The sequence below is a fragment of the uncultured Cetobacterium sp. genome (genome assembly GCF_947038635.1).
GTDB lineage: Bacteria > Fusobacteriota > Fusobacteriia > Fusobacteriales > Fusobacteriaceae > Cetobacterium_A.
On record NZ_CAMQXC010000005.1, the window covers coordinates 1 to 41,627 of the forward strand.

Consider the following 41,627-nt stretch of genomic DNA (forward strand, 5'->3'; position numbering starts at 1 on the left):
AGGAAGAACAGTAGCTTCTGGAGTTGTTGCAGAAATTACTAAGTAATCTTACTTATTGAAATATTGAGAGTTAAGTTTTAAACTTAACTCTCTTTTTTTTATTTTTTCATTTAAAAAAATATGATATAATATGAAAAAATAGAAAGGATATTGCATGATAATAGATTTCACAAAAGTTATCGAAATTTTTGAATCTATGAGTTTCATAGGATTAATATTAATTTGGATGTCTTTTTTAATAGGATTAAAATTTCCCGATTGGGATTTTAAATTGAAGATAAAGCATAGAAATATTTTAACTCATAGTCCAATAATGCTTTGGATAATGATATATTTTTACAATGCTCAAAAGGATGTTGAAGTTTTTAGATTTTCAATAATGGGCTTTGCATTAGCATTGGGATTACATATGATTTTTGACTTTTTTCCAAAGGGATGGTCAAGAGGAGCATTGATATATTTTCCATACTGTAGAATATGTTTAGGTGTAAAAGGAAGTAAAGGATTTATTTTTTTAACAGGAATATATTGTATTTTTTTATCTATAAAATATTCTCAAACTTATATTGAAGTTTTAATTTTGACTTTATTAGGAGTGTACACAATTGTAAAAAATATAAAAAAAGAAGAAAAATTTTTTAGACCATTTACCTTTTTTGCAGGAGTTTGTGTATTTTTAAGTGCAGTAAAATATGATGAAATAAGCAATTCTATCACTTTTATTGTACACTTAATATTTGAAAAAGTTAAAATCCTATTTTAGTACATGAAAATTTATAGAAATCCTGGACCTTAACTTGACAAAAGAAGTTAATTTTTAATATAATTTAACTAAATAAAAGGATTGAGAGGAGAAAAAATGAGAGACATTAACTTTTTAGTAGAACAAGCTACTAAAATTAGAAAAGACATTGTTCAAATGATTTGTAAATCAAAATCAGGTCATCCAGGAGGATCACTATCAGCTGCAGATATAGTAACAGCACTATATTTTTCAGAAATGAATATTGACCCTAAGAACCCAAAAATGGAGGGAAGAGACAGATTTGTTTTATCAAAAGGACATGCGGCTCCAGTACTTTACTCTGCTTTAGCTGAAAGAGGATATTTTGATAGAGAACTTTTAGGAACATTAAGAGCTTACGGATCACCTTTACAAGGTCATCCAGATATGAAAAAGCTTCCAGGTATAGAGATTTCAACAGGTTCTTTAGGACAAGGATTATCTGTAGCTAATGGAATGGCACTATCAGCTAGAATCTCAGGAGAAAATTATAGAACTTATGTTTTAATGGGAGATGGAGAGTTACAAGAGGGACAAGTATGGGAAGCAGCAATGTCAGCAGCACACTTTAAACTTGATTCAATATGTGCTTTCGTTGACTCAAACAATCTTCAAATAGATGGAAATGTAGATAAAATTATGGGTGTAGAACCTCTAGATAAAAAATGGGAAGCTTTTGGATGGAATGTAATTATAATTGATGGACATAACTTCCAAGAGATATTTGATGCTTTAGATAAAGCGAGAGAAACAAAAGGGCAACCGACAGTAATTATTGCTAAAACTGTAAAAGGAAAAGGAGTTTCATTTATGGAAAATGTTTGTGGATTCCATGGAGTAGCGCCAACTTGTGAAGAGACAGAAAGAGCGATAGCAGAGCTAGAGAAAGTATCAGAGATATAATAAATTCGGAGGATGAAATAATGAAAAAATCTACAAGACAGGCTTACGGAGAAGCATTAGTAGAGCTTGGAAGACAAAATAATAATATAGTTGTTTTAGATGCAGACTTAACAAAATCAACAAAAACAAATTTATTTCAAGAGGCATTCCCAGAAAGACATATAAATGTTGGAATAGCTGAAGCAGATTTAATTGGAACAGCAGCAGGACTTGCTACATGTGGAAAAATACCATTTGCTTCTACATTTGCGATGTTTGCAGCAGGAAGAGCATTTGAACAAATAAGAAATACGGTAGCTTATCCAAAGTTAAATGTAAAAATAGCTCCAACACATGCAGGAATTTCAGTAGGAGAAGACGGAGGATCTCACCAATCAGTTGAAGATATCTCTTTAATGAGAAGCATTCCAGGAATGGTAGTATTATCACCAGCAGATGCTACAGAAACTAAAAAAATGATATTTGCAGCGGCAGAGTACAATGGACCAGTATATATAAGAATGGGAAGATTAGATGTACCAGTATTATTTGATGATTCATATGACTTCCAAATAGGAGTGGCAAATACTATAAAAGAAGGAACTGATGTTACAATATTAGCAACAGGACTTATGACAGCAAGAGCCTTAGAAGCAGCAGAAAAGTTACAAACTGAAGGAGTTTCAGTAAGAGTAGTAAACGTAGGAACAATAAAGCCTTTAGATGGAGAGACAGTTTTAAAAGCTGCTCAAGAAACGAAATTTATTGTAACAGCTGAAGAGCACTCTGTAATAGGAGGACTTGGATCAGCAGTATCAGAGTTCTTATCAGAAACACATCCAACATTGGTTAAAAAAGTTGGAATCTACGACGTATTTGGACAAAGTGGAAAAGCTGAAGAGTTATTAGAAAAGTATGAATTAACGGCAACGAAATTAATATCAGTAATAAAAGAAAACTTATAGAAAATATATAGTATAGAGGCGAGTTAAACTGGCCTCTATATTTTAATTAGGGAGAAGAGATGGAAAGAAGAAAAGGGGCAAGAACATTTATAGCATTGACATTAAGTTTTATTATATTTAATATATTTATTTCATTATCTTCTAATAGCTACTTTATTGGGAAAATATTAAAGAGTGATTATTTTTTTACTATTGAGTTACAAAATGATAACTCAAAAGAGAAACTACAAGAGTTTGAAAAATTTCTTATAGAAAATGAAAATGTTAAAGGAACAAGATTTTTATCAAAAGAGGAAGCTTTTAGAAACTTACAAAAAGAATTGGAAATAGTTATACCTAAAAGCGAAAACCCACTACCAAATTCAATAATTGTATATTTTAAAGATGAAAAAAACCTTCATGCCATTCAAGAGTTACTAGATGTAAATCCAATGGTAAGAGAGATATATATAGATAGCCAATTTTTGCAAAACACTCAAAGAAAAATTAGTGCTGCAAATATGTCATTATTTATTTGTTTAGCGTTATCGCTAGGAATGTATTATCCAATAACAACTATTTTAAGAGGTGTTATAATTAGAGATTATATGATTTTTGCAATAAAAGCTCCTCAAAATAGGAAAAATTTTTCTGTAGCTAGAAATAAAAATTTAATACCATTTTTTGGAAGTGCTTTAGTTGGAGGTATGATATTTTTTAATATATATGTGATTCTTAGAGAGAAATATCAGCAAATTTTATCGACATTAATACTTCAAAGTTTTAAACAAATTATAGTAATTGAAATTTTATCAACATTAATACTTCTGTTTTTGGCTTGGAAATCAACAGGTAAGCTAAAAAAAGATGAGGTTTAATTATGAAAGGAATAATGATTTTTTTTATTTGTTCAACTTTTATATTTGGGGATAGTGTTGATAATCTAAAAAATAAAATGAAAAAAATAGAGAGTGAAATAAAGCAAAAAAATAGTAGAATTGAGCATATAGATTCTGAAAAAATAAGTATTGCAAAACAGATTGAAAATATAAACTCAGAAATTAAAGATATAGAAAAAGAAGCAGAAAAACTTCAAGAAGAGATAAAGATAGTTAATAGAAATATTGAATATGGTGGATTAAATTTAAATGTGAGTAGCAAGGCACTAGATAGAAAAAAATCAGAGTATAAAGCTAAGATGATAGAGGTAACTAGAAAATCTAGTTTAGAAAGTAATACAAAGGATAGAAGTATTGCAAAAAGAAGTTTCTCAAGACTTTTATATGGGGATTTAGAAAGTATGGAACATATAAAAAATGTTCAAACTTCAATAGAACAAGTAAAAAAGAATATTGAAAATGATAGGCAAAAATTAACAGTACTTAAAAGAAAATTAGATTCTAATAGAAGGTCGATTGAAGTAAAAAAACAGGAAAAAAATAGATTGATAACTAGATTGAATCAAGAAAAAACCACTCATGTAAAAACAATAAGTAAATTAGAGGTTCAAAAGAAAAATATAGAAAAAGAGATAGAAAGAATTATAAAGGCAAGAAGTGTCACAGCTAAAAATGTAAAGCTAGATACTGCAGTACTTAAACTTGGAAAATTCCAGAGACCGATTTCAGGAACTATAGTTGTGAAATTTAGAGAAAAGAAAAATGGTGAAGTTGTTAGTAATGGTATTGAAATAGCTGGAAAAATGGGAACTAGAGTTAAAGCTGCAACAAGCGGAAAAGTAATTTATGCAGATAAGTTTCAAGGGCTTAACAATGTGGTTATGGTAGATTATGGATATAATACAATTGGTGTATATGGAAATTTAATTGCTGTTGGAGTAAAATTAAACCAGCAAGTTCAAAGAGGCCAAGATATTGGAGTTTTAGGTTTAAATACTGATAGTAAAGCAAATCTTTACTATGAGGTAAGATTTAACTTGAAACCAATAAATCCAGAAAATCTATTTTAAGGGAGGAATAATGAAAGGAACTATAATTTACAATGAAGATAAAAAAGAAGCAGTAAAGCTATATCATCAATTAACAGAATTTTTTTTAAAAAGTGATATAGAAATAGTTCCTGAAACTCATGTATTAGAAGCAAAGTTTGCTGTTGTTATAGGAGGAGATGGAACTCTACTTAGAGCTTCTAAAACGCTAATAAGAAATAAAAATATAGATATCTTTGCAATTAATGCAGGATCTTTAGGCTTTTTGACAGAAATAAAAATAGAGGAGTTTGAACCTACTTTTATTAATTATTTAAAAGGAATAGTAAGAAAAGAGAGTAGACAGCTTTTAGAGATAGTTGTAAAGGGAGAAAAAATAGATGTATTAAATGAGATTGTTATTTCTAAAAAAATGGCTAGCTCAAAAATTTTAAATATATCCATGAACACAGAAAATACTAAAATATGTGATTATAAGGCAGATGGAATAATAGTTGCAACACCAACTGGATCTACGGCGTACTCTCTTTCAGCTGGAGGACCAATAGTTATGCCGCAAATAAAGGCAATAGTTGTAACTCCTTTAGCTCCTCACAACTTGGTAACAAGACCTATAATAATAAGTGGTGATGAAAGATTAATATTAACCTTAAAACCTGGGCAAAAAGGTTGTATAATAGTAGATGGTGAAATAGAGAGAGAGATAGAAGATGAAGAGGAGATATTGGTATATTATTCTCAAGAAAAAATAAATCTTATTTTACCAGAAAATAGAGATTACTATGGGATTTTGAGAGATAAGTTAAAGTGGGGAGATAATCTATGTTAAAAGAGTTGAAAATTGAAAATTTAGCTATAATAGAAAAAGTAGATTTAGAGTTTAAAAATGGATTGATTGTTTTAACTGGAGAAACTGGAGCAGGGAAATCAATAATTTTAAGTGGGATAAATCTTTTAATAGGAGAAAAGGCTAGTGCTGATATGGTAAGAGATGGAGAAGAATATCTTTTAGCACAAGGTGTATTTGCAGTTAATGAGGAGCAAGAAGCTGAATTAAAAGAGTTAGGCATAGAAGCTGAAGATAATGAAGTTATCGTAAGAAGACATATAGATAAGAATGGAAAAGGAAAAGCTTTTGTGAATAACATAAGAGTACCAATGTCTAGTTTAAAAGAAATAATGGGAACTTTAGTTGATATTGTAGGGCAACATTCTCATCAAATGCTTTTAAATAAAAGTAATCATCTAAGACTTTTAGATAGATTTTTAGGTGATGACGGAATTACTATAAAAAAACAGTTAGAAGTAATTTATAATGAATATTCAAGTTTAGAGAGAAGAATTCAAGATGTTGAAAAAAATAAGAGGGAAACTCTTGAAAAAAAGGAGTTTTATGAATTTCAACTTCAAGAAATTGATAAGGTAAATTTGAAAGATGGAGAAGATGAAAAACTTGAAGAAGAGTATAAAAAACTTTTTCATGCGGGAAAAATAAAGGAAAAGCTATCATTAACAGAGAATATATTAAAAGATGGAGAAAAAAATGCTTTAAATATAATTTATAATAGTAGAAAAAATTTAGAGACAATCTCAAAGTACGGAAAAGAATTTCAAGAGAATCTGGAAAGATTAGAAAGAGTTTATTATGATTTACAAGATTGTGTGGATTCCATTAGAGATTTAAATGATGATATAGAAGCAGATGATATGAGACTAGAGAAAGTTATATCAAGACTTGATGCAATAAATCGTTTGAAATCAAAATATGGAGATGATATTACAACAATATTACAATATAGAGAAAAAATTGATGAAAAACTTCAATTATTAGATGAGAATAGTTTTCAAGTAAAAAAATTAGAAAAAGATAGAGACGAAGCAAAAACAAAATACTATGCTCTAGCTAAAAAGTTAAGCGATATAAGAAAGTTAAAGGCTAAAATTATAGAGGAAAATCTTCAAGATGAATTAAAAGGACTTAATATGGGAGATGCTAATTTTAAAATTGAATTTGAAGAATCTTCATCGATGACTTTAAGTGGAATAGATCAAGTTGAATTTATGATATCAACAAATGTTGGCCAAGGACTAAAGCCTTTATGGAAAGTAGCTTCAGGTGGAGAGGTTAGTAGAATAATGTTAGCTATAAAAGTTATCTTTTCTAAAGTAGATAATATTCCTATATTAATTTTTGATGAGATTGATACAGGTGTAGGTGGTGAAACTGTCAGAAAGATAGCAAATAAACTCCAAGAGATAGGAGAAACAACACAAGTTATGAGTATAACTCACTCGCCTGCTATAGCTGCAAAGGCAACTCAACAATTTTATATAGAAAAAAAACTTTTAGATAATAAAACTATAACACACGTAAAAGAGTTGGATGAAGATGAAAGAGTCAAAGAGATTGCTAGAATGTTAGCAGGAAAAAATATATCTGAAGCAGTAATAGAACATGCTAAAGAACTATTAGGTGATGCATAATGAAGTTATTAGAAAATTTTATTAAATATAAAGGAGATTCAAAAAGTTTAAAAAAAGAAACTCTTGATTTATATCATGGTGATGTAAAAGATTTTGAAAACTTTATAGAAAAAGATCTTTTAGATATAAAAAAAGAAGATATTTTAAAGTATGTGGAGTTTTTAAAACATAATTATCAACCAAATTCTATAATAAGAAAGGTAAGCACAATTAAAACATTTTATAAATATCTTTTAGAAAAAAGATTTATAAATGATAACCCTTCAGAAGGGATAATAATTGAAAAAGCTCCAGAAAAAGAGTTAGAAACTTTAGAGTTATGGGAGATTAATAATATTTTAGATGTTTGTGGAAAAGATTACAAAGGTATAAGGGATAAATTACTTATAAAGCTTTTAGTAGAAACTAATTTATCCATTAACGATATTCTAAAAATAAAGGTATCAGATTTAGAATTAGTTTCATATAAAATTATATTTAATGATGAGAAAGGAGAGAGGGTAGGAATATCGGATGAACTTTCCAAAGAGCTTGAAAATTATATAAAAGATACTAGAACATACTTAGTTGGTGGTAGTAGTAATCTTGTGTTTTATGGATTTAGTAGACAATCATTTAGAGCTAGATTTATCTCATTGGGAAAAAAGGGTGGTGTTGAGAGAGAGATAACTCCAAATATGTTGAGAAATACTTTGAAAACTATGGTAAAATGTAATGATGAAACTAATGAAGAACAGTTTTTTTTAGATTTAAAAGAGAAGTATTTTAAAATAGGAATAGGAGATGATTAAAAGTGAAAGCTGGATTTATAGCAGTTGTAGGTAGACCAAACGTAGGAAAATCTACATTAATAAATAAACTTGTAAATGAAAAAGTTGCTATTGTTTCTGACAAGGCAGGAACAACAAGAGATACAATAAAAGGTATTTTAAATTTTAATGGAAATCAATATATATTTGTAGATACTCCAGGAATACATAAGCCAAAACATTTGTTAGGAGAACATATGACAAATAGTGCGCTAAGAGTATTGAGAGATGTAGATGTTATAGCTATGGTTATAGACGCTTCTCAAGAGATTAGTACTGGCGATTTATTTGTATGGGAAAAAGTAAAAGAAGCTAAAAAAACATCAAGAATATTAATAGTTAACAAAATAGATAAAATAACTGATGAAGAGTTAGTTAAGAAAAGAGAGGAAATAGCAGAAAAATTAGGTGATTTTGATGCTATTGTAGAGATTGCAGGACAATATGCAATAGGTGTTCCAAAATTACTAGACGCGCTAGATCCATTTTTAGAAGATGGAATAAAATATTATCCAGATGACATGTACACAGATATGCCTACATATAGAATAATAACAGAAGTTGTTAGAGAAAAAATATTAGAAAGAACAAGAGATGAAATTCCTCACTCTGTAGCTATTGAAATCATAAATGTAACTAGAAGAGATAATGGAAAAGATAAATTTGATATAAATATTTATGTAGAAAGAGATTCTCAAAAAGGTATTATAATTGGAAAACAAGGTAAAATGCTAAAAGAGATTGGAATTGAAGCTAGAAAAGAGATAGAAAGTCTATTAGGAATTCAAATATACTTAGAACTTTGGGTAAAAGTAAAAGATGACTGGAGAAAGAAAAAGCCATTCTTAAAAGAATTAGGATATGTAGATGAAAAATAGATAAATTAAAAGTAGCTGTCATGGCTACTTTTTTATTTTGAAGAGATTTATAGATTTGTTTTGATGTGTTAATTATGTTATAATAGAAAATAGATAAAAAATAGTTGGTGATGGAGGAAAAAATACAATGCATTTATTATTAACAGAAGGAATGGGTTGGATAGAAGTTGTAACTGGAAGTATGTTTTCAGGAAAAAGTGAAGAGTTAATTAGAAGAATGAGAAGATCAAAATATGCAAATCAGAAAATTTTAGTTTTTAAACATTCAAGTGATGATAGATATGATGATACGAAAGTAGCTTCTCATAGTCAGGCTTTTATCGAGGCTGTACCAGCTTCAACAGTAGAAGAGATGAGAGAGATAATAGAAAAAGAATATAAAGATGTAAAGGTTATAGGAATAGATGAGGTTCAATTTTTTGGTGAGGATGTAGCTGAATTTTGTGAAGAACTGGCAGATCAAGGAAAAAGAGTTGTTGTAGCTGGACTAGATCAAGATTTTAGGGGAGAACCATTTAAGCCAATGGATAGACTCATGGCAAAAGCAGAATATGTAGATAAATTTAATGCTATTTGTGCTTGCTGTGGTAATCCGGCATCTAGAACTCAAAGACTAGTTGATGGAGAGCCAGCATATGAAGATGATCCTATTGTATTAGTAGGAGCAAGTGAAAGTTATGAAGCAAGATGTAGAAGATGCCATATTGTTAGAAAAAGAGGAGAGTAATGAATTTTAGAGGTATTGAAAAAACTGATAAATGGGGATATATATTTACAGTTTTTTATAATGGAGAAAAATTTCATTCTTTTGATGAAATGGCGGGAAAAATAACTGTAAAAGGCGAATTTAGAAGAGTAATGAATGAATTGGGATTTACTTGGGCAAAAGGAATTCAACAGGGTGGAAGAACAGATGCTAAAGTTTCTGCTGAAAGAAATCTTTTATACGTAAGTAGTAATTTTACTGGTGATTTAAGTGAGATAATATTTAAATTTAACGAAAAAATGAAGGAGTCTATTTTTATAAGAAAAGTGCAAAAAACTTTTCCAAATTTATCTTTTCCAGAGTATGTAGAAAAGAGAGAGTATATTTATAGATATCCTAAAAAAAGAGTAAAAAGACCAATAGAAGATATAGAAAAAACTCTTTTAGAAATAAGTGGTACTTACGATGTAAGTAAATTTACAGATAAAAAAGGATTAGAACTGAAAGAACACGAAAGAACAGTTGAAGTTACTTTTCAAAAAGGAATATTAAAATTTATAGGAAATTCATTTATGCCTAAACAAGTTAGAAATATGGCAGGATATATTTTAACTGGAGAAGTTGAAACTTTTCCAGGGAAATTTTTAACTTTAGAAAATGTATATTTAAAAGATGAGTTAATGAAGAAAATGATATTATTGTGTGATAATCTTAAAATATCTGGAGTTGAAAAAATAGAGAAAACAGTTGATGGTGAAATTACAATATTATATGTAAAAAAGGAAAGAAAAGGAGAAGTAATAGGGAAAAATGCTTCAAATATAAAGTCCTTAAGAAAAGAACTTGGAAATATAGTAATAAGGGAGATTTAAATGCTTTCTAGACTAAAGCAAGTATATAGATATATATTTTTAAAATTTAATAAAAGAAGTGAAGAAGAGGTAAAAAAGGTACTTTCTACAGAAGAATATGAGATTTTTAATAAGATGAGAGAGTATGATAAAGTGCACTCATTCTTAGTTTATAAAAAATGTAGTGAGAATAAAATTTTAAAAAATAATAAAAATTATTTAAAATTAGCATTATTACATGACTGTGGAAAAGGTAATACAGGTCTTTTAAAAAGAATAAAAAAAGTTTTAATTGGAGATAAAAAGTTAGAAAAACATTCTGATAATGCTTTTGAAATATTAAAAGATATCAATATAGATGTAGCAAGATTATGTAGAGATCATCATAAAGTTGATGTGGAAAATGAAATGAAAATTTTCCAAAAAATTGATGATGAATAAAAGGAGAGATATGAGAGTAGATATAGGTAAATATTTAATGTCAGTAGAAAAACCAGCTCAATATTTAGGAAATGAAATAAATAGTTTTCATAAAGATTTAGATTCAATAAAGGCTAGAATGTGTTTATTCTTTCCAGATATTTATGAAGTGGGAATGTCTAATTTAGGAATAAAATTACTTTATGCAATTATGAATAAAGTTGATAATTTCTATCTAGAAAGAGGATTTGCTCCTATGGAAGATATGGAAATTTTAATGAGACAAAATAATATTCCAATGTTTTCTTTAGAAACAAAAACAGAGTTAAAAGATTTTGATGTTATAGGATTCTCGTTATCATATGAAATGTGTTATCCAAATGTTCTAAATGCTTTAAATTTATCAAATATACCATTACACGCTGATGAAAGAGGAGAGGAGCATCCTCTTATAATGGCAGGTGGAACATGTATGATGAACCCAACTCCTATGGAGAAATTTTTAGATTTCTTTGTAATTGGTGATGGAGAAGAAACTATGACAAAGTTAGCTCAAACATTAGTTGCTTTTGCAGGAAAGACAAAAGCTGAAAAACTTGAAGCTATAAAAGATTTTGAAGGAGTTTATATTCCTAAATTACATAAAGGTGTAAAGAGAATAAAAAGAGCGATAGTTCAAGATATAGATAATACACCATCATACTCTGAGCAACTAGTACCATATATTCAAATAGTTCATGATAGAGCTTCGGTGGAGATTCAAAGAGGATGTACTAGAGGTTGTAGATTTTGTCAAGCTGGATATGTTTATAGACCTGTAAGAGAAAGAAGCCTTGAAAAAAATATGGAATTAATAGAGGATATGCTTTTCAATACAGGTTATTCTGAAATATCATTATCATCTTTAAGTAGTAGTGATTATACAGGAATAAGCTCTTTAATAGATGGATTGCAAAAAAAATATGAAAATAAAAATTTAGCAATTTCATTACCATCTCTTAGAATGAATACTCATTCAGTTGATGTGGCTGTAAATATTAGTGGTGGAAAAAGAACTGGATTTACATTCGCTCCAGAAGCTGGAAGCCAGAAAATGAGAGATGTTATTAATAAAGGAGTAACAGAGGAACAAATTATAGAAACAGCAGAAGCAGCAGTAAAAGCTGGTTGGGATAATTTAAAGTTTTACTTTATGATTGGATTACCATTTGAAACTGATGAAGATGTTATGGCAATATATGAACTAGTAAAAAGAGTTACATATAGATGCAGAACAATCAGAAGAAGAGTTAATATAACAGCAAGCGTTTCAAATTTTGTACCAAAACCTCATACACCTTATCAATGGCATGAGCAGATGAGCGTTGAAGAAACAGAAAGAAAGCAAGGGATGCTAAGAGATGCTTTTAGAGGGATGAAAGGAGCAACTTTAAGAATGCATCCACCTAAAAAATCTTATTTAGAAGGTTTCCTTTCAAGAGGAAATGAAAGAACAGCTGATTTAATAGAAACAGCATTCAAAATTGGAGCAAAATTAGATGATTATAAAGATAATTTTTCTATTTGGAAAGAAGCAATGGAAGAGCTAGGTATATCTGAAAAAGATTATTTAGGTGCAAGAGATTTAGATGCCATTCTTCCGTGGGATATTGTAGATACAGGAGTTAGTAAAGAATTTTACATAAGAGAATTAGAAAAAAGTGAAAAACAAGCATTAACAATTGATTGTAGAGAACAATGCTCAGCTTGTGGAATGAAAAAATATATTAAAGAGTGTGGATCATTAACTTTAGATAAAAAGTAATTGGGAGATTTGTATGTTGAAAATAGGAAATGACTGGGATGAAATATTAAAAGATGAAGTTGAAAAAGAATATTTTGTAAAAATGAAAGATTTTTTAAAACATGAATACTCAGAAAAAACAGTATATCCACCAAACAAAGAGATTTTTACAGCTTTTCAGTTAACACCCTATAAAGATGTAAAAATAGTTATATTAGGACAAGATCCATATCACGGTGCAGGACAAGCTCATGGATTAGCATTTTCAGTAAAAAAAGGAATTCCATTACCTCCATCTTTGAGAAATATATATAAAGAGATAGTTAATGAAGGAGAGGGAGAGACCTTTAATAGTGGATGTTTAGAAAGTTGGGCTAAGCAAGGGATATTTCTTCTAAATGCTAGTTTAACTGTAAGAGAAGGTGAGGCGAATTCTCATAGTAAAATAGGTTGGACTACATTTACAGACGAAGTTATAAAAAAAATTAATGAAAAAAAAGAGCAAGTAATATTTGTTCTTTGGGGTAATAATGCAAAAGATAAAAAGAAATATATTACAAATCCAAATCATATAATTCTTGAAGGAGTTCATCCAAGTCCGTTGTCAGCTAGTAGAGGATTTTTTGGGTGTGGTCACTTTAAAACTATAAATAGTATATTAAAAGAAAAAGGTCACAAAGCTATAACATGGAATATTATTTGATAGTCAAAATTAATTGACAAAATATACTTAAATAGTTTAAAATAGATTAAAAACGGGTTGAGGAGGGAATATGAAAAAAATTTTAATGTTATTAACAATAATTGGTGCAGTGGCTTATGGAGCAGAATATAGAAACGGAACTTATAGAGGAGTATTTGTTTCAGGACAAGAAACTCAAGTAGAAATTCAATTTGATTTAAAAGATGATAAGATTGAAAATCCAAAATTTAGAACACTGTTCTATAAAGAGCAAAACTATTTAAAAAATAAAGATTTAACAAAAAATAAAGATCAATATGAGGCTTTATTAAAAGCTATAACAGGAAAAAATGTTAACGAAGGAATAGAAACATTATACGCTCCAGGAGATATTGAAAGTGCGGGAGCCACAGTAAGAGCTACAAAAGTAAGAGCAGCAATAAAAAATGCTTTAAATTCAGGAGTTTATACTCCAGCTAAATAGGAAATAAAAAAACAGAGGATTTTTTTCCTCTGTTTTTTACTTTAAGTATATATTGTTTTTTTTTGAAAAGTGTTATAATAAGTTGAATAATATATAGCGAGGGATGAATATGGAAAGATTATTTAAAGGTGTAGATTATAAAGTATTAAAATCTACAGAAAAAGATATATATAATGGAAACTTGGAATATGATTCGAGAAAGATAAAGCAAGGAGATATATTTATTGCGTTAAAAGGAGCTTTAGTAGATGGACATAAATTTATTGATAAAGCTATTGAAAATGGAGCGGTAGCAGTAATTATATCTGAAAAATTAATAGAACTAAAAGAGGGAATAGGATATTTTTTAGTTGAAAATTTAAGAGGAAAATTAGGAAGAATTGCATCTAATTTTTATAAAAATCCAGAAAAAGAATTAAAAATAATCGGTGTAACAGGAACAAATGGGAAAACAACAACAACCTATTTAATAGAGCAAATTTTAGGAGAAAATAAAGTTGCTAGAATAGGAACTGTAGAGTATAAAATTGGAGATGAGATAATAGAAGCTCCCAATACAACTCCAGAGTCTTTAGATATTATAAAAATGTGTAAAAAATCAGTGGATAAAGGATTAGAGTATTTAGTGATGGAAGTTAGTTCTCATGGACTGACAAGTGGAAGAGTAGATATGTTAAATTTTGATGTAGCTGTTTTTACTAATTTAACACCAGAACATTTAGATTATCATAAAGATATGGAAGATTATTTTAATGCTAAAAAAATACTTTTTGAAAAATTAAAAGATTCAAAAAATGGTGTAATTAATATAGATGACGAATATGGTAGAAGAATATATAAGGAGTTTGGAGGAATGACATACTCTTTAAAAGAAAAAGCTGATTTAGATCTTAGGTTGATAAAAGAGATAAATCCATCACTACTAGGAAAGTTTAATATGTATAATTTATTAGCAGCAATTGGAGTTGGGAAAATATTAAATATAAATCTAGATGTAATAAAAGAAAGAGCTCGAGAAATAAAAGGAGCGCCAGGTAGATTTGAACCAGTTTTAGCAGGGCAAGAATTTAAAATAGTTGTAGATTATGCTCACACAGGAGATGCATTAGAAAATATTTTACAAGGAGTTACTGATTTAAAAACTAGTGGTAAAATAATAACTGTATTTGGCTGTGGTGGAGATAGAGATAGAATAAAAAGACCTGTAATGGCAGAGATAAGTGAGAGATATAGTGATTTAGTAATAGTAACTTCAGATAATCCTAGAACAGAGGATCCTAATAAGATAATAGATGATATAATAAAAGGATTTAAAAATAAAAATTATATAGTGGAACTTGATAGGAAAGAGGCAATAAAAAAAGCAGTTTTAAAAGCTGAAAAAGATGATATAATACTGATAGCAGGTAAAGGGCATGAGACTTATCAAATTTTAGGAACGACAAAGATACACTTTGACGATAGAGAGATTGCCATAGAAGCAATAAAAGAATTAGAAGAGGTGAAATAATTGAAAATAGTTCAAGAAGTAAAAAAAGTTAAAATAGCGAATAAATTTGAAATTGGTGGAGACAATAGATTTACTTTAATAGCTGGTCCATGTGTAATAGAATCAGAAGAGTTAGTTATGGAAGTAGCTGAAAAAGTAAAGGATATTTGTGATAGATTAGGAATTAATTATGTATTTAAAGCATCTTTTGATAAGGCAAATAGATCTTCTATACATTCATATAGAGGACCAGGAATTGAAAAAGGATTAGAGATACTAAAAAAAGTAAAAGAAAGATTTAATATACCGGTAGTAACAGATGTACACGAAGCTTGGCAATGTAAAGAGGTTGCTAAAGTTGTAGACATAATTCAAATTCCAGCATTTTTATGTAGACAAACAGATTTACTTATAGCAGCAGCAGAAACAGGATTACCAGTAAATATTAAAAAAGGACAATTTTTAGCTCCTTGGGACATGAAAAATGTAGTTGTAAAAATGGAAGAGATGAATAATCCAAATATAATGCTTTGTGAGAGAGGATCAACTTTTGGATATAACAATATGGTTGTAGACATGAGAGGCTTTGGAGAGATGAGAAAGTTTGGATACCCAGTTGTATTTGACGTAACTCATGCAGTTCAAAAGCCAGGTGGATTAGGAACTGCAACATCAGGAGATAGAGAGTTTGTATTTCCTTTAATGAGAGCAGGATTAGCAATTGGTATAGATGCAATATTTGCAGAAGTTCATCCAGATCCAACAAATGCTAAATCAGATGGTCCAAATATGTTATTCTTATCAGATTTAGAGGAGATATTAAAAGTAGCTGTAAAAATAGATGATTTAGTAAAAGGAAGATAGTATGGACATAAAAAAAATAGCACAAGATTTATTTGATAAAGAGATTTGTGAACTAGAAAAAGTAAAAGATAAAATATCAGACTCATTAGAAATTGTTGTAAACTTAATACTAAATTCCAAAGGAAAAGTTGTAATAACAGGTATTGGAAAATCTGGAATTATAGGAAAAAAAATAGCAGCAACATTAGCATCTACAGGAACATTAGCTGTTTTTATGAACTCGGCAGAGGGGCTTCATGGGGACTTAGGAATGATAAATAAAAATGATATAGTAATAGCAATATCTAATAGTGGAAATAGTGATGAAGTTATTTCAATTATTCCATCAATAAAAAAAATTGGTGCAACATTGATAGCTATGACTGGTAACTCTAATTCAAGACTTGGAAAAGAAGCGGATGCTGTATTAGATATAGGTGTTGAAAAAGAGGGATGCCCATTGAATTTAGCTCCGATGTCTTCTACAACAAGTACTTTAGTTATGGGAGATGCATTAGCAACAGTATTAATAACTGCAAGAAACTTTAAGCCTGAAAATTTTGCCGTTTATCATCCAGGAGGAAGTTTAGGAAGAAGATTACTTATGAAAGTAAAGGATGTAATGCATAAGGATTTACCGATAGCTCAACTAACAAGTGATATGGATACAGTAATAATGACAATGACTAAAAAAAGACTAGGAGTAGTTTGTATTGTTGAAAATGATGAACTTTTAGGAATTATAACAGAAGGGGATATTAGAAGAGCCCTAAAGATGAAAGATAAATTTTTTACTTTAAAAGCTGAGGATATAATGACTAGAAATTATACTTATGCCACTGAAAATATAATGGCATTGGATGCTTTAGATCTTATGGAAAATAGAGAGAGTCAAATATCTGTATTACCTGTTTTGTCAGATAAGCAGATTGTTGGAGTTGTTAGAATTCATGACTTATTAAATGTAATAGGAAAATAGTTGACAAAAAAAGTAAAGTTTTATATAATAAAAAAGTAATATAAAGAAAAAGTAGGAGGAGTAAAAATGGTAACTAAAGATATGAATATTTTAGAAGCAGTTCAAAAGCATCCAGTAATTTCAATGGTATTTAAAAAGCATGGATTAGGGTGTGTAGGATGTATGGTAGCAGCTGGAGAAACTTTAGGAGAAGGAATTGCTGCTCATGGATTAGATGCAGATGCATTAATCGAAGAGATGAACATCTTAATAAAAGAATCAGAAGCTAAGTAAGAATTAAGTAAAAGGACTCTAATTAATAGAGTCCTTTTTTTAATTTCTTGCTAACCCTTAGAAAATTTGATATAATATATTTCAGAAAAAATTTATATATGAGGGAAAAGGGTATGGAATCTAATTTAAAAAAAATAAATGAGTCACTATTTTTTACTTTAACTTGTGACGAAGTAGGAACATATGTTTCTTTAGTAGACAGTAATGGGGATATAGTAGAAAATACAGTAGAATATGAGATTAGTGATGAAAATGATTTGAAAATTATTGATTTAATTCAAGAGATAAAAGAAGATAGCTTTTTCTCTGGGTGGGATAATGAAAAAAATGAACTATATATAGATGAAAATATAGAGATTTTAGATTATCTAAAAAGTAGTAAAAAAGTAGTTACAGGGGATATGAATCCAATTAAATGGGTTTTGAGTGGAAATAAAATAGTATTGAAAATTAATTTTGTAGAAGATGATTTTGATTTATGTGAAGGAAAGCTTCTTCTAAATGGTGAGAAAGACTTTAAAATAGTTTCAGATAACTATGTTTTAAGTGAAGACACACTTTATTGGATAGATCTTCCAAAAGATACTATACATATTTTAAAAGAGATGGAGTCGAAGTTTTCAAAACCAGAATTAGAAAAATATTTAACATTAGCATCATCTTTTGGTAGTGGAATAGAGATTGAATGTTTAGATTATGAAATTGTAGAAGATGGTAATTTAAAACCAGTTCAAGAATTAATAATAGAAAAAATATCTCAAGATAACAGTTTATATTTAAAAATAGGAGCATCAATTTCAACAATTGATTATGAATTTTTAAAAGCGCATAATCTAGATAAAGCTTTAGTTATAAAAGATGATTTAAAAAGAGTTGAAATAACAAGGGTTGAAGCAGCTTATTTAGATGAAACAGTGGAAGAGATTGTTAAAAATATTGTAAAACATCAAAAGAATTTAAAAATAAAATCGAGTTTTTATGTAGATGGAAACTTTATTATTTTACAAGAAAAATTAGCTAGAGAATTTGTTACACAAGAGCTTCTACAATTAGCGGGTAAGTATAAAGTTGTAGGAACAGATAATCTGAAAAAATATAGTGTAAAAGCTGTAAAACCAAAAGTAGTAGGAAACTTTAAACATGGAATAGACTTTTTAGAAGGTGATGTTCATTTAGAGATTGAAGGAGAAAAGTTCTCAATAGTTGATGTTTTAAATAGCTTTAAAAAAGATTCGTATATTGTTTTAAGTGATGGAACAAATGCACTTATTAATAGAAAATATATGGAAAAATTAGAGAGAGTATTTAAAGATAATGGAAAATCAAATGTAAAAATTTCTTTCTTTGATTTACCGATTATAGATGATTTAATTGAAGATAAAGTATTAGCAAATGAGATTAAAAAGACTAAGAGTTTTTATAGAGGTATTAATCAAATAGAAAATTATAATGCACCAACACCAATAATAAATGCTACACTTAGAGAATACCAAGAGTATGGTTATAAATGGTTAAGATATTTAATGGATAATAGTTTAGGTGGATGTTTAGCAGACGATATGGGTCTTGGAAAAACATTACAAGCAATAACATTAATAACAAGTTTACATTTAACACCTAAAAGAAAAACATTAATAATTATGCCGAAAAGTTTGATATATAACTGGGAAAGCGAAATAAGAAAATTTAGTCCAGATTTAAAATGTGGTATATATTACGGAAACTTTAGAGATAAAACAATTTTTAATAATGTAGAAGTAATTATAACAACTTATGGTACTGTAAGAAATGATATTGAATATTTAAAAGAGATGAAATTTGATTTAATAGTTTTAGATGAATCTCAAAATATAAAAAATGTAAATGCTCAAACAACAAAAGCAGTTATGTTATTAGATTCAAAATACAGACTAGCTTTAAGTGGTACTCCTATTGAAAATAATTTGGGAGAGTTATACTCTTTATTTAGATTTTTAAATCCATCGATGTTTGGAACTTTAGATGAATTTAATTATCACTATGCTAATCCAATTCAAAAAGAGAATGATAAGGAAGCAATAGAGGAATTAAAAAAGAAAATATATCCATTTATATTAAGAAGAGTCAAAAAAGAAGTTTTAAAAGATCTTCCTGATAAAATTGAAAAAACACTATTTATAGGAATGAATCCAGAGCAAAAAAGATTATACGAAGAAAGAAGAGCATATTATTATGGCATGATAAATAGCCAAATAAAAACTCAAGGATTAGGGAAAACACAGTTTTACATACTTCAAGCTTTAAATGAACTTAGACAATTAACAAGTTGTCCAGAGATGAAAAATCCTAACGTACTTTCTAGTAAAAGAGAGGTACTTATAAATAACGTTCAAGATGCAGTAGAAAATGGGCATAAGGTTCTTATATTTACAAATTATATAAAAAGTATTGAAAGTATAACATCTGATTTAAGAAAAAGAGGAATAAAATACTTAGAGATGACAGGAGCAACTAAAGATAGACAAGGTCTAGTAAATTTATTTCAAAAAGATAAAAAATATAAAGTTTTTGTAATGACATTAAAAACTGGTGGAGTAGGACTTAATTTAACAGCAGCGGATACTATATTTATTTATGATCCTTGGTGGAACAAAACTGTAGAGAATCAAGCTGTAGATAGAGCTTATAGACTAGGGCAAGATAGAACAGTATTCTCTTACAAACTAATATTAAAAGATACAATCGAAGAAAAAATATTAAAATTACAAGAAAGTAAAAGTCAGCTATTAGATAATTTAATTTCTGATGAGGGAGCGACTTTAAAAACTTTAACTGAGAAAGATATAGAGTTTATTCTTGGAGAATAGGAGATGGTATGGGAATAAGTAGAGATAGATTTAGAAAGGCTTTAAATGAAAGTTATTCAAAAGAGATTCTTTTTAAAATCTTTAAAAGATATTTCTTAGATTGGATAGCTGAAGGGTACATTGGAAGTAATTTAGGATTATTTGAAATTTCTTTAATATCAGAATCTACAAATAAGCAAACTTTTTTAGAACTGATGGAGCAAATGTACTCAAAAGAAGAGGTGTTTAAAGGTATTTTTTCTTCATTACCAAAAGAGGTTCAAGAGATATTTGAAAGTATAGCTTGGAAAGGTAAATTCAAAATAAAAGATAGAGATATTTATTTAAAAGATGAAGAAGGATACAATATAAAATCAGAATTAAAAGATGAATTCTTATTTTTTACTAAAAATGGAGATACCAAAAGAGGAGAATACTTAACACTAAACAATGATATAGTAAGAGTTATGAGACAATTTATGAATAAGCCAAAAGAGTACTATATTTATAAAGTTGGAAATTGTGATTGTGAGTTTAGAGAAAACAATGAAGAAAAAATACAAGAAAATTTAAGAAAATATTATTCTTTTTTTAAAGATGGAAAAATGCAACTTTCAAGTAGTGGAAAACTATTAAAGGAATCAAAGAATAATATGAAGAAGTACTGTAATATTCATGAGTACTATGAAGGGATAAAAGATTTAGAGTTTTTAAAAACAGAAACAATGGGACTATTTTTATTTCTTTTTAAAGATGAATATTTAAATGATGAATTTATAAGATCAAGTAACTTAAAAGCTATAGTAAAAGGGTTTTTAGATGGAAGTATTATAAAAAGTGAAGATAATACGTATATAAGTCTTTATTTAAATTATTTAAAGGGTATAAAAAATGTAGGCAAATCAAATGATGAAATAAAAAGAGGATTAGCAACAATAAGTAAAGTTTTATCAGAATTTCCAGATGATGGATTTGTATCTATTGATAATATAATAAAGAGTATACTTTATAGAGATGAGTTTATAGAAATAATTGATTTAGAATCAGCATTTGCAACATTATATATTAATGAAGCAAATTATGAGAGAACAAAAATAGTAGGATATGATAAATACTTAGCTTATGTGGTTGAGCCATTTGTAAAATCAGTATTTTTTATTTTAGCATCATTAGGAGTTTTAGAGATTTGTTATGAAAAACCTTCGTCAGCGAATTCACTATACTTAAAAAATGGGTATTTAAGCAAATATGATGGAATAAAGTATGTTAAATTTACAGAACTAGGTAGATATATATTTGATAGAGTATTAACATATGATTTTAAAGTTTTAGAGGATGAAGGAAAAATCGTTTTAGATGAAGATAGATTAATTGTTACTGTTATAGGAGAAAGTCCACTTAGAATGATGACTTTAGAAAAATTAGGTAATAAAATAGCACCAAATAAATTTAAAATATCTGAAGAAACTTTAACGAAAGGCTTGGAAAATTTAAATGAAGTACATGGTAAGATACAAGAGTTTAAAGAAAAAATAACCAATGATTTACCGATGAATTGGAATAGGTTCTTTGGAGACGTTATTGAAAAAACAGAGCTAATTACACATGTTCCTGATTATAAAGTTTTAAAATTAAAAAATGATAAAGAATTATTATCAGCAATAACAAAAGACAAAAGATTTAAGCCATTAATCTTAAAGGGTGAAGATCTTCACATAATGGTAAAAAAGGAAAATTTAGACGAAGTATCAGGTTTATTTAAAGAATACGGATACTTTGTGAACTTATAAAAATAGGATAAAGCTAAAAATAGCTTTATCCTATTTTATTTAAAAACAGATGTAAAGAGTTGTAAAAATGTGGTAAAATTAAAGTACGAATAATTTTAGGAGGTATATTTTATGAAGAATGCCTATTTTTATGAAGTACAAAAAATATATGAAAATATAAAAAGTAGAATAGAAGAAAGATTAGAAGAGTATAGAAAAATATGGAGAGATGGAGATAACAAAGATATCTTTTGTGAATTAGCTTTTTGTATTTTAACTCCTCAATCTAAAGCTAGAAATGCATGGAAAGCAATAAGTGAATTAAGAGATAATAATCTTTTATTTACAGGAAGTGAAGAGGAGATACTTCCATTTTTAAATATCGTTCGTTTTAATAGAACTAAAGCTAAGAATTTGTATATACTTAGAAAGCAAATGACAGATGAGAATGGGAAATTTATAACAAAAGATTTCTTTTCAACATTTAATTCAGCATTTGAGATGAGAGAGTGGATTGTAAAAAATATAAGAGGAATGTCATATAAAGAAGCTAGTCATTTTTTAAGAAATGTTGGTTTTGGTCAAGAGTTAGCAATTTTAGATAGACATATTTTAAAAAATTTAGCAGCTTTAGATGTGATAAAAGAGGTTCCTAAAACAGTGACTCCTAAATTATATAAAGAGATAGAGGAGAAATTAAAAAAATATTGTAAAGAGATAGATATTCCTATGGAGAATATAGATTTATTGTTATGGTATTTAGAAGCTAAAGATATATTTAAATAATGTTTAGTTAAAGAATTATTGATAAAAGTTGTACTACTATGGTATAATTTTTAACATGTTTAGGCAGTAATTTGTTAAAAATTTGGAGGAAAAAAATTGAAAAATGCAGTAATAATAACATACGGTTGTCAAATGAATGTCAACGAAAGTGCAAAAATAAAGAGTATCTTACAAAATATGGGATATAATGTAATCGAAGATGTATCAGAAGCAGATGCAGTATTTTTAAATACTTGTACAGTAAGAGAAGGAGCAGCTACTCAAATCTATGGAAAGCTTGGAGAGTTAATGGCTGTTAAAGAGGAGAGAGGAACAATCATAGGAATAACAGGTTGTTTTGCTCAAGAGCAAGGAGAGGAGTTAGCTAAAAAATTCCCAGTGATAGATATCGTAATGGGAAATCAAAATATTGGAAAAATTCCAACGGCAATTGAGAAAATAGAATCAGGAGATTTTAAACATGTTATTTATACAGGTGATGAGGACGACTTACCACCAAGATTAGATGCAGAGTTTGATTCTAAAAAAACAGCTTCAATTCCAATAACATATGGATGTAATAATTTCTGTACTTATTGTATAGTTCCTTATGTGAGAGGAAGAGAAAGATCTGTTCCAATGCCTCAAATATTAGATGAAGTTAAGGTTTTTGTAGAAAAAGGATATAAAGAGATTATGTTACTAGGTCAAAATGTAAATTCATATGGAAATGACTTAGAAACTGGTGAGAACTTTGCAGTATTATTAGAGGAAATCTGTAAGATAGAAGGAGAGTTTTTAGTTAGATTCGTTTCGCCACATCCAAAAGATTTTGGGGATGATGTAATTGATGTTATAGCTAGAAATGAAAAAGTTGCAAGATGTTTACATTTACCGTTACAGTCAGGATCATCAAGAATACTTAAGCTAATGAATAGAAAATACACTAAAGAGCAATATATAGAGTTAGCTGAAAAAATAAAGTCAAGAATTCCAGGTGTAGCATTAACAGCAGATATAATAGTAGGATTTCCACACGAAACAGAGGAAGACTTCTTAGATACTTTAGATGTTGTAGACAAAATTGGATTTGAAACTTCATTTATGTTTATGTATTCACCTAGAAAAGGTACAGCTGCAGCAAAAATGGATGGGCAATTAGATCAAGAAGTGAAGAAAGAGAGACTTCAAAGACTAATAGATTTACAAAATAGAAAATCAAAAGAAGCTAGCGATAGCTACAAGGGAAAAGTAGAAAGAGTTTTAGTTGAAGGGCCAAGCAGAAAAAATGAAGAAGTTCTGACAGGAAGAACATCAACTAATAAAGTTGTTTTGTTTGCAGGAGATAAAGAGTTAGAAGGAACATTTGTTAATGTAAAAATAAATGAGTGTAAAACATGGTCGCTATACGGAGAGATAGTAGACTAGTAACCTTGGAGGTACAATGGAGAAGTTAGAAAATTTTTTGCTAAAAGAGTTACAAGAGATTGCTAGACAAATGGATATTGATTATTCAAGTAGAACTAAAAAAGCAGAAATTGTAGAATTGATAAATGAAGCAATTGATGTTAAAGAGGGAATGCATTTGGCTTGGGGAAATCTTGAGGTAATGGCTGATGGATATGGTTTTTTAAGAAATACAAATGTTGAAAAAGATGTCTATGTATCAGCTTCACAAATAAGAAAATTTAAATTAAGAACAGAAGATTTTGTATTAGGTGAAGTAAGAGAGGCTGTTCAAGGTGAAAATAACTATGGACTTAGAAAAGTTCTTTTAATAAATAATGGAAGTATTCAAGAGGCTGAATCAAGAATACCATTTGATGAATTAATACCGGCTTATCCAACAGAACAGTTAAAATTAGAAACAGATGCAAAAAATATCTCTGGTAGAATAATAGATTTAATTGCACCGATAGGATTAGGACAAAGAGGACTAATAGTAGCACCACCAAAAGCTGGTAAAACAGTACTGATTAGTAATATTGCAAACTCTATAATAGAAAATAATAAAGATATAGAAGTTTGGATTCTTTTAATAGATGAAAGACCAGAGGAAGTTACAGATATAAAGGAAACTGTAAAAGGAGCACAAGTTTATGCTTCTACTTTTGATGATGATCCAAGAAATCATATAAAAGTTACTGAATCTCTTTTAGAAAGAGCGAAAAGAAAAATTGAAAATGGTGAGAACATAGTTATATTGATGGACTCTTTAACAAGATTGGCTAGAGCGTATAACATAGTAATACCATCAAGTGGAAAGTTAATTTCAGGTGGAATTGATCCAACAGCTCTATACTATCCGAAGAAATTCTTTGGATCAGCAAGAAATATAAGAAACGGTGGAAGTTTAACTATTTTAGCAACTGCTTTAGTTGATACAGGAAGTAAAATGGATGATGTTATATATGAGGAATTTAAAGGAACAGGTAACTTAGATATACATTTAGATAGAAATTTAGCAGAACTTAGAATATATCCATCTATAGATATTCAAAAATCTGGAACTAGAAAAGAAGAGCTTTTAATAGGGAAAAAGAAATTAGATTCTATTTGGAATATAAGAAGATATCTATCATCTCTAGATAAAGCTACTGCAACAAAAAAGTTAATTGATACTATTTCATCAACTGAAAGCAATGATAAACTTATAGAAATGTATGAGAAGTCTTTTGCAAGGGGGAAATAGTGAAAGAGATATTTAAAATATTTGCTATAATAATAGCAGCATTTATAGCTATGTTAATATTAGTTTTTAAACCTTATAAATCAGAAGTAGTAGATTTAAAAAAGTTTACGGAATATTATTCAGAGACAACTACTGTTGAAGATGGTGGTGGATTTGAACTTGTTGATGGCAATTTTTATACAATAGAGAAAGAGTATAAAATAGGTGAAGATGAATCGATAGAAGGAGTTCCTCTTGAAGATTTAGACTTAAAGCAAGCATATGAAATCCCAAAGCTAGAAAGTTATGTAGTCGCTAGTGGAGATACTTTAGGTGGAATAGCAGATAAAAATGGAATATCTTTAGAGGTTTTAAAGGCTAATAATCCAGGAATTTCCAATAATTTAAGAGCAGGACAAAAAATAAAAATCGTAAAATCTAATGGTGTTTTTTATAAAGTTAGAAGAGGAGATTCCCTTTTTAAAATAGCACTGGCTTATAAAATAGATGTGGATGATTTAAGAAAATATAATAATTTAAGAAATGATAATATAAGAGTTGGAGAAGAACTGTTTATATATAATCCAAGTGAAGAGAGTTTAAAAAGACTTACTCGTAGCGGAAGTGTAAACAGAACAACCGTACAGAAAAATTTTACAATGCCAGTAAAATGGGCAGGAGTGACAAGTCCTTTTGGTAAAAGATTTCATCCTGTTTTAAAAAGATATATTCAACACGCAGGAGTTGATATGAGAGCAAGGTATGTTCCTTTAATGGCGTCAAAGGATGGAACAGTGGTTTTTGCAGGATATATGACAGGTTATGGAAAAATAATTAAAATAAATCATGGCAATGGTTTTGAAACAAGATCAGCTCACCTAGATAAAATGTATGTAAAAACAGGTGATAGAGTTAAAGCTGGTCAAGTTATAGGGAAAACTGGAATGTCAGGAAGAGTAACAGGACCACACTTACATTTTGAAATTAGAAAGAACGGAAAAGCTAATAATCCAATGAATTATTTAGTTAGATAGCCCTAGGATTATACTAGGGCTTTTTTAAATTTTGCGAGAGGTGAAAAATGAGAGATTCTAAAGTTGTAAAAGTTGGAAATATATTGATTGGTGGTGGAAATGATGTTATTATTCAATCGATGACAAATACTCCAACAACAGATGTAGAAAAAACAGTTAATCAAATAAAAAAGCTTCAAGAAGAAGGATGTCAATTAGTTAGAGTTACAGTAAATACAGAAGAAGCTGCGAAAAAAATAAAGGAAATAAAAGAGAAAATAGATATACCATTAGTAGCTGATATACATTTTGATTATAGACTAGCTTTATTAGCTATAGAAAATGGAATTGATAAGTTAAGAATTAATCCAGGAAATATAGGTAGTGATGAAAAGGTCGAAATCGTGGTTAAAAAAGCTATGGAAAAAAGTATACCGATTAGAATAGGTGTAAATTCAGGATCATTAGAAAAAACAATATTAGAAAAATATGGAAAACCAACATCAGATGCCATGGTAGAGAGTGCTTTATATCATATGAGACTTTTAGAGAAATTTAATTTTACAAATATAATAATTTCTTTGAAATCGAGTAATGTAAAGATGATGGTTGAAGCCTATAGAAAACTAGCTAAGTTGTGTAATTATCCTCTACATTTAGGTGTTACAGAAGCAGGCACAGCATTTCAAGGGACTGTAAAATCAGCTATTGGAATAGGTTCTTTGCTAGTTGATGGAATTGGCGACACAATTAGAGTTTCTTTAACAGAAGACCCTGTAGAGGAGATTAAAGTTGCAAAAGAGATATTAAAGGTTTTAGGATTAAAAGAGGTTGGTGTAGAGATTGTATCTTGTCCAACTTGTGGAAGAACTGAGATAGATTTGATAGGACTTGCACATCAAGTGGAAAAAGAGTTTGAAAAAGTGGATAAAAAAATAAAAATAGCCGTTATGGGGTGTGTTGTAAATGGACCTGGAGAAGCTAAAGAAGCTGACTATGGAGTAGCGGGTGGAAAAGGAGTTGGAGTTTTATTTAAAAAAGGTGAGATAATTAAAAAGGTTGATGAAGGGGATATTCTAAAAGAGTTAAAAAAATTAATCGAAGATGATTTTAATTAAAACTTTTTTAAGAATTTTGTAGTCTAAAATTATAAAGCTAAAATAATGAGGTATTTAAATGGATTTTGATCAGATATATAATGAGTATTTTGATAGAATATACTATAAAATACTATCAACAGTAAAAAATGCCGAAGATGCCGAAGACATAGCTCAAGAAGTATTCATTAGTGTTTATAAAAATCTTAAAGGCTTTAGAGAAGAGAGTAATATTTATACTTGGATTTATAGAATTGCTATAAATAAAACGTATGATTTTTTTAGAAAGAAAAAGCTAAATCTAGAGTTAAATGATGAGATTTTAAGTGTTGAAAGTAATGAAGACTTTAATATTCCAATCCTTTTAGAGGAGAAGTTAAAAGAACTACCTTTCCAGGAGAGAGAGATAGTTGTTTTAAAAGATATATATGGCTATAAACTGAGGGAGATTGCAGATATGAAAGAAATGAATATATCAACAGTAAAAACGATATACTACAAGGCAATTAAAGACATGGGAGGTGTGATATAAATGGTATCTCCAAAAGAGAGAGTAAGAGCGAATATTTATAAATCATTACTAGAAGAGGAGAAAAAAAGAAATAAAAAAATCTCATTTTTTTCTTTGTCTCTTTTTGTAGTTGGAGTCTTTACAGGGACATCTTATGATTTAGTTAAAAGAAATATTTCTCCTACAGAGAAGTTGGTAGCTTTAGAAAGTGGAGAGCTACAAAGAAAAGTTTCAGATAAAAAAGAGATTGGTTTTACAATCGATGATTTATTTCAAGCTGATGAAATAAAAATAAACAAAAGAGATTTTAATACTGAAAATCTTTTTGTAACAGATCTACAAATTTAGTGGAGGATTTTATGAAAAAAATAGTGATGGGACTGTTGGAGTCTTTACAGGGACATCTTATGATTTAGTTAAAAGAAATATTTCTCCTACAGAGAAGTTGGTAGCTTTAGAAAGTGGAGAGCTACAAAGAAAAGTTTCAGATAAAAAAGAGATTGGTTTTACAATCGATGATTTATTTCAAGCTGATGAAATAAAAATAAACAAAAGAGATTTTAATACTGAAAATCTTTTTGTAACAGATCTACAAATTTAGTGGAGGATTTTATGAAAAAAATAGTGATGGGACTGTTGATACTTGTATTTAGTGTATCAGCCTATGCAACATCGGGAATAGGGATAGTTAAAGATGACGATTTCAAAGCTGTAGGGGTAAGTCAAGATAATATCGATAGAGTTAAGGTTATAATTGAGCAAGCTAGTATTCAATATAAATTAAAAACATTGGATAAAAAAGCATTAGAGATTGAAATTAATAAATACATTTTGGATGGCACAGAAAAAAATCTTGAAAAATTAAATGAATTAGTAGAGAAGGTTGGACTTTTAGATGCAGAAATTATAAAGGACAGATTGAAGTATCAAATAGAAGTTCAAAAATATATAACAACAGATCAGTACTTGAAAGCTAGAGAGTTATCGTTAAAAAGAATATCACAATCAAGAGAAAAACAATAGTTAAAAATCTTCTTCCTTAATAATAATGGAAGAAGATTTTTTATTTTATTTTTAAAGTAAGTATGGTATAATTTATAAGTTAAAGTATAGATATAAAAAGGAGTGAAGATAGTGTTTACTAAATTAGAAGAAGTTGTAGTAAGGTTTAATGAGTTAACAGAAGCTTTAGGTTCTCCAGAAGTTTTAAGTAATCCCAAAAAAATGATGGAGTGTAATAAAGCATTAAATGATATAACACCTATCGTTGAAAAGTACAAAGAGTATAAAAGATATCAAGAAGATTTAGAGTTTATAAAAGAAAATATCAGAGGAGAAAAAGACTCTGATATGAGAGAAATGATGCAAGAGGAATTAAAAGAGATTGAGGAAATAATTCCTAATCTAGAGCAAGATATGAAAGTATTATTACTTCCAAAAGACCCTAACGATGATAGAAACGTTATAATAGAGATTAGAGGTGGAGCAGGAGGAGACGAAGCTGCTTTATTTGCTGGAAACTTATTTAGAATGTATATGAGATATGCTGAGAGACACAAATGGAAAGTTGAAATAATAGAGAAACAAGAAATTGGTGTTGGAGGAATAAAAGAAGCTGTATTCTCAATAAATGGTCAAGGAGCATACTCAAGACTTAAGTTTGAATCAGGAGTTCATAGAGTGCAAAGAGTACCTGAAACTGAATCATCAGGAAGAATACACACATCTACAGCAACAGTTGCAGTTTTACCAGAGGTTGATGAAGTTCAAGACGTAAAAATAAACTCATCAGATTTAAAGATTGATACATTTAGAGCCTCAGGAGCGGGAGGACAGCACGTTAACATGACTGACTCTGCAGTTAGAATAACACATCTACCAACAGGAGTAATTGTTCAGTGTCAAGATGAGAGATCACAGTTAAAAAATAGAGAAAAGGCTATGAAACACTTAGCTTCAAAACTTTATGAGATGGAGTTAGAAAAGCAAAGATCAGCTGTTGAAAGTGAAAGAAGACTTCAAGTTGGATCAGGAGATAGATCAGAAAAAATAAGAACATACAACTATCCACAAGGAAGAATAACAGATCATAGAATCAAGTATACAGCACATCAATTAGAAGCTTTCTTAGATGGAGATATAGATGATATGATAGATGCTCTAACTACATTTGCTCAAGCAGAAATGCTTTCAAGTTCAGCGGAGTAATTATGAAATTATTAGATATATTAAAATTTTCTGAGGAGTATTTGAAAAAATACTCCTTTTCAAAACCCAGATTAGAAAGTGAAAAGATAATATCTCATGTATTAAATTTAGAAAGAATAACTCTTTACGCTTATTTTGACATGGAACTTAATTTAGAGCAAAAAGATAAAATAAAAAATTATTTGAAAGCTATGGCTAGAAATAGATTAACTTTTGATGAACTTCCAAAAGAAGAGATAAGTCTAGTTGAAGAGAAAGATTGTAGTTCTGAGAATAGAGAACTATTACAAAAGAGTATAGAATATCTGAATAAAAATGATGTAAAAGATAGCAAGTTAGATGCAGAGTATATATTTGCTCATGTTTTAAAAGTCAAGAGAACAATGCTATTTATGAATTTGAGAAAAGAGATTGCTTTAAAAGAAAAAGAAGAGATAAAAGATTTGCTTTATAAAAGAGCAAAGGAAAAAAAGCCTCTACAATACCTTTTAGGAGAGTGGGAGTTCTATGGATTACCTTTTAAAGTTGACGAGAGAGTTTTAATACCAAGGGCAGATACAGAAATTTTAGTAGAGCAGTGTAAATTTATTTTAAGTGAGATAGAGAATCCAAAAGTATTAGATATAGGAACTGGAAGTGGAGCAATATCTGTAACTATAGCTAAAGAGGTTCCAAGTGCTATAGTTTTAGGAGCAGATATAAGTACAGATGCTTTAGAAGTTGCTGTGGAAAATAGAAAGATTAATAATGTAGAGAGTAATTTAAAATTTATTAAGTCAGATGTTTTCTCAAATATAAAAGAGAATGATTACGATATGATTATCTCAAATCCCCCATATATACGTAAAGAAGAATATGAGGAGTTAATGCCAGAAGTTAGACAGCACGAACCACAAGGTGCTTTAACAGACAATGGAGATGGTTATTATTTCTATAAAAAAATATCAGAAGAATCTCCAAAATATCTTAAAGATAAAGGTTACTTAGCTTTTGAAGTGGGATATAACCAAGCACACGAAGTAAGTCAATTTATGAAAAAAGCTGGATTTGAAATAATAGCAATTGTAAATGATTATAGTGGAATAGAGAGAGTAGTAATAGGAAGAAAGAGTGGTGAAGAGGATGTCAACAAAGTTAGTTGATTATGATTATCATTTACCAGATGAGCTTATAGGTCAAAAACCTAGAGAGCCTAGAGATCACTCTAAATTAATGGTAGTAGATAAAGAAAATCAAACATTAGAACATAAAACTTTTTTTAATATAATAGACTATTTAAAACCAGGAGATGTTTTAGTAAGAAATTCAACAAAAGTTATACCAGCTAGACTTTTTGGAAAAAAAGAAACTGGTGGAGTTTTAGAAATACTTTTAATAAAGAGAGTAAGCTTAGATACTTGGGAGTGTTTACTAAAGCCTGCTAAAAAATTGAAAGTAGGACAAAAACTTGAAATAGGTGAAAATAAAGAGTTAGTGGCTGAGTTATTAGAGATAAAAGAAGATGGAAATAGAGTTTTAAAATTTGAATATGAGGGTGCATTTGAAGAAGTATTAGATAAGCTTGGAAAAATGCCATTACCTCCATATATTGTAGAAGCTTTAGAAACGAAAGAGAGATATCAAACAGTTTACGCAATAAAGGGAGAATCAGTTGCGGCACCTACAGCGGGGTTACATTTTACAAAAGAACTTTTAGAAAAAATAAAAGAAAAAGGTGTTGAAATATTAGATGTATTCTTAGAAGTTGGTTTAGGAACGTTTAGGCCAGTTCAAACTGAAGATGTTTTAGACCACAAAATGCATGAGGAAATTTTTGAAATTCCTTCGTATACTGTTGAGAGAATAAAAAAGGCAAAAGAAGAGAATAGAAGAATAATAGCTGTAGGAACAACAACTGTTAGAGCATTAGAGTCATCTGTGGATACAGATGGAAATTTAATTTCAAAAACAGGAAGCACAGAGATATTTATATATCCAGGATATAAATTTAACGTTATAGATGCATTAATAACTAACTTTCATTTGCCAAAATCAACACTTCTTATGTTAGTATCAGCTCTTTCAAATAGAGAGTTTATGTTAGATGTATATAAAGAAGCTGTAAAAGAGGAGTATCATTTCTTTAGTTTTGGAGATGCAATGTTTATTTATTAATAAAAAAGAGGTGAAAAGATGAGAATAATAGCAGGAGAAGCAAAGGGAAAGAGATTGGAGTGTAGAAAAGGAACAGATACAAGACCTACTCAAGATAGTATAAAAGAATCTCTATTTTCAATAATTGCTCCATATATAACTGATGCTAGATTCTTAGATCTTTTTAGTGGTACAGGAAATATAGCTTTAGAAGCTTTGAGTAGAGGAGCAAAAAGAGCTGTAATGATAGAAAAAGATCAAGAAGCATTAAAATATATAATAAAAAATATTAATAATTTAGGATATGAGAATAAATCAAGAGCTTATAAAAATGAAACTTTAAGAGCTGTTGAGATTTTAGGAAGAAAAGGTGAAAAATTTGATATAATTTTTATGGATCCTCCTTATAAAGATGAGGTTTGTGAAAGAGTTATGAGAGCTATATCAAAAGCTGGATTATTAGCAGAAAATGGATTAATAATTTGTGAGCATCATATGTATGAAGATATGTCTGAAGAGGTTGGAGAATTTAAAAAAACTGATGAAAGAAAATATGGAAAAAAAGTTGTGACATTCTATACAAGATAAAAAGAGGGAGGATCCATGAAAAAAGATAGTTTTGAGTATAATATTAATGAAATTGATATAATAATTGAAAAATTAGATAAAGGTGAGTTATCTTTAGACGAGTCAATTAAAGAGTATGAAAAAGCTATGAAGTTGTTAAAAAAATCCTCAGATATTTTGAATAAAGCAGAGGGTAAAATAATAAAAGTAACTTCAGAAGATAATAACATTCAACTAGAGGTTGATGAAAATGCTTAAAAATTACTTAAAAACTAAAAGAGAACTAGTGGATTCAAATATAGAATATCATTTAAATAAATTAGAATACCCAAATGTAATAGCAGAAGGTATGAGATATTCTGTTTTAAATGGTGGGAAAAGATTAAGACCAATTTTATTGTTGATGGTTTTAGAACTTTTCAATAAAAAAATAGATTTAGGATTACCAATAGCTGTTGCAATAGAGATGATTCACTCTTATTCTTTAGTTCACGATGATTTACCAGCTCTTGATAACGATGAGTATAGGAGAGGAAAATTAACAACTCATAAAAAATTTGGAGAAGCTGAAGCTATACTGATAGGAGATGCACTATTAACACACTCGTTTTCTGTTGTAGCAGATGAAACAAAGGGAATAACTCCAGATAAACTTATAAAAATAATAGGTATGATATCAAGATATGCTGGAATAAATGGTATGATTGGTGGACAAACAGTAGATATAGAAAGTGAAAAAAAGAGAGTATCTTTAGAAACTTTAAAATATATTCATGAAAATAAAACGGGAAAATTAATAAAATTACCAATAGAAATAGGTGCGATAATTTCAGATGCTACTGAAGAGGAGTATAAAGCTTTAGAGAAATATGCTAATGGAATAGGGTTAGCTTTTCAAATTAAGGATGATATATTAGATATAGAAGGAGATTTTGAAAAGATTGGAAAACCTATTGGTAGTGATTTGGAATTAGAAAAAACAACTTACCCAAGTATATTTGGAATAAAAAAGAGTAAAGAGATATTAAATGAAGTTATTTTAGAGGCTAAGAAAAGTTTAAATATTTTTTCAGAAGAAAAAGTTCGAATCTTTTTAGAATTAGCAGATTATATAGGAATTAGAGAGAATTAAAAAGGGAACCATTATTGGTTCCCTTTGCTTTTATTTTGTAACTCAGCTTTTCTAGTATTTTCACCATTTAAAATATAGATTAAATCACTTGCTAAATGTATTATATGATCTGATAATCTTTCAAATTTTTTATCTAGAAGCATAAGTTCAGATCCTCCAACAACATTATCTGGAGTTTCCTTCATTTTAGTAAGAAAATAATCAGTATTAGCATTAATTAAATCATCAATCTCTTCATCTAAATAAAGAACATTATATAGTAAACGTACATCTTCATTTAAAAAAGCATCTACGTACATTTGGAAAAGACCTCTAATTTTTTTTGCTATTGGTAAAACTTTTTCACTCAAAGCATAAGCTAAATTTGGAGATTTTTTTTCAATATCTTTTATTAAAGATAGATTTGCTTTTAAAAGATCTCCCATTCTTTCAAGTACCCTTACACTATTGATAATCATTACTAATTTTCTAAGATTTTTGGCAGCAGGTTGAAATCTAGCCATTGTAATAATAGAATCTTCTTTTAGTTTTACTTCGAAAGAGTTAATAAAATCTTCTATCATTTTAGCCTCTCCATAAAGAGTAGGATCAAAGCTATTATTTTGTAACATTTCTAAGTTTACATCGAAATTTCTACCAACATATTTTAATGTTTCTAAATAGTGTTCATCTAAAGCTTTTAAAGATTCGTTTAAAGTTCTCATAAAATCTCCTTTTTATCCAAATTTTCCTGTTATATAATCTTCGGTTTTCTTAACGCTAGGTGTTGTAAAGATTTTTGAAGTTTCATCAAATTCTTCTAAAACACCTTGGTAAAAAAATCCAGTATAGTCAGATATTCTTGATGCTTGTTGCATATTATGAGTAACAATAACTATACTATAATTTTTTGCAAGTTCAACAATTAACTCTTCAATTTTAGCAGTTGAAATCGGATCAAGAGCTGAAGTAGGCTCATCCATAAGTAGTATTTCAGGGTTAATAGAGATAGCTCTAGCTATACAAAGTCTTTGTTGCTGTCCTCCTGATAGACCAAGAGCAGATTGATGAAGTTTATCTTTTACCTCATCCCAAAGAGCAACTGCTTTAAGAGATGATTCTACAATTTCATCTAATTTTTTCTTATTAGTTTCTCCATGTAATTTTGGAGCATAAACTAAATTTTCATAAATAGATTTAGGGAATGGATTTGGTTTTTGGAAAACCATTCCCACTTTTTTTCTAAGTTCAACAATATCAAACTGTTTATCAAAAATATTTTGATCATCAAGTAAGATTTCACCTTCATACTTAACACTTGATATAAGATCATTCATTCTATTTAAAGATCTTAAAAATGTTGATTTACCACATCCAGATGGACCAATAAGTGCTGTAACTTTATTCTTCATTATATCCATATTTATATCTTTTAAAGCTTTGAAATCACCATAATAAAAGTTAAAGTTTTTAACAGATATTCTAACGTCTTGTTTCATACTATATATTCCTCCAAAATTATACGAGATTATTATTTTTCAAACTTGTTTCTAATATACGCCCCAATCAGGTTAAATCCTACAGTTATAAATACAAGAACAAATAGAGTTCCATGCATGTTGCTTTGAGGCATGTTTGGTACTTGTGTTGATATAACGTAAAGATGATAAGGTAATGCCATAACTTGATCAAATATTGATTGTGGCAAGAATGGCAAATAGAATGCTGCAGCTGTAAATAAAATAGGTGCAGTCTCTCCAGCAGCTCTTGAAATACTTAAAATAACTCCAGTTGAGATTCCAGGTAACGCAGCAGGAATAACAACTTTAGAAATTGTTTCCCATTTTGTAGCCCCAAGAGCAAGGGATGCTTCTCTTAAACTATTTGGAACAGCTAAAAGTGCTTCTCTTGTAGCTGTTATTATAACAGGTAAGCACATAATACCTAAAGTCAAAGATCCAGATAATATTGAAACACCTAATTTGAAATAGATAACGAATAATGCCATCCCAAAAAGACCATAGATGATACTAGGTATTCCAGCTAAATTAATAATAGTTAAGTTAATCAATCTTGTTAATATGTTATCTTTAGAATACTCAACAAGATATACTCCAGTAAAAATTCCAAATGGAACTGAAACAGCTATAGTTCCAAGAGTAAGGTAAATTGTACCTACAATAGCAGGAAAGATTCCCCCTGCTCTCATTCCTCTTTTAGGAATTTCAGTTAAAAATTCCCAAGAAATTGAAGGAACACCTTTGTATATAATATATCCTAAGATTAAAAAGATAGGTACTACTGCTAATAAAGCAACTGCTTTAATAAAGAGTTCAATAGCTACTCCACTTTTTCCTTTTAAAATTTTCATCTTAATATTCCTCCTATTTACCCATCAGTTTTCTTGATTTTCTAATATACTTATCTGCAATACTATTTGTTAAGAAGCTTATTGCAAATAATACTAAACCAATAGCGAATAAAGCATGATAGTGTTGACTGCCTTGAACAACTTCTCCCATTTCAGCTGCAATGGTAGCTGTTAAAGTTCTAACAGGAGATAGTGGAGATGTTGCCATAATTGGAGCATTTCCAGTTATCATAAGTACAGCCATAGTTTCACCAATAATTCTTCCAAATCCTAACATAATACCTGCAAAAATTCCAGGAAATGCAGCAGGTAAAAGAACTTTGAAAACTGTCTCAAGTTTATTAGCTCCAAGAGCTAGAGAAGCTTCACGGTAAGATTTATCAAGAGCATTTAATGCATCGTCAGATAAACTTACTATAGTAGGAATAGCCATGAAAGAAAGCATAATTCCTCCAGTTAAAGCATTTAGTCCACTAGGTAAATGGAAAGAATCTTTTATAAAACCAGATAAAACATATAGTCCTAAATAACCTAGTACAACTGAAGGTAAAGCTGACATTGTTTCTATAATAATTTTAATAATTTTTTTAGTTTTCTTATTAGCAAACTCAGACAAATATATTGTAGTTATAATACCAATAGGAACAGAGATACAAAGTGCAACTAATGTAACCCAAAATGATCCAACTAACAGCGGTAAAAGCCCATATTTACCCGAAAGAGATATCCATTCTGTTCCAAAGAAAAATTTTGAAAGAGGATAATCTTTAAAAAAAGATAAACTATTAACTAAAATGAAAATAAATATAAGTATAACAATTAGAATGTTAAAAATTCCAACAACAGAGTGAACTCCATTCATAAAAGAATCTTTAACTTTTCTTATATTATGCATGATAACCTCCTAAATCTATGTTAAAAAATTAAAAAAAATTTAAACTAATTTTAAACTTAAATTAAACTATATACAGATATAATATATGCTACTTGTTAAAATAAGATTAATTGTATGTAAAAAAACTGTAAAATTTTTTTTACAGTTTTTTTACATTAAATTTAAATTAGATTAACATTAATGTTCTATACTATTTTCAAGAATAAAAAATTAAGAATGAAAATAAAGATAAAATTATAGGAGGAGTTTAAGAATGAAAATGAAAAGGTTTTTTCTAATGGGGTTAATGGCTATGATGGGAGTATGTTCAACAACAGCAATGGCATCAAAAGTTGTTCAAGTAAAAGGATCAGATACAATAGTAAATGTTTCTCAATATATTGCTGAAGAGTATATGGGTAAAAATAAAGATGCTAGAATTGCTGTTACAGGTGGAGGATCTGGAGTGGGAATTTCATCTTTAATAAATGGAACTGCAGATATAGGAATGGCATCTAGAAATATTAAAGATAAAGAGATGAAAGCAGCAGAAGAGAAAGGGTTAAAATTAAAAGAAGTTGTTTTAGGATATGATGGTATAACAGTAATAGTAAATGATTCAAATAAAGTAAATGATTTAACACACCAAGATTTAGCTAAAATCTTTAGAGGAGAGATTACTAATTGGAAAGAGCTTGGTGGAGATGATGCTACAATAGTTGTTTTATCAAGAGATTCATCATCTGGAACACATGAATTTTTTAAAGAACACATTATAAGAGAAGAAAATACAAAAAAAGATGCAGAATATGGAAAGAATACTCTATATATGCCTTCAAATGAAGCTATAAAACAAGAAGCAAAGAATAATAAATATGCAATTGGATATATAGGAATGGGATACATGGACAAATCTGTAAAGAGCTTAAAAGTGGATTCAATAGAGCCTAGTGTACAAAATGTAGCGGATAAAAAATACCCAATAGCAAGAGAAATCTATTGGTATGTTATAGATACAGATAATAAAGATGTAAATGGATTAGTTGACTTTGCATTATCAGCAGATGGACAAAGAGTAGTTGCTGATGAGGGATTCGTTCCAGCAAAATAGTAGATATAGGTGTCCTAATGAAAAAAGGACACCTTTTTTATATTTATGATATAATAAAAAGAAAAAATAAGGAGAGATGATATGAAGGTACTAGTAGTTGAAGATGATTTAGAGATACAGGCGTTAATAAACTATTATTTCACAAAAGAGGGCTATAAAGTAACTGTGGCTTCTGATGGATTAGAAGGTTTGAAGTATTTAAAAAAAGACAAACATGAATTAATCATCTTAGATTTAATGTTACCTAATTTAGATGGAATAAATTTTACGAAGATTGTAAAAGAGATGGAAGATGAGTATGGGACTCCGTATATAGTTATGTTAACTGCTAAGACAGAGGTTGAAGATGTATTAAAAGGTTTAGAGATTGGAGCAGATGACTATATGAAAAAACCATTTGATCCAAGAGAGCTTTTACTGAGAGGAAAAAAACTTCTTAATCAACAGGAAAAAAATAAAAAAATAAGAAATAGATTTTTAGATTTAGAGATAGATGAAGATAAACATTTGGTTACAAATAATGGTGAAGAAGTAGAGTTATCTAAGAAAGAGTATGATTTACTTTTACTTTTAGTTAAAAATAAAGGGATTGTAGTAAGTAGAGAGAAAATTTTAGATAAAGTTTGGGGAAGTAATTATTATTCAGGAGATAGAACTGTAGATGTGTACATATCTAAATTGAGAGAAAAGATACCATTTTTAACAGAGTGTATAAAAACAGTGAAAGGAGTAGGATACAGATTAGAAGAAAAGAGATAATTGCTTTATTCTTTATAGTTATGATTGAGATAATTTTTGTAATAACTAATATATCATTTTTATCTCACTTATATAAAGATGGAGTGAAAAATAGCTTAAAAGAAAATGTTTTTATCATATCTAATTTAATAAAGGAGTATGACAAAAAAGATTATCAACAAATATTTGAAAATTCTGATATGAGATTTAATATAATCGGCTTAAATGGAAGAGTTATATATGATTCAAGAAAATATAATGAAGAAGGAAAGTTAGAGAATCATAGCAATAGAAGAGAAGTTTTAGAAGTTAAAAATACTGGAATAGGATTTGATATAAGAAAAAGTAGTATTTCAGATGAGACTATGGCATATTATGCAGTTGAAAGAACTAATAAAGAGGGAGAAAAAGTAGTTGTAAGAGTTTCTAAAAATTATGGAGATACTTTAAAAATGCTAAAGATAATTCTGGTTGCAGAACTTTTATTTTTTACATTTTTGAATTTTATAATACATGCTTTTTATAAAAAATATTTAAAAAGAGATTTGTATAGAAAGATAGAAGTTATTGAAGATTTTTTAAAAGAAAAAGGAGATGGAGAAAATTTATATTTTGAAAAAGATCCGTGGATTCTAAATTTATGGGATATTGTTCAAAAGTGGCAAAAACAAAATTTAGAAAATATAGTTAGCCTTAATAGAGAGAAAAGAATTTTGCATCAAATAATAACTTCGATAGATTCTTCTATATGTCTTTTTGATGAAAATTTACAATTGATAATTAAAAACAGTAGATTTAATTATCTTTATGAAAAGGACAAAATGAGCTATTTGAATTTGATAAAAGATATCGAAATTATAGATATAGTAAAAAGAAGTGTAAGAGAGAAGCAAAATCAAAAATCAGAAGTTTATATACTGAGATTAAAAAGATATTTTAGTGTGAGTGTTAAATTTTTAGATCAAGACCAAAGATATTTGTTATCTATAAAAGATATAACTCAAACTAAAGGAATGATAGAAGTTCAGAAAACATTTATAAGTAATGTAAGTCATGAGTTGAAAACACCTTTAACAAATATAAAAGGTTATGTAATTGCATTAGAAGATGCACCTGAACCATTGAAAGTTCAGTTTATAAAAACTATAAAAAATAATATAGACAAATTAGAAAATATAATTGCAGATTTTTTGAATATAAGCAAAATAGAAAGCTCAAATATTGTTAATATCGAAAAAGTTCCAGTAGCAAGATTAAAAACTGAGTTACATGCAATATTAAATGAAAGAATAAAAACAAGTGATGCTAATATAACTTATAGTCTAAACCTTTTAAATAAAGAAGGAGAGTTAAAAATTGATTTTGAGAAAGTCTTAACTATTTTAAAAAACTTAGTTGAAAATGCTATTATATATAGAGGAGATTTAAGACCTGAAATAGAGATTTCAATAATAGAAACGAAAAGTATGTATAAAATAGGTGTAAAAGATAATGGAGTAGGAATTTCTCCAGAAGATGTGGAGAAAATATTTGAAAGATTTTATAGAGTAGATAAAGCTAGAACAAGTAATAAGGCTGGAACCGGACTGGGGCTTTCTATTGTAAAAGAACTTGTAGAAAGATGTGGAGGAAAAATAGATGTTATTTCTAAAGAAGGAAAGGGAACTATTTTTATATTTACAATCTTGAAATAAGAATTTACAAATTAAAATAGGTATGCTATAGTAAATTAGAACAAAACAACCAAAAAGGGGGATAAGATGGCTAAGATAAAAAATATAGTAGTTGCACATGCAGCTCAAATGAGTCAACAAGTAGGAGGAGCTGTAGATATATTTGGCTCTTTTGATAATATAATTCAACCAATATTTCCTCATCCTATGATGAGATTATCAATTGTTTTAACTTTTGAGGAGATTACAAAACCAACAGTTTTTGAAGTTAGATTGAATGGACCTGATGATGATTTAATATCAAGAGGAGAGTTAACACCAATGGTAGATCCTTTAGGTGTTGGAAAAAAGATTGTAGATATTGATAGATTTTTAGTTAAAACAAGAGGAAGATACACAATAGATATATTTGAAAAAGAGGGAGAAGAGCTAAAGTTTTTAAAAACAGAAACTTTATTTATAGCAGAGTATCCACCACAAAGAAAATTTAGTCCAGAACAAGTAGAAGAGATTTCTAAAAATGATGAGTTAATTAGAAGTGTAAAAACAGAATTTAAACCGTTTGGATTTGAGAATGCTATAAAAATTCAACATAATTTATTAAAAGATGCTCCTATAGAAGATGGATTCTTAGCTATTCCTGAAAATGACAGATTAGAGTTTGATGGTCAAGTAGTAGAATTAACTGGAGTTAGAAGACAAATTGAGTGGATGTTTGGAAATCCTATTCCAAAAGAGGAAGAAAATAAAGAGGAAGTAACTGAAACAACAGGTACTGAAGAAAAATAGTTAATTAAAGCTGCTTTTAAAGCAGCTTTTTTTTTGAAAATAAAAAAAGTATTTGACAATTAATAAAAAAAATGATACTATCTTTGTGTACGGAAGGTTATCCTAATTGGTAAGGAACCGGTCTTGAAAACCGGCGTCGCAAGACTTCAGAGTTCGAGTCTC

General features: G+C 28.7%; 44 protein-coding genes. 40 read left to right on the plus strand and 4 right to left on the minus strand.

What is annotated here, in order from left to right; translation table 11 throughout:
- Positions 1-154: 154 nt before the first annotated feature.
- The 36 genes from Q0V08_RS01110 to Q0V08_RS01285 all read left to right on the plus strand — a co-directional run bounded on the left by Q0V08_RS01110 (position 155) and on the right by Q0V08_RS01285 (position 33,930).
- Positions 155-763, plus strand: coding sequence for a hypothetical protein (locus tag Q0V08_RS01110; RefSeq protein WP_297431338.1), 609 nt, complete (start codon positions 155-157; stop codon positions 761-763).
- Between the two features lie 96 nt (positions 764-859).
- Positions 860-1,687, plus strand: a complete 828-nt coding sequence (locus tag Q0V08_RS01115; protein ID WP_185891011.1) for a transketolase — start codon at positions 860-862, stop codon at positions 1,685-1,687.
- Between the two features lie 17 nt (positions 1,688-1,704).
- On the plus strand, positions 1,705-2,631 hold the full coding sequence (locus Q0V08_RS01120) for a transketolase family protein (protein ID WP_297431409.1): 927 nt from the start codon (positions 1,705-1,707) through the stop codon (positions 2,629-2,631).
- Between the two features lie 59 nt (positions 2,632-2,690).
- Positions 2,691-3,488, plus strand: coding sequence for a permease-like cell division protein FtsX (locus tag Q0V08_RS01125; RefSeq protein WP_297431341.1), 798 nt, complete (start codon positions 2,691-2,693; stop codon positions 3,486-3,488).
- Between the two features lie 2 nt (positions 3,489-3,490).
- The gene (locus Q0V08_RS01130) at positions 3,491-4,579 is read left to right on the plus strand and encodes a peptidoglycan DD-metalloendopeptidase family protein (RefSeq protein ID WP_297431344.1); all 1,089 of its coding nucleotides are present in this window, start codon (positions 3,491-3,493) and stop codon (positions 4,577-4,579) included.
- Positions 4,580-4,589: 10 nt separating this feature from the next.
- Positions 4,590-5,387, plus strand: coding sequence for an NAD(+)/NADH kinase (locus Q0V08_RS01135; RefSeq protein WP_297431346.1), 798 nt, complete (start codon positions 4,590-4,592; stop codon positions 5,385-5,387).
- Complete coding sequence (recN, locus tag Q0V08_RS01140; protein WP_297431348.1) at positions 5,381-7,042, plus strand: DNA repair protein RecN; 1,662 nt, start codon at positions 5,381-5,383, stop codon at positions 7,040-7,042. The genes Q0V08_RS01135 and recN overlap by 7 nt, the downstream gene beginning before the upstream one ends.
- The gene (locus tag Q0V08_RS01145) at positions 7,042-7,833 is read left to right on the plus strand and encodes a tyrosine-type recombinase/integrase (protein ID WP_297431350.1); all 792 of its coding nucleotides are present in this window, start codon (positions 7,042-7,044) and stop codon (positions 7,831-7,833) included. Before recN ends, Q0V08_RS01145 begins: the two co-directional genes overlap by 1 nt.
- Before the next feature lie 2 nt (positions 7,834-7,835).
- Positions 7,836-8,729, plus strand: a complete 894-nt coding sequence (gene era, locus Q0V08_RS01150) for a GTPase Era (protein WP_297431352.1) — start codon at positions 7,836-7,838, stop codon at positions 8,727-8,729.
- Between the two features lie 127 nt (positions 8,730-8,856).
- Positions 8,857-9,456, plus strand: coding sequence for a thymidine kinase (locus Q0V08_RS01155; protein WP_023051219.1), 600 nt, complete (start codon positions 8,857-8,859; stop codon positions 9,454-9,456).
- Entirely contained in the window at positions 9,456-10,307 is an 852-nt protein-coding gene (locus tag Q0V08_RS01160; protein WP_297431354.1) for a KH domain-containing protein, read from the plus strand. The genes Q0V08_RS01155 and Q0V08_RS01160 overlap by 1 nt, the downstream gene beginning before the upstream one ends.
- Positions 10,308-10,727: an HD domain-containing protein gene (locus Q0V08_RS01165; RefSeq protein WP_297431356.1), complete on the plus strand. Its 420-nt coding sequence runs from the start codon at positions 10,308-10,310 to the stop codon at positions 10,725-10,727.
- A gap of 10 nt (positions 10,728-10,737) precedes the next feature.
- A complete protein-coding gene (locus tag Q0V08_RS01170; protein WP_297431358.1) occupies positions 10,738-12,510 on the plus strand; it encodes a TIGR03960 family B12-binding radical SAM protein in 1,773 nt (590 codons plus the stop codon).
- Between the two features lie 13 nt (positions 12,511-12,523).
- A complete protein-coding gene (locus Q0V08_RS01175) occupies positions 12,524-13,192 on the plus strand; it encodes a uracil-DNA glycosylase (RefSeq protein ID WP_297431359.1) in 669 nt (222 codons plus the stop codon).
- Positions 13,193-13,262: 70 nt separating this feature from the next.
- Positions 13,263-13,655 carry a hypothetical protein gene (locus tag Q0V08_RS01180; RefSeq protein WP_297431361.1) on the plus strand — a complete coding sequence of 131 codons (393 nt, stop codon included), beginning with the start codon at positions 13,263-13,265 and terminating at the stop codon, positions 13,653-13,655.
- A gap of 109 nt (positions 13,656-13,764) precedes the next feature.
- Positions 13,765-15,165, plus strand: a complete 1,401-nt coding sequence (locus tag Q0V08_RS01185; RefSeq protein ID WP_297431363.1) for a UDP-N-acetylmuramoyl-L-alanyl-D-glutamate--2,6-diaminopimelate ligase — start codon at positions 13,765-13,767, stop codon at positions 15,163-15,165.
- The gene (kdsA, locus tag Q0V08_RS01190) at positions 15,166-16,008 is read left to right on the plus strand and encodes a 3-deoxy-8-phosphooctulonate synthase (RefSeq protein ID WP_023051212.1); all 843 of its coding nucleotides are present in this window, start codon (positions 15,166-15,168) and stop codon (positions 16,006-16,008) included.
- A 1-nt stretch (position 16,009) separates the two neighbouring features.
- Complete coding sequence (locus Q0V08_RS01195; RefSeq protein ID WP_297431365.1) at positions 16,010-16,966, plus strand: KpsF/GutQ family sugar-phosphate isomerase; 957 nt, start codon at positions 16,010-16,012, stop codon at positions 16,964-16,966.
- Between the two features lie 66 nt (positions 16,967-17,032).
- Positions 17,033-17,239, plus strand: coding sequence for a DUF1858 domain-containing protein (locus Q0V08_RS01200; protein ID WP_023051210.1), 207 nt, complete (start codon positions 17,033-17,035; stop codon positions 17,237-17,239).
- Positions 17,240-17,352: 113 nt separating this feature from the next.
- The gene (locus tag Q0V08_RS01205; RefSeq protein ID WP_297431367.1) at positions 17,353-20,085 is read left to right on the plus strand and encodes an SNF2-related protein; all 2,733 of its coding nucleotides are present in this window, start codon (positions 17,353-17,355) and stop codon (positions 20,083-20,085) included.
- A gap of 8 nt (positions 20,086-20,093) precedes the next feature.
- Positions 20,094-21,854: a hypothetical protein gene (locus tag Q0V08_RS01210; RefSeq protein WP_297431369.1), complete on the plus strand. Its 1,761-nt coding sequence runs from the start codon at positions 20,094-20,096 to the stop codon at positions 21,852-21,854.
- A 111-nt stretch (positions 21,855-21,965) separates the two neighbouring features.
- Complete coding sequence (locus Q0V08_RS01215) at positions 21,966-22,619, plus strand: N-glycosylase/DNA lyase (protein WP_297431370.1); 654 nt, start codon at positions 21,966-21,968, stop codon at positions 22,617-22,619.
- 96 nt (positions 22,620-22,715) lie between these two features.
- On the plus strand, positions 22,716-24,026 hold the full coding sequence (gene miaB / locus Q0V08_RS01220) for a tRNA (N6-isopentenyl adenosine(37)-C2)-methylthiotransferase MiaB (protein WP_297431372.1): 1,311 nt from the start codon (positions 22,716-22,718) through the stop codon (positions 24,024-24,026).
- 16 nt (positions 24,027-24,042) lie between these two features.
- Positions 24,043-25,290, plus strand: a complete 1,248-nt coding sequence (gene rho / locus Q0V08_RS01225; RefSeq protein ID WP_297431374.1) for a transcription termination factor Rho — start codon at positions 24,043-24,045, stop codon at positions 25,288-25,290.
- Positions 25,290-26,303, plus strand: a complete 1,014-nt coding sequence (locus tag Q0V08_RS01230; RefSeq protein ID WP_297431376.1) for a peptidoglycan DD-metalloendopeptidase family protein — start codon at positions 25,290-25,292, stop codon at positions 26,301-26,303. Before rho ends, Q0V08_RS01230 begins: the two co-directional genes overlap by 1 nt.
- A gap of 47 nt (positions 26,304-26,350) precedes the next feature.
- The gene (gene ispG, locus Q0V08_RS01235) at positions 26,351-27,400 is read left to right on the plus strand and encodes a flavodoxin-dependent (E)-4-hydroxy-3-methylbut-2-enyl-diphosphate synthase (protein WP_297431378.1); all 1,050 of its coding nucleotides are present in this window, start codon (positions 26,351-26,353) and stop codon (positions 27,398-27,400) included.
- Between the two features lie 58 nt (positions 27,401-27,458).
- Positions 27,459-27,911, plus strand: coding sequence for an RNA polymerase sigma factor (locus Q0V08_RS01240; protein WP_023051202.1), 453 nt, complete (start codon positions 27,459-27,461; stop codon positions 27,909-27,911).
- On the plus strand, positions 27,912-28,238 hold the full coding sequence (locus tag Q0V08_RS01245) for a hypothetical protein (RefSeq protein ID WP_023051201.1): 327 nt from the start codon (positions 27,912-27,914) through the stop codon (positions 28,236-28,238).
- Between the two features lie 97 nt (positions 28,239-28,335).
- Positions 28,336-28,491, plus strand: coding sequence for a hypothetical protein (locus tag Q0V08_RS01250; protein WP_297431380.1), 156 nt, complete (start codon positions 28,336-28,338; stop codon positions 28,489-28,491).
- 11 nt (positions 28,492-28,502) lie between these two features.
- Positions 28,503-28,913, plus strand: coding sequence for a hypothetical protein (locus Q0V08_RS01255; RefSeq protein WP_040407573.1), 411 nt, complete (start codon positions 28,503-28,505; stop codon positions 28,911-28,913).
- Positions 28,914-29,024: 111 nt separating this feature from the next.
- The gene (gene prfA, locus Q0V08_RS01260; protein WP_297431384.1) at positions 29,025-30,098 is read left to right on the plus strand and encodes a peptide chain release factor 1; all 1,074 of its coding nucleotides are present in this window, start codon (positions 29,025-29,027) and stop codon (positions 30,096-30,098) included.
- A 2-nt stretch (positions 30,099-30,100) separates the two neighbouring features.
- Positions 30,101-31,240: a peptide chain release factor N(5)-glutamine methyltransferase gene (prmC, locus tag Q0V08_RS01265; protein ID WP_297431385.1), complete on the plus strand. Its 1,140-nt coding sequence runs from the start codon at positions 30,101-30,103 to the stop codon at positions 31,238-31,240.
- Entirely contained in the window at positions 31,221-32,252 is a 1,032-nt protein-coding gene (gene queA / locus Q0V08_RS01270) for a tRNA preQ1(34) S-adenosylmethionine ribosyltransferase-isomerase QueA (protein WP_297431387.1), read from the plus strand. Before prmC ends, queA begins: the two co-directional genes overlap by 20 nt.
- A gap of 18 nt (positions 32,253-32,270) precedes the next feature.
- Positions 32,271-32,819 carry a 16S rRNA (guanine(966)-N(2))-methyltransferase RsmD gene (gene rsmD, locus Q0V08_RS01275; RefSeq protein WP_023051196.1) on the plus strand — a complete coding sequence of 183 codons (549 nt, stop codon included), beginning with the start codon at positions 32,271-32,273 and terminating at the stop codon, positions 32,817-32,819.
- 15 nt (positions 32,820-32,834) lie between these two features.
- A complete protein-coding gene (xseB, locus tag Q0V08_RS01280) occupies positions 32,835-33,056 on the plus strand; it encodes an exodeoxyribonuclease VII small subunit (protein ID WP_297431390.1) in 222 nt (73 codons plus the stop codon).
- A complete protein-coding gene (locus Q0V08_RS01285) occupies positions 33,043-33,930 on the plus strand; it encodes a polyprenyl synthetase family protein (protein WP_297431392.1) in 888 nt (295 codons plus the stop codon). Before xseB ends, Q0V08_RS01285 begins: the two co-directional genes overlap by 14 nt.
- An 11-nt stretch (positions 33,931-33,941) precedes the next feature.
- On the opposite strand, the gene Q0V08_RS01290 is transcribed toward Q0V08_RS01285, so the two are convergent.
- Genes Q0V08_RS01290 through pstC form a run of 4 tightly spaced genes read right to left on the minus strand, consistent with a single transcriptional unit; the run spans position 33,942 to position 37,175 of the window.
- Entirely contained in the window at positions 33,942-34,634 is a 693-nt protein-coding gene (locus tag Q0V08_RS01290) for a PhoU domain-containing protein (RefSeq protein ID WP_297431394.1), read from the minus strand.
- Between the two features lie 12 nt (positions 34,635-34,646).
- Positions 34,647-35,408 carry a phosphate ABC transporter ATP-binding protein PstB gene (gene pstB / locus Q0V08_RS01295; protein ID WP_297431396.1) on the minus strand — a complete coding sequence of 254 codons (762 nt, stop codon included), beginning with the start codon at positions 35,406-35,408 and terminating at the stop codon, positions 34,647-34,649.
- A 32-nt stretch (positions 35,409-35,440) separates the two neighbouring features.
- On the minus strand, positions 35,441-36,280 hold the full coding sequence (gene pstA / locus Q0V08_RS01300) for a phosphate ABC transporter permease PstA (protein ID WP_297431398.1): 840 nt from the start codon (positions 36,278-36,280) through the stop codon (positions 35,441-35,443).
- 13 nt (positions 36,281-36,293) lie between these two features.
- On the minus strand, positions 36,294-37,175 hold the full coding sequence (gene pstC / locus Q0V08_RS01305; protein WP_297431400.1) for a phosphate ABC transporter permease subunit PstC: 882 nt from the start codon (positions 37,173-37,175) through the stop codon (positions 36,294-36,296).
- Between the two features lie 253 nt (positions 37,176-37,428).
- On the opposite strand from pstC, the gene Q0V08_RS01310 reads away from it, so the two are divergent.
- The 4 genes from Q0V08_RS01310 (at position 37,429) to Q0V08_RS01325 (ending at position 41,465) form a co-directional block, all read left to right on the plus strand.
- A complete protein-coding gene (locus tag Q0V08_RS01310; RefSeq protein WP_297431402.1) occupies positions 37,429-38,265 on the plus strand; it encodes a phosphate ABC transporter substrate-binding protein in 837 nt (278 codons plus the stop codon).
- A gap of 81 nt (positions 38,266-38,346) precedes the next feature.
- Entirely contained in the window at positions 38,347-39,024 is a 678-nt protein-coding gene (locus tag Q0V08_RS01315; RefSeq protein WP_023052405.1) for a response regulator transcription factor, read from the plus strand.
- Positions 39,025-39,107: 83 nt separating this feature from the next.
- Positions 39,108-40,697 carry an ATP-binding protein gene (locus Q0V08_RS01320; RefSeq protein ID WP_297431404.1) on the plus strand — a complete coding sequence of 530 codons (1,590 nt, stop codon included), beginning with the start codon at positions 39,108-39,110 and terminating at the stop codon, positions 40,695-40,697.
- 66 nt (positions 40,698-40,763) lie between these two features.
- The gene (locus Q0V08_RS01325; protein WP_297431406.1) at positions 40,764-41,465 is read left to right on the plus strand and encodes a hypothetical protein; all 702 of its coding nucleotides are present in this window, start codon (positions 40,764-40,766) and stop codon (positions 41,463-41,465) included.
- Positions 41,466-41,627: the final 162 nt, after the last annotated feature.

Coding starts and splice junctions, on each gene's coding strand:
- Q0V08_RS01110 (WP_297431338.1), top strand. CDS start 155: ATGATAATAGATTTCACAAAAGTTATCGAAATTTTTGAATCTATGAGT.
- Q0V08_RS01185 (WP_297431363.1), top strand. CDS start 13,765: ATGGAAAGATTATTTAAAGGTGTAGATTATAAAGTATTAAAATCTACA.
- Q0V08_RS01135 (WP_297431346.1), top strand. CDS start 4,590: ATGAAAGGAACTATAATTTACAATGAAGATAAAAAAGAAGCAGTAAAG.
- recN (WP_297431348.1), top strand. CDS start 5,381: ATGTTAAAAGAGTTGAAAATTGAAAATTTAGCTATAATAGAAAAAGTA.
- Q0V08_RS01240 (WP_023051202.1), top strand. CDS start 27,459: ATGGATTTTGATCAGATATATAATGAGTATTTTGATAGAATATACTAT.
- Q0V08_RS01195 (WP_297431365.1), top strand. CDS start 16,010: ATGGACATAAAAAAAATAGCACAAGATTTATTTGATAAAGAGATTTGT.
- Q0V08_RS01290 (WP_297431394.1), bottom strand. CDS start 34,634: ATGAGAACTTTAAACGAATCTTTAAAAGCTTTAGATGAACACTATTTA.
- prmC (WP_297431385.1), top strand. CDS start 30,101: ATGAAATTATTAGATATATTAAAATTTTCTGAGGAGTATTTGAAAAAA.
- Q0V08_RS01175 (WP_297431359.1), top strand. CDS start 12,524: ATGTTGAAAATAGGAAATGACTGGGATGAAATATTAAAAGATGAAGTT.
- Q0V08_RS01155 (WP_023051219.1), top strand. CDS start 8,857: ATGCATTTATTATTAACAGAAGGAATGGGTTGGATAGAAGTTGTAACT.
- pstB (WP_297431396.1), bottom strand. CDS start 35,408: ATGAAACAAGACGTTAGAATATCTGTTAAAAACTTTAACTTTTATTAT.
- rho (WP_297431374.1), top strand. CDS start 24,043: ATGGAGAAGTTAGAAAATTTTTTGCTAAAAGAGTTACAAGAGATTGCT.
- Q0V08_RS01255 (WP_040407573.1), top strand. CDS start 28,503: ATGAAAAAAATAGTGATGGGACTGTTGATACTTGTATTTAGTGTATCA.
- Q0V08_RS01165 (WP_297431356.1), top strand. CDS start 10,308: ATGCTTTCTAGACTAAAGCAAGTATATAGATATATATTTTTAAAATTT.
- Q0V08_RS01245 (WP_023051201.1), top strand. CDS start 27,912: ATGGTATCTCCAAAAGAGAGAGTAAGAGCGAATATTTATAAATCATTA.
- Q0V08_RS01285 (WP_297431392.1), top strand. CDS start 33,043: ATGAAAATGCTTAAAAATTACTTAAAAACTAAAAGAGAACTAGTGGAT.
- Q0V08_RS01200 (WP_023051210.1), top strand. CDS start 17,033: ATGGTAACTAAAGATATGAATATTTTAGAAGCAGTTCAAAAGCATCCA.
- Q0V08_RS01115 (WP_185891011.1), top strand. CDS start 860: ATGAGAGACATTAACTTTTTAGTAGAACAAGCTACTAAAATTAGAAAA.
- Q0V08_RS01205 (WP_297431367.1), top strand. CDS start 17,353: ATGGAATCTAATTTAAAAAAAATAAATGAGTCACTATTTTTTACTTTA.
- ispG (WP_297431378.1), top strand. CDS start 26,351: ATGAGAGATTCTAAAGTTGTAAAAGTTGGAAATATATTGATTGGTGGT.
- Q0V08_RS01315 (WP_023052405.1), top strand. CDS start 38,347: ATGAAGGTACTAGTAGTTGAAGATGATTTAGAGATACAGGCGTTAATA.
- xseB (WP_297431390.1), top strand. CDS start 32,835: ATGAAAAAAGATAGTTTTGAGTATAATATTAATGAAATTGATATAATA.
- Q0V08_RS01325 (WP_297431406.1), top strand. CDS start 40,764: ATGGCTAAGATAAAAAATATAGTAGTTGCACATGCAGCTCAAATGAGT.
- pstC (WP_297431400.1), bottom strand. CDS start 37,175: ATGCATAATATAAGAAAAGTTAAAGATTCTTTTATGAATGGAGTTCAC.
- Q0V08_RS01130 (WP_297431344.1), top strand. CDS start 3,491: ATGAAAGGAATAATGATTTTTTTTATTTGTTCAACTTTTATATTTGGG.
- Q0V08_RS01125 (WP_297431341.1), top strand. CDS start 2,691: ATGGAAAGAAGAAAAGGGGCAAGAACATTTATAGCATTGACATTAAGT.
- Q0V08_RS01215 (WP_297431370.1), top strand. CDS start 21,966: ATGAAGAATGCCTATTTTTATGAAGTACAAAAAATATATGAAAATATA.
- Q0V08_RS01145 (WP_297431350.1), top strand. CDS start 7,042: ATGAAGTTATTAGAAAATTTTATTAAATATAAAGGAGATTCAAAAAGT.
- Q0V08_RS01160 (WP_297431354.1), top strand. CDS start 9,456: ATGAATTTTAGAGGTATTGAAAAAACTGATAAATGGGGATATATATTT.
- Q0V08_RS01170 (WP_297431358.1), top strand. CDS start 10,738: ATGAGAGTAGATATAGGTAAATATTTAATGTCAGTAGAAAAACCAGCT.
- Q0V08_RS01180 (WP_297431361.1), top strand. CDS start 13,263: ATGAAAAAAATTTTAATGTTATTAACAATAATTGGTGCAGTGGCTTAT.
- queA (WP_297431387.1), top strand. CDS start 31,221: ATGTCAACAAAGTTAGTTGATTATGATTATCATTTACCAGATGAGCTT.
- Q0V08_RS01310 (WP_297431402.1), top strand. CDS start 37,429: ATGAAAATGAAAAGGTTTTTTCTAATGGGGTTAATGGCTATGATGGGA.
- pstA (WP_297431398.1), bottom strand. CDS start 36,280: ATGAAAATTTTAAAAGGAAAAAGTGGAGTAGCTATTGAACTCTTTATT.
- Q0V08_RS01210 (WP_297431369.1), top strand. CDS start 20,094: ATGGGAATAAGTAGAGATAGATTTAGAAAGGCTTTAAATGAAAGTTAT.
- rsmD (WP_023051196.1), top strand. CDS start 32,271: ATGAGAATAATAGCAGGAGAAGCAAAGGGAAAGAGATTGGAGTGTAGA.